Annotated in this window: 49 protein-coding genes, 1 pseudogene and 2 riboswitches (2 of these 52 only partly in view); of the genes and pseudogenes, 19 read left to right on the top strand and 31 right to left on the bottom strand. The window is 70.2% G+C overall.

The features are described 5' to 3' along the window. The 4 genes in view from cobG to cobJ are tightly spaced (each overlapping or abutting the next) and all read left to right on the top strand, a layout consistent with a single transcriptional unit that may run on beyond the window. A protein-coding gene (gene cobG, locus GQ56_RS0110985; protein ID WP_235212683.1) for a precorrin-3B synthase crosses the window boundary here: on the top strand, window positions 1-839 show its 3' portion. It extends 553 nt beyond the left edge of the window; 839 of the gene's 1,392 nt are visible here — the last part of the coding sequence; the start codon falls outside the window, past its left edge; the stop codon is at window positions 837-839. Further along, entirely contained in the window at window positions 832-1,458 is a 627-nt protein-coding gene (locus GQ56_RS0110980; protein ID WP_031398699.1) for a precorrin-8X methylmutase, read from the top strand. Before cobG ends, GQ56_RS0110980 begins: the two co-directional genes overlap by 8 nt. Beyond that, window positions 1,455-2,189 (top strand): precorrin-2 C(20)-methyltransferase, encoded by a 735-nt coding sequence (locus GQ56_RS0110975; RefSeq protein WP_031398698.1) that lies wholly within the window; start codon window positions 1,455-1,457, stop codon window positions 2,187-2,189. The genes GQ56_RS0110980 and GQ56_RS0110975 overlap by 4 nt, the downstream gene beginning before the upstream one ends. Continuing rightward, window positions 2,186-3,904, top strand: a complete 1,719-nt coding sequence (cobJ, locus tag GQ56_RS0110970; protein ID WP_031398697.1) for a precorrin-3B C(17)-methyltransferase — start codon at window positions 2,186-2,188, stop codon at window positions 3,902-3,904. The genes GQ56_RS0110975 and cobJ overlap by 4 nt, the downstream gene beginning before the upstream one ends. 6 nt (window positions 3,905-3,910) lie before the next feature. Here cobJ and GQ56_RS0110965 read toward each other — a convergent pair whose 3' ends face one another. Next, window positions 3,911-5,119 carry an MFS transporter gene (locus tag GQ56_RS0110965; protein ID WP_031398696.1) on the bottom strand — a complete coding sequence of 403 codons (1,209 nt, stop codon included), beginning with the start codon at window positions 5,117-5,119 and terminating at the stop codon, window positions 3,911-3,913. A gap of 94 nt (window positions 5,120-5,213) precedes the next feature. Between GQ56_RS0110965 and GQ56_RS0110960 the strand changes: the two genes are divergently transcribed. Both GQ56_RS0110960 and GQ56_RS0110955 read left to right on the top strand, forming a co-directional pair. Beyond that, window positions 5,214-6,116, top strand: a complete 903-nt coding sequence (locus tag GQ56_RS0110960) for a LysR substrate-binding domain-containing protein (protein WP_031398695.1) — start codon at window positions 5,214-5,216, stop codon at window positions 6,114-6,116. A gap of 259 nt (window positions 6,117-6,375) precedes the next feature. Next, the gene (locus GQ56_RS0110955) at window positions 6,376-7,731 is read left to right on the top strand and encodes a chitinase (protein ID WP_031398694.1); all 1,356 of its coding nucleotides are present in this window, start codon (window positions 6,376-6,378) and stop codon (window positions 7,729-7,731) included. A 96-nt stretch (window positions 7,732-7,827) separates the two neighbouring features. On the opposite strand, the gene GQ56_RS0110950 is transcribed toward GQ56_RS0110955, so the two are convergent. From GQ56_RS0110950 to GQ56_RS0110940, 3 genes are all read right to left on the bottom strand, one after another. Next, window positions 7,828-8,571: an IclR family transcriptional regulator gene (locus GQ56_RS0110950; RefSeq protein ID WP_031398693.1), complete on the bottom strand. Its 744-nt coding sequence runs from the start codon at window positions 8,569-8,571 to the stop codon at window positions 7,828-7,830. 60 nt (window positions 8,572-8,631) lie between these two features. Further along, entirely contained in the window at window positions 8,632-9,798 is a 1,167-nt protein-coding gene (locus GQ56_RS0110945; RefSeq protein WP_031398692.1) for an acyl-CoA dehydrogenase family protein, read from the bottom strand. 103 nt (window positions 9,799-9,901) lie between these two features. Further along, on the bottom strand, window positions 9,902-11,083 hold the full coding sequence (locus tag GQ56_RS0110940) for a CaiB/BaiF CoA transferase family protein (protein WP_031398691.1): 1,182 nt from the start codon (window positions 11,081-11,083) through the stop codon (window positions 9,902-9,904). Window positions 11,084-11,350: 267 nt separating this feature from the next. Between GQ56_RS0110940 and GQ56_RS0110935 the strand changes: the two genes are divergently transcribed. Both GQ56_RS0110935 and GQ56_RS0110930 read left to right on the top strand, forming a co-directional pair. After that, window positions 11,351-11,605, top strand: coding sequence for a hypothetical protein (locus GQ56_RS0110935; RefSeq protein WP_031398690.1), 255 nt, complete (start codon window positions 11,351-11,353; stop codon window positions 11,603-11,605). A gap of 135 nt (window positions 11,606-11,740) precedes the next feature. Next, a complete protein-coding gene (locus GQ56_RS0110930) occupies window positions 11,741-12,136 on the top strand; it encodes an NUDIX domain-containing protein (RefSeq protein ID WP_031398689.1) in 396 nt (131 codons plus the stop codon). 49 nt (window positions 12,137-12,185) lie between these two features. Here the strand turns inward: GQ56_RS0110930 and GQ56_RS0110925 are convergent, their stop codons facing one another. The 8 genes from GQ56_RS0110925 to GQ56_RS44150 all read right to left on the bottom strand — a co-directional run bounded on the left by GQ56_RS0110925 (window position 12,186) and on the right by GQ56_RS44150 (window position 21,451). Beyond that, entirely contained in the window at window positions 12,186-12,512 is a 327-nt protein-coding gene (locus tag GQ56_RS0110925) for a low molecular weight protein tyrosine phosphatase family protein (RefSeq protein WP_031398688.1), read from the bottom strand. A 31-nt stretch (window positions 12,513-12,543) separates the two neighbouring features. Continuing rightward, window positions 12,544-13,116, bottom strand: a complete 573-nt coding sequence (locus GQ56_RS0110920) for a DUF1993 domain-containing protein (protein WP_031398687.1) — start codon at window positions 13,114-13,116, stop codon at window positions 12,544-12,546. 166 nt (window positions 13,117-13,282) lie between these two features. Further along, complete coding sequence (locus tag GQ56_RS0110915; protein ID WP_031398686.1) at window positions 13,283-13,735, bottom strand: YaiI/YqxD family protein; 453 nt, start codon at window positions 13,733-13,735, stop codon at window positions 13,283-13,285. 60 nt (window positions 13,736-13,795) lie between these two features. Then, window positions 13,796-14,404 carry a vWA domain-containing protein gene (locus GQ56_RS0110910; RefSeq protein ID WP_031398685.1) on the bottom strand — a complete coding sequence of 203 codons (609 nt, stop codon included), beginning with the start codon at window positions 14,402-14,404 and terminating at the stop codon, window positions 13,796-13,798. Window positions 14,405-14,472: 68 nt separating this feature from the next. Continuing rightward, the gene (locus GQ56_RS0110905; protein WP_031398684.1) at window positions 14,473-15,549 is read right to left on the bottom strand and encodes an ATP-binding protein; all 1,077 of its coding nucleotides are present in this window, start codon (window positions 15,547-15,549) and stop codon (window positions 14,473-14,475) included. Then, window positions 15,546-19,355 carry a cobaltochelatase subunit CobN gene (gene cobN / locus GQ56_RS0110900; protein WP_031398683.1) on the bottom strand — a complete coding sequence of 1,270 codons (3,810 nt, stop codon included), beginning with the start codon at window positions 19,353-19,355 and terminating at the stop codon, window positions 15,546-15,548. The genes GQ56_RS0110905 and cobN overlap by 4 nt, the downstream gene beginning before the upstream one ends. A 6-nt stretch (window positions 19,356-19,361) precedes the next feature. Then, a complete protein-coding gene (cobW, locus tag GQ56_RS0110895; RefSeq protein WP_031398682.1) occupies window positions 19,362-20,441 on the bottom strand; it encodes a cobalamin biosynthesis protein CobW in 1,080 nt (359 codons plus the stop codon). A gap of 320 nt (window positions 20,442-20,761) precedes the next feature. Then, window positions 20,762-21,025: riboswitch (cobalamin riboswitch) on the bottom strand. A 138-nt stretch (window positions 21,026-21,163) separates the two neighbouring features. After that, on the bottom strand, window positions 21,164-21,451 hold the full coding sequence (locus tag GQ56_RS44150) for a hypothetical protein (protein WP_152601719.1): 288 nt from the start codon (window positions 21,449-21,451) through the stop codon (window positions 21,164-21,166). Window positions 21,452-21,690: 239 nt separating this feature from the next. On the opposite strand from GQ56_RS44150, the gene GQ56_RS40105 reads away from it, so the two are divergent. The 5 genes and pseudogenes from GQ56_RS40105 to GQ56_RS0110865 all read left to right on the top strand — a co-directional run bounded on the left by GQ56_RS40105 (window position 21,691) and on the right by GQ56_RS0110865 (window position 26,662). After that, the gene (locus tag GQ56_RS40105; protein WP_052007246.1) at window positions 21,691-23,553 is read left to right on the top strand and encodes a DUF3857 domain-containing transglutaminase family protein; all 1,863 of its coding nucleotides are present in this window, start codon (window positions 21,691-21,693) and stop codon (window positions 23,551-23,553) included. An 84-nt stretch (window positions 23,554-23,637) separates the two neighbouring features. Further along, window positions 23,638-23,874: riboswitch (cobalamin riboswitch) on the top strand. Window positions 23,875-24,059: 185 nt separating this feature from the next. After that, window positions 24,060-24,341, top strand: a pseudogene (locus GQ56_RS46475) (SAM-dependent methyltransferase); the annotation flags it as partial. Continuing rightward, window positions 24,338-24,715 (top strand): cobalamin biosynthesis protein, encoded by a 378-nt coding sequence (locus GQ56_RS0110875; RefSeq protein WP_031398679.1) that lies wholly within the window; start codon window positions 24,338-24,340, stop codon window positions 24,713-24,715. The pseudogene GQ56_RS46475 and the gene GQ56_RS0110875, both read left to right, overlap by 4 nt. Window positions 24,716-24,752: 37 nt before the next feature. After that, a complete protein-coding gene (cobO, locus tag GQ56_RS0110870) occupies window positions 24,753-25,355 on the top strand; it encodes a cob(I)yrinic acid a,c-diamide adenosyltransferase (protein WP_031398678.1) in 603 nt (200 codons plus the stop codon). A gap of 2 nt (window positions 25,356-25,357) precedes the next feature. Continuing rightward, window positions 25,358-26,662 (top strand): cobyrinate a,c-diamide synthase, encoded by a 1,305-nt coding sequence (locus GQ56_RS0110865; protein WP_031398677.1) that lies wholly within the window; start codon window positions 25,358-25,360, stop codon window positions 26,660-26,662. A gap of 58 nt (window positions 26,663-26,720) precedes the next feature. Here the strand turns inward: GQ56_RS0110865 and GQ56_RS0110860 are convergent, their stop codons facing one another. Beyond that, window positions 26,721-27,884 (bottom strand): M20 aminoacylase family protein, encoded by a 1,164-nt coding sequence (locus GQ56_RS0110860; protein ID WP_031398676.1) that lies wholly within the window; start codon window positions 27,882-27,884, stop codon window positions 26,721-26,723. Between the two features lie 461 nt (window positions 27,885-28,345). Next, window positions 28,346-30,550 (bottom strand): TonB-dependent siderophore receptor, encoded by a 2,205-nt coding sequence (locus GQ56_RS0110850; RefSeq protein ID WP_031398675.1) that lies wholly within the window; start codon window positions 30,548-30,550, stop codon window positions 28,346-28,348. 526 nt (window positions 30,551-31,076) lie between these two features. On the opposite strand from GQ56_RS0110850, the gene GQ56_RS0110845 reads away from it, so the two are divergent. Beyond that, a complete protein-coding gene (locus tag GQ56_RS0110845) occupies window positions 31,077-32,822 on the top strand; it encodes a cyclic peptide export ABC transporter (protein WP_031398674.1) in 1,746 nt (581 codons plus the stop codon). Window positions 32,823-33,042: 220 nt separating this feature from the next. Here GQ56_RS0110845 and GQ56_RS0110840 read toward each other — a convergent pair whose 3' ends face one another. The 6 genes from GQ56_RS0110840 to GQ56_RS0110815 all read right to left on the bottom strand — a co-directional run bounded on the left by GQ56_RS0110840 (window position 33,043) and on the right by GQ56_RS0110815 (window position 38,833). After that, entirely contained in the window at window positions 33,043-34,065 is a 1,023-nt protein-coding gene (locus GQ56_RS0110840; protein ID WP_152601718.1) for an ABC transporter substrate-binding protein, read from the bottom strand. After that, a complete protein-coding gene (gene fhuF, locus GQ56_RS0110835) occupies window positions 34,062-34,862 on the bottom strand; it encodes a siderophore-iron reductase FhuF (RefSeq protein ID WP_031398672.1) in 801 nt (266 codons plus the stop codon). The genes GQ56_RS0110840 and fhuF overlap by 4 nt, the downstream gene beginning before the upstream one ends. Next, the gene (gene fhuB, locus GQ56_RS0110830) at window positions 34,859-36,949 is read right to left on the bottom strand and encodes a Fe(3+)-hydroxamate ABC transporter permease FhuB (RefSeq protein ID WP_031398671.1); all 2,091 of its coding nucleotides are present in this window, start codon (window positions 36,947-36,949) and stop codon (window positions 34,859-34,861) included. Before fhuB ends, fhuF begins: the two co-directional genes overlap by 4 nt. Beyond that, complete coding sequence (locus GQ56_RS0110825) at window positions 36,946-37,794, bottom strand: ABC transporter ATP-binding protein (protein ID WP_031398670.1); 849 nt, start codon at window positions 37,792-37,794, stop codon at window positions 36,946-36,948. The genes fhuB and GQ56_RS0110825 overlap by 4 nt, the downstream gene beginning before the upstream one ends. After that, window positions 37,791-38,012: a hypothetical protein gene (locus GQ56_RS0110820; protein ID WP_152601717.1), complete on the bottom strand. Its 222-nt coding sequence runs from the start codon at window positions 38,010-38,012 to the stop codon at window positions 37,791-37,793. Before GQ56_RS0110820 ends, GQ56_RS0110825 begins: the two co-directional genes overlap by 4 nt. Window positions 38,013-38,176: 164 nt before the next feature. Continuing rightward, the gene (locus tag GQ56_RS0110815) at window positions 38,177-38,833 is read right to left on the bottom strand and encodes an RNA polymerase factor sigma-70 (protein WP_031398668.1); all 657 of its coding nucleotides are present in this window, start codon (window positions 38,831-38,833) and stop codon (window positions 38,177-38,179) included. Between the two features lie 402 nt (window positions 38,834-39,235). Here GQ56_RS0110815 and GQ56_RS0110810 point away from each other — a divergent pair, with 402 nt between their 5' ends. Then, entirely contained in the window at window positions 39,236-39,451 is a 216-nt protein-coding gene (locus GQ56_RS0110810) for a hypothetical protein (protein WP_031398667.1), read from the top strand. A 48-nt stretch (window positions 39,452-39,499) separates the two neighbouring features. Then, window positions 39,500-39,637 (top strand): HHHH-motif protein, encoded by a 138-nt coding sequence (locus GQ56_RS46025; protein ID WP_162836099.1) that lies wholly within the window; start codon window positions 39,500-39,502, stop codon window positions 39,635-39,637. 111 nt (window positions 39,638-39,748) lie between these two features. On the opposite strand, the gene GQ56_RS0110800 is transcribed toward GQ56_RS46025, so the two are convergent. The 4 genes from GQ56_RS0110800 to GQ56_RS0110785 all read right to left on the bottom strand — a co-directional run bounded on the left by GQ56_RS0110800 (window position 39,749) and on the right by GQ56_RS0110785 (window position 44,624). Continuing rightward, window positions 39,749-40,780, bottom strand: a complete 1,032-nt coding sequence (locus GQ56_RS0110800) for a fimbrial protein (protein WP_031398666.1) — start codon at window positions 40,778-40,780, stop codon at window positions 39,749-39,751. Further along, a complete protein-coding gene (locus GQ56_RS0110795; protein ID WP_031398665.1) occupies window positions 40,777-41,523 on the bottom strand; it encodes a fimbrial biogenesis chaperone in 747 nt (248 codons plus the stop codon). The genes GQ56_RS0110800 and GQ56_RS0110795 overlap by 4 nt, the downstream gene beginning before the upstream one ends. Before the next feature lie 16 nt (window positions 41,524-41,539). Then, window positions 41,540-44,026: a fimbria/pilus outer membrane usher protein gene (locus tag GQ56_RS0110790; RefSeq protein WP_456059103.1), complete on the bottom strand. Its 2,487-nt coding sequence runs from the start codon at window positions 44,024-44,026 to the stop codon at window positions 41,540-41,542. Window positions 44,027-44,111: 85 nt separating this feature from the next. After that, window positions 44,112-44,624 carry a fimbrial protein gene (locus GQ56_RS0110785; RefSeq protein WP_031398663.1) on the bottom strand — a complete coding sequence of 171 codons (513 nt, stop codon included), beginning with the start codon at window positions 44,622-44,624 and terminating at the stop codon, window positions 44,112-44,114. Window positions 44,625-44,647: 23 nt separating this feature from the next. Between GQ56_RS0110785 and GQ56_RS44145 the strand changes: the two genes are divergently transcribed. Next, window positions 44,648-44,866: a hypothetical protein gene (locus tag GQ56_RS44145; protein WP_152601716.1), complete on the top strand. Its 219-nt coding sequence runs from the start codon at window positions 44,648-44,650 to the stop codon at window positions 44,864-44,866. Window positions 44,867-45,441: 575 nt separating this feature from the next. On the opposite strand, the gene GQ56_RS0110780 is transcribed toward GQ56_RS44145, so the two are convergent. The 3 genes from GQ56_RS0110780 to GQ56_RS0110770 are packed head-to-tail and all read right to left on the bottom strand — an operon-like array spanning window position 45,442 to window position 51,241. After that, window positions 45,442-46,884: an efflux transporter outer membrane subunit gene (locus GQ56_RS0110780; RefSeq protein ID WP_031398662.1), complete on the bottom strand. Its 1,443-nt coding sequence runs from the start codon at window positions 46,882-46,884 to the stop codon at window positions 45,442-45,444. Further along, the gene (locus GQ56_RS0110775; RefSeq protein ID WP_031398661.1) at window positions 46,884-50,021 is read right to left on the bottom strand and encodes a multidrug efflux RND transporter permease subunit; all 3,138 of its coding nucleotides are present in this window, start codon (window positions 50,019-50,021) and stop codon (window positions 46,884-46,886) included. The genes GQ56_RS0110780 and GQ56_RS0110775 overlap by 1 nt, the downstream gene beginning before the upstream one ends. 20 nt (window positions 50,022-50,041) lie before the next feature. Next, a complete protein-coding gene (locus tag GQ56_RS0110770; RefSeq protein ID WP_031398660.1) occupies window positions 50,042-51,241 on the bottom strand; it encodes a MexX/AxyX family multidrug efflux RND transporter periplasmic adaptor subunit in 1,200 nt (399 codons plus the stop codon). A gap of 149 nt (window positions 51,242-51,390) precedes the next feature. Here GQ56_RS0110770 and GQ56_RS0110765 point away from each other — a divergent pair, with 149 nt between their 5' ends. Both GQ56_RS0110765 and GQ56_RS0110760 read left to right on the top strand, forming a co-directional pair. Further along, window positions 51,391-52,038 carry a TetR family transcriptional regulator gene (locus GQ56_RS0110765; RefSeq protein ID WP_031398659.1) on the top strand — a complete coding sequence of 216 codons (648 nt, stop codon included), beginning with the start codon at window positions 51,391-51,393 and terminating at the stop codon, window positions 52,036-52,038. Window positions 52,039-52,372: 334 nt separating this feature from the next. Next, a complete protein-coding gene (locus GQ56_RS0110760; protein ID WP_031398658.1) occupies window positions 52,373-53,617 on the top strand; it encodes a M23 family metallopeptidase in 1,245 nt (414 codons plus the stop codon). Between the two features lie 22 nt (window positions 53,618-53,639). On the opposite strand, the gene GQ56_RS0110755 is transcribed toward GQ56_RS0110760, so the two are convergent. The 4 genes from GQ56_RS0110755 to GQ56_RS0110740 form a co-directional block, all read right to left on the bottom strand. Further along, window positions 53,640-54,365 carry an amino acid ABC transporter permease gene (locus GQ56_RS0110755; protein ID WP_031398657.1) on the bottom strand — a complete coding sequence of 242 codons (726 nt, stop codon included), beginning with the start codon at window positions 54,363-54,365 and terminating at the stop codon, window positions 53,640-53,642. Window positions 54,366-54,367: 2 nt separating this feature from the next. Then, window positions 54,368-55,090, bottom strand: a complete 723-nt coding sequence (locus GQ56_RS0110750; protein WP_031398656.1) for an amino acid ABC transporter permease — start codon at window positions 55,088-55,090, stop codon at window positions 54,368-54,370. 91 nt (window positions 55,091-55,181) lie between these two features. Then, window positions 55,182-55,997, bottom strand: a complete 816-nt coding sequence (locus tag GQ56_RS0110745; RefSeq protein ID WP_031398655.1) for an ABC transporter substrate-binding protein — start codon at window positions 55,995-55,997, stop codon at window positions 55,182-55,184. A 561-nt stretch (window positions 55,998-56,558) separates the two neighbouring features. Beyond that, window positions 56,559-56,938, bottom strand: the 3' portion of a protein-coding gene (locus GQ56_RS0110740) for a fimbrial protein (protein WP_235212681.1). It continues 853 nt past the right edge of the window; 380 of the gene's 1,233 nt are visible here — the last part of the coding sequence; its start codon lies beyond the right edge, outside the window; the stop codon is at window positions 56,559-56,561.

Raw genomic sequence — 56,938 nt, 5'->3', positions numbered from 1 at the left:
TCGTGCGCATCGCCGCCGGGCTGGCCGGCTGCCCGCCGGTCGAAGCAGGCGACCCACCCGCGTCGGTCGACGTGGCGCCCGGACAAGCCGCCGCGCTCGTCCGCGCGTTGCTGTGCGCGTTCCTCGATCTCGCGCCGGCCGACGTCACGCGCATGCGCGCGCTGCTCGCCACGTGCGGCGAACGGGCGCTGCTCGAACGCGCGCAGCACGACCTGCCCTTTGCGCTCGCGGCCGATCCGGCGCTCACCGGCTGGCGGCGACCGCGTTGCGACGCCGCGCTGCGCTTCGGCGCGCGTGCGTCGCTCGACGCCGCATATTGCAGCGTCGGCGCGCAGTTCGTGCTCGGCCGGCTCGACGCGGCGCAACTGGAGCGGCTCGCCGCCCTGGCCGAGGCCGACGGCGACGGCACGCTGTCGATGACGCCGTGGCAAGGCGTGTTCATCCACGGCGTCGCGCACGGCCTCGCACCGGCCACGCTCGATGCGCTCGCGTCGCTCGGCCTCGTCTGCGCGCCGTCCGACCCGCTGGCCGCGCTGGTCGCGTGCGCCGGCAGCACGGGCTGCGCGAAAGCGCGCGCCGATACGAAACACGACGCGCTCGCGCTCGCCGCGCGCCTCGGCGATCCGGTCGACGTGCACCTGACCGGCTGCGAGCGCCACTGCGCGTTGCCGCATCCCGCGACGCACACGCTCGTCGCGGTCGCGCCCGCGCGGTACGACCTCTACCGGCGTGACGCCGCCGCGGGCCTCGGCGCCCCGCTCGCGCGCCATCTGACGATTGACCAGGCCGCGGCCCGACTGACGGGCGCGCGGCACAGCCAGGACACCACCGATGCTTGACTACATTCGCGACGGGCAGGAAATCTACCGCCAGTCGTTCGCGACGATTCGCGCCGAGGCCGATCTGTCGAGGATCCCGCCCGATCTCGAGAAACTCGCGGTGCGCGTGATTCACGCGTGCGGGATGGTCGACGTCGTCGACGCGCTGCGTTTCTCGCCCGGCGCGGGCACGGCGGGCCGGACGGCGCTCGCGGCGGGTGCGCCGATCCTGTGCGACGCGAAGATGGTTGCCGAGGGCATCACGCGCACGCGGCTGCCGGCGGCCAACCGCGTGATCTGCACGCTCGGCGAGCCGGAGGTGCCCGATCTCGCCCGGCATCTCGGCAACACGCGCTCGGCCGCCGCGCTCGAACTGTGGCGCCCGCATCTCGCGGGCAGCGTCGTCGTGATCGGCAATGCACCGACCGCACTGTTTCACCTGCTCGACATGATCGATGCCGGCGCGCCGCGCCCCGCGCTGATTCTCGGGTTCCCGGTCGGTTTCATCGGCGCGGCGGAATCGAAGGCGCTGCTCGACGCCGACAGCCGCGGCGTGCCGTACGTCGCCCTGCTCGGCCGGCGCGGCGGCAGCGCGATGGCCGCCGCCGCGGTCAATGCGCTCGCGACGGAGGCCGAATGACGCGCGCACGCGGACGCCTGTTCGGGGTCGGCGTCGGCCCCGGCGATCCCGAGCTGATGACGATCAAGGCCCTGCGCGTGCTGCAGGCCGTGCCCGTGGTCGCGTATTTCGTCGCGAAGGGCAAGAAAGGCAATGCGTACGGCATCGTCGAGGCGCACCTGCAGGACGGCCAGACGCAACTGCCGCTCGTCTATCCGGTGACGACCGAGGCGTTGCCGCCGCCGCTTTGCTACGAGACGGTGATCGCCGATTTCTACGACACGGCCGCCGGAATCGTCGCGGCGCACCTCGACGCGGGGCGCGACGTCGCGGTGATCTGCGAAGGCGATCCGTTCTTCTACGGGTCGTACATGTACCTGCACGACCGCCTCGCGCCGCGCTACGACACCGAGGTCGTCCCCGGCGTGTGCGCGATGCTCGGCGGCACGGCCGTGCTCGGCCAGCCGCTCGTCTATCGCAACCAGAGCCTGTCGGTGCTTTCGGGCGTGCTGCCCGCACCGGAGTTGCGGGCCCGCCTCGCGCAAGCCGACGCCGCCGTCGTGATGAAGCTCGGCCGCAATTTCGACAAGGTGCGGCGCGTGCTCGACGAACTGGGGCTCGCGAAACGCGCGCTGTATGTCGAGCGCGCGACGATGGCGAGCCAGCGCATCGTCCCGCTCGACGAAGTCGACCCGATGGCGTCGCCGTATTTCTCGCTGCTCGTGGTGCCGGGGGAAAAATGGCAAGGATGACGACCCCGCCCGCGATCGTGATTCTCGGCGCGGGCGCGCTCGACACCGCGCGGCGCATCCAGGCGCACTTTCCGGGTGCGCGCGTGCACGGGCTCGCCTCGCGCGTCGAGGCCGACGTGCCGTTCGACGAACTCGGCGCGCACCTGCGCGAACTGTATGCGCGCGGCCTGCCGATCGTCGCGCTGTGCGCGGCCGGCATCGTGATCCGCTGCCTCGCGCCCGCGCTGGCCGACAAGGGCGTCGAGCCGCCCGTGCTGGCGGTCGCCGAAGACGGCTCTGCCGTCGTGCCGCTGCTGGGCGGCCTGACGGGCGTCAACGCGATCGCGCGCGAGATCGCCGCATGCGTCGGCGTCGCGGCCGCGATCACGACGAGCGGCGAATTGCGCTTCGGCGCGTGCGTGCTCAATCCGCCCGAAGGCTATGCGCTCGCCGATCTCGCCCAGGGCAAGCGGTTCGTCTCCGATCTGCTCGCGGGCACGCCGACGCGTATCGACGGCGCGGCGCCGTGGCTCGACGCTGTCGCGCTGCCGCGCGACGACGCGGCCACGCATGCGATCCGCGTGACACCGGACGCATGGCGCGGCGCGCGCGACGAACTCGTGATCCATCCGCGCAGCGTGGTGGTCGGCGTCGACGCGCAAGCCGCGCGGGCGGACGCAGCGCTCGCCGCGCGCATCGAAGCACTGCTGGATGCGCAGGGCCTCGCGCGGCTGGCGTTGGCGGCCATCGTCGCGCCGGCCGTGGCGCTCGGCGACGCCGCGCTGGAAACCGCGGCGCAAGCGCTCGGCGTGCCGCTGCGCTTCGTCGATGTCGATGTCGACAGCCGCGCCGGGACCGATGCGGCCACGCTGCTCGGCCACGCGCTGCGCGTCGCGCACACGCTTCACGCCGCACCGGCGGAGGGCCTTGCGTGCGCGGTCGCTTCGCACCCGGTCGACCCGGCCGCCATCGGCCGCGCGCGCGGCCGTCTGACGGTGCTCGGCCTCGGCCCCGGCGGCGCGGCGTGGCTCACGCCGGCCGCGCGCGCCGCGCTGGCGGACGCCACCGACATCCTCGGCTATACGACCTACGTGAACATGGCCGGCCCGTTCCGCGACGGCCAGCGCGTACACGGCACCGACAACCGCGAGGAGATGCAGCGCGCGCGTCACGCGTTCGCACTGGCGGCCGAAGGCCGACGCGTCGCGGTCGTGTCGTCGGGCGACCCGGGCGTGTTCGCGATGGCCGCGGCCGTGCTCGAGGCGCTCGACGAAGCGCGCGACCCGCACTGGGCCGCGGTCGACCTGCGCGTGGAGCCCGGCATCTCGGCGTCGCTCGCGACGGCCGCGCAGGCCGGCGCGCCGCTCGGCCACGACTTCTGCGCGATCTCGCTGTCGGACAACCTGAAACCGTGGGACGTGATCGAGACGCGCCTGCGACACGCGGCGCAGGCCGATCTCGTGATGGCGTTCTACAACCCGATCTCGCGCGCGCGGCCGTGGCAGCTCGATCGTGCGCTCGAGGTCGTGCGCGCGCATCGGGCGCCGGAGACGGTGGTCGTGCTCGGCCGCGACATCGGCCGGCCGGGCGCGACGCTCGCGACCACGACGCTCGGCGCGCTGCGCAGCGACCAGGTCGACATGCGCACGATGGTGATCGTCGGCTCGTCGACGACGCGGCGCTTCGCGATCGGCGCCGGGCGCGAATGGGTCTACACGCCGCGCTGGTATCGCTGAACGCGGCTATCGAATCGGCCGAAACCTCCGCGCGCCGGCCGGTTCCGCGCCGTCCGCGCGGCCGGTGCGCCAGAAGCGGTAAACGAGCACGCCGACGATCGCCTGCGCCGCGATCACGAACGCGACGCAGCCGGCCCATCCCCAGCGGTGCCAGCCCGGCAACGGCAAAATCGAGCCGAGACTGCCGCCGAGGTAGTAGCAGGACAGGTAGAGGCCGATCGCCGTCGAGCGCGCACGTGCTGCCGCCTGCGAGATGAACGCGTTGGCCGACGCCTGCTCGACGAACACGGCGGTCGAGCTGAGCGCGAGGCCGGCCAGGATCACCGGCACGTGGTCCGACAGCGTGAGCAGCGCACCGCCGATCGCGAGCGCGGCCGCGGCGAGCCCCGGCGCGCGCGGGCCGCGATGCCGCGCGACGCGCCCCGCGAGCGGCGTGACGACCACCGCCACCAGGAAGACCGCGTAGATCGCGCCGATCCCGACCGTGCCGAAGCCGAACGGCGCGCGAGCGAGCCGCAGGCCGACGAACGTGAACGTCGCGACCTGCGACGCGAGCACGCACGCGCCGATCGCGAACGACGCGAGCAGCGGGCCGCGCGTGACGATGTGCCAGGACGGCCGCACGTCGGCGTCCGCATCGGGTTCGGCATGCCGTGTGTGCGCGCCGGCCGCCGGCAGGCTCGCGTAAATCGCGACGCCCGTGACGAGGCACAGCGCCGCGACGGCGTCGAGTGCGTGCCGCCAGCCCCACATCGCCGTCAGCAGGTTGGTCGCGAAGCGGCCGGCGAAGCCGCCGAGCGTCGTGCCGGCGACGAACAGCGCGCTGATCTCGGCCGACGTGCCGCGATCGAAACGTTCCGCGATATAGGCGATCGACAGCGCGAAGATGAACGGCATGATCAGGCCGGCCGCAAAGCGCGCGCCGAGAAACGACGCGAAACCGGCCGCGTGCGCGGACCACACCACCGGCAGCGCGACGGCCACCGCCGCGCCCGCGATCGCGACGCGCCGCTCGATGCGCGCGGCCAGCACGCCGACGAACGGCGCGATAATGGCGACGGCCGTCGTGGTCGCGCTCACGCCCTGCCCCGCGCGCTCCGCGCTGACGCCGAAGCTCGCCGCGAGTTCGTGCAGGATGCCCTGCGTCGAATAGAGATTGAGAAACGCGGCGAAGCCGCAGAGAAAGAACGCGATGCGCGTGGTCCTGTCGTTCATCGGAGCTGCCAGGTTGTCGATGCCGACAGTCTGACGAGCGCGCCGCGCGCACGCCAATACCGTTTTCATCGCCATTGATACCGGAACGACAACAATGCTCGACCTGCGCCGCCTCCGCTATTTCGTGGTCGTCGCCGACGAACTGCACTTCGGCCGCGCGGCCTTGCGCCTGCGGGTCGCGCAGCCGCCGCTGACACGCCACATCGCCGCGCTCGAAAGCGAGCTCGGCGTCCGGCTGTTCGAGCGTTCGACGCGCGCGGTGCGGCTCACGCCCGAAGGCACGGTCTTCCTCGAACACGCGCGCAACGTCGTCAGCGCGGCCGCCGAGGCCGAGGCGAGCGCGCGCAAGATCGCGCAGGGCATCGCCGGGCGCATCGTGATCGGCTATGCGAGTTCGATTCCGATGTCCGCGACGTTCCCGGACGTCATTCGCGCCGCGGGCCGGACGATGCCCGACGTCGAGCTCGCCTTTCGCGAGGCGGCCACCGCCGGCCAGCGCCAGCAGATCGCGGACGGCGCGATGGACATCGGCTTCGGCTGGGCGTGGGACGGTGCGCCCGGCGCCTCCGTCGAATCGCTCGTCGTGTCGCGCGAGCCGCTCGTCGCGGCCGTACCGGCCGGCACGCCGCTCGCCGGCCGCGCGTGCCTCGACGTTGCGGAACTGGCAACCGAAACCTTCGTCACGTTTCCGCCCGGTTACGGGTCCGCATTGACGGCTGCGCTGGACGATCTGTGCGCGCAAGCCGGATTCGCGCCGCGCATCGGCGCGAGCGCGGCGCAGATCACGACGCTCGTCTCGCTGGTGGCCGCCGAGCGCGGCATCGCGATCGTGCCGGGCTTCACGGCGACGTTGCAGCGCCCGGACGTCGTCTACGTGCCGCTCGCCGGCACGCGCGCGGTCGAGCAGATCGTGTCGTGGCGCGAGCCGTTTGCGTCGGCGTGCGTCGAGCGCTTCGTCGCGCTTGCACGCGCGCTCGTGCAGCCGGCCCCGGCCTGACGCGGCCGGCGCGACCCGTGCGACGCATGCCGGGCCGCGCACGATCGAGCGGGGCCCTCACCCGTCCGGCGCATTGCGCAACGGTGTCGAATCGGCAGGATCGTTGCTCATCGGGAATCAAATAACAAAAAGAACTCCTGACTATTCACTATTCGGCGCGAATCCTCCAAGATGGGCACGCCGTCGGCCGGGCCTACCCGATCGGCCGGCCGGCGGCGATACGCGGGCCAGCGTATCCCTCTTCCACTTGGAGAACACAATGCACAACAATGTGTTGCCGCGTTTCATCCCGCGCGCGCTTGTCGCGGGTTGCCTGCTCGCCGCCGCGAGCGTGTCCCAGGGCGCCGGCGTCTATGCGCCCTATGTCGACGTGACGCTCTATCCGACGCCGCTCGTCGACCAGATCGGCGTCCAGCAAGGCATCCAGCAGTTCACGCTCGCGTTCGTGGTCGCGGGCAGCGGTTGCACGCCGTCGTGGGGCGGCGTGCAGGCGATCGGCAACGGCGCGAGCGGCGGCCTGCTGACCGCGCTGTCGACCTCGATCGCGAGCTATCGCGCGAAGGGCGGCGAAGTCGCCGTGTCGTTCGGCGGCGCGAACGGCACGCCGCTGATGCAGGCGTGCTCGACGGTCCCCGCGCTGGCCGGCGCGTACCAGACCGTGATCGATACGTACGGCCTCACGCATATCGATTTCGACATCGAAGGCGTGTCGCAACTGGACACGGCCGCGGTCGCGCGCAACTTCCAGGCGGTCGCCCAGCTGCAGGCGAGCTATGCGGCGAAGGGCCAGCCGCTGCACGTCACGCTGACGCTGCCGACGATGCCCACCGGGCTCACGCAGGACGGGCTGAACATCGTCAACGCGGCGATCGCGAACCAGACCGTGTTCGACGCGGTGAACGTGATGGCGATGGATTACGGCCCCGCGAACCTCGACATGGGCGCCGCCGCGATCAGCGCCGCGCAGGCGCTGTATTCGCAGCTCGACACCGCGTTCAAGGCGGCCGGCCAGCCGAAGACGGACGCCCAGCTCTGGCAGATGGTCGGCGTCACGCCGATGATCGGCGTGAACGATGTGCAGGGCGAAACCTTCACGCTCGCGAATGCGCAAAGCGTGTTGAACGCCGCGGTCAACAATGGCTACGGCTTTTTCGGCAACTGGTCGGTCGGCCGCGATCAGGCGTGTGCGTCCGGCGGCACCTCTGCGTCGCCGATCTGCTCCGGCGTCGCGCAGCAGCCGTACGCGTTCGCGACGATCTTCAAGCAGCTCGCCGGCAAGTGGGGCGCGGGCGTCACGCAGGATCCGAACTACGGCGGCGGTTCGAGCGGCGGCACGCCGCAGCCGGGTGCGCCCTGGGCGGCCGGCCAGGTCTACACGGCCGGCGCGACGGTCACTTACCAGGGCTCGACGTACCAGGCGCAATGGTGGACCCAGGGCGACGTGCCCGGCCAGGCCGCCGTGTGGAAGGTGGTCGGCGGCGGCACGCCCGCGTGGTCGGCCACGACCGCTTACGCGGGCGGCACGTGCGTGACGTACCAGGGCGCGAAGTACTGCGCGAAATGGTGGACCCAGGGCGACAACCCGAGTGCGGGCGGCGTGTGGGTGAAGTCGTGACGTCGCGGCGGCGCATCCGCGCGTGATGCGCGGCGGGCCGTCTCCGGCGCGGCCGGGTCGCGCGCCGGCGCGCGGCCCGCTGCCGGACGGTCCGCCCTATCCGCGCGCGTGCTCGGCCAGCAGCCGCGCCCTGGCCTCGACGAGCAGCGCCGCATGCAGGTCGCGATGCTGGCGGATCCGCTCGCTCGGCCCGACGACCGACAGCCCGTACCAGTCGCCGTCGAGCGTCAGCGCGACCGCGATCGCCGACAGTTCGGGTGCGCTCTCGCCGAAGTTCTCCGCCCAGCCGAGTGCGCGAAACCGCGCGGCCTGCGCGACGAGCGCGGGCAGGTCGGCCACCGTCGCGTCGGTGAGGCGTTCGAACGACAATTGCGCGCCAAGCGCCTGCTGCGCGTCGCCGGCCAGCTCCGCGAAGATCGCCTTGCCGATCGAGTTCGCATGCAGCGGGCGCAGCGCGCCCGGCTCGCGCGTGTAGCGGATCGCCTGCTCCGATTCGACGACATCGAGGTACGTGACCGACGCGCCCTGGATCTTGCCGAGCACGGCCGTCTCGTGGCTCGCGTCGCGCAGCGCGACGAGATGCGGATGGACGATGTCGACGACGGGATCGGTCGCGTCGATCGCGGCGGCGATCGCCTGCAGGCGCCGCGTCGGGTAGTAGCCGCCGCGCCTGCGCACCTCGTACAGGTAGCCGCGGCTCACGAGCGTGCGCGCCATCGCGAGGCAGCTCGACGCCGGCACGTTGAGCAGGCGGGCGAGTTCGGTGAGCGGCAGCGGCCGCCGTTCGGCGGCGAACAGCTCGAACAGGTCGAGCGTGCGGGCAACGAGTTTGACGTCCATGACGAGCGCTTGAATCGGAACGGGAAACCGCGCACCGGGCCGGCCGCCGGGCCGATACGGTCAGTACGACTTCGGCAGCCCGAGCACCTTCTCCGCGATGTAGCACAGGATCAGTTGCGGACTCACGGGCGCGAGCCTCGGAATCATACACTCGCGCAGGTAGCGCTCGACATGGTATTCCTTCGCGTAACCCATCCCGCCGTGCGTGGCGACCGCCGTCTGGCACGCATGGAACGCGGCCTCCGCGCCGAGGTATTTCGCCGCGTTCGCCTCCGCGCCGCACGACTGCCCCGCGTCGTAGCGCGTCGCGGCCTTCAGCACCATCAGCCACGCGGCCTCGAGTTGCATCCACGACTGCGCGAGCGGATGCTGGATCGACTGGTTCTGCCCGATCGGCCGGCCGAACACCACGCGCTCGCACGCGTACTGCGTCGCGCGGCGCAGCGCGGCCTGCCCGAGCCCGATCGCCTCGGCGGCGATCAGGATCCGTTCGGGATTCAGCCCGTGCAGCAGGTACCGAAAGCCGTCGCCTTCGTTGCCGATCAGGTCGTCGGCCGGCACGCGGAGGTCGTCGATGAACAGCATGTTCGAATCGACCGCGTGGCGGCCCATCTTCTCGATTTCGCGCACCTCGACGCGCGTGCGGTCGAGGTCGGTATAGAACAGGCTCAACCCGTCGGTCGGCTTCGCGACCCGGTCGAGCGGCGTCGTGCGCGCGATGATCAGCATCTTGTTCGCGACCTGCGCGGTCGAGATCCAGATCTTGCGGCCGCTCAGCACGTAGTGGTCGCCGTCGCGGCGCGCCTGTGTGCTCAGGTGCGTGGTGTCGAGGCCCGCGTCGGGCTCGGTCACCGCGAAGCACGCCTTGTCGCGCCCGACGATCAGCGGCGGCAGGAAGCGCGCCTTCTGCGCGGCGTTGCCGAACACCTGCACCGGATTCAGCCCGAAGATGTTCATGTGGACGGCCGATGCGCCGGACAGTCCCGCGCCCGACGCGCTTATCGCGCGCATCATCAGCGCGGCCTCGGTCATCCCGAGCCCTGCGCCGCCGTGGGCCGGGTCCATTGCGATACCCAGCCAGCCGGCCTCGGCCAGCGCCCGGTGAAAGTCGTCCGGAAACCCGCCCGCGCGATCGCGCTCGAGCCAGTAGTCGTCGCCGAAGCGCGCGCAGATTTTCCCGATCGCGCTTTCGATCGCGCGCTGGTCGTCGGTCAGGTCGAACTGCATGACTTGCTCTCCCGGAAAACGTCAGGCGGATGCGCGCTTCTCGATGAACCGCCGGAAAAACTGTCGCGATCCGGCCGGCGCGCACCGCCGGCCGCGCGGCCGCTCAGTCCCGCCGGCCGCCTCCCTCCGGATCGCGACCGGAATCGCGATCGGCGTCGCCAAACACCTGCGCCGCGTGTTCGTTCAGCGCGGGCGGCGGCCGCCGGTACGCGGCCGGCGTGCGGCCCAGCTTGATCGGCGACGCGATGCCGCGGTGCCGGCCCAGCTCGACCTTCATCTTCCGATGCGCGACATGCGGATGGTCGAGCGCCGCATCGAGCCCGAGCACGGGCGCGCACGGCACGCCGGAGCGCATCAGCCGCTCGGCGAGTGCCGCGCCGTCATGCGCGGCCAGCGCCGTTTCGAGCAGCGCGCGCAGCGCGGCGCGGTTCGCGCTGCGCGCGCGGTTGTCGGCGAAGCGCGGATCGTCCGGCCAGTCGCGGGTGCCGAGCACGTCGCACAGCGCCGCGAACTGCCCGTTGTTGCCGACGGCCAGAAAGATGTCGGCGCCGGCCGTCGGAAAGCGGTCGTACGGCGTGATGTTCGGATGCGCGTTGCCGGTGCGCACGGGCGCGCGGCCCGAATGAAAGAAGTTCGGCGTATGCGGATGCAGGATCGACAGCGCGCAGTCGAACAGCGTCGCTTCGACGAACTGCCCGCGGCCGCTCGCGTCGCGCTCGCGCAGCGCCATCAGCACGCCGAGCGCCGCGTTCAGCCCCGTGACGAGATCGACGATCGGCACGCCCACGCGCAGCGGCGCGCCGCCGGCCTCGCCGTTGACGCTCATCAGCCCCGCGAGCGCCTGCACGGCCGCGTCGTAGCCGGGCAGCCCGCCGAGCGGGCCGTCCGCGCCGAAGCCCGACACGCGGCAATGAACGAGGCGCGGAAACCGCGCGTGCAGCGCGTCGAAGCCGAGGCCCCAGCGCTCCATCGTGCCGATCTTGAAATTCTCGACGATGGCGTCGGCGTGTTCGAGCAGGCCGAGCAGCCGCTCGCGGTCCTCGGGCTGCGTCAGGTCGAGCGCGACGCCGAGCTTGTTGCGGTTCACGCCGAGGAAGTACGACGCGGTGTCGCCGTCGAACGGCGGGCCCCAGGTGCGCGTTTCGTCGCCGGACGGCGGTTCGACCTTGATCACCTCGGCGCCGTGGTCGGCAAGGATCTGCGTCGCGTACGGGCCGCCCAGCACCCGCGACAGATCGATGATGCGCAATCCCGCCAGCGCGCCCTGCTGCTCGTGTTCCGCCATGCGTCCCGCTCCTGGTTCCGGTTGATCGGCGTGCCGGCTCCGGCGGCCTGCCACGCATGGCGCGACCTGACGGAATCGGCGAATAATTCTTGTATGTGAATTTATATTCACACTCAGGAATTTTCATGTCAAGTCCGGCGTCACGTGGCCGCCGTATCCATGACGCCTCCCCCCGCAAGCCGGGGGCGACACCGAGCACGGACAGGTTGCGACGATGCCTCGCCTTTCGCTAAGCTGGCGGGAACGAAAGAATAAGGCGGATTGTTCATGAAACGGATGCTGCTGACGGCCTTCGTGCTGGCGGCGACGCTGGGCGTCGGACACGCGCAAACCCGGACTTTCCAGTTCGGCGAAGGACAGGCCGGGATGCCGGGCGCGGCGCCGCAAGCTGCCGCATCGGGCGCGCGGCCCGCGCACCGTCGCGTCGCGGCGCCGTCGTCCCGCCACCGGCATGCCGGACACCCGCACGCCCGTCGCCGTCACGTGAAGCCGACGCGCAACGGGATCTACACGCATTCGTGACGCGGTGGGTGCACGGAACTGTCACGAACGGCCGGTAGGATCGATGCGGCTGCCTGTACGCTGGGGCGGTCCGCTGCCGGACGACGTTGCGCCGCCGCGCATTTTCTCCACGATTCAGCACCTGTTTTGCCGAACATGAGTACCGGGCCGTATACCCTCGCCGCCGTCAAGGAACGCGCCACGATCGTGTGCCGTCAGCGCGGCAACGTGCTGCTGGTCGCGCGCACCGCGTCGCGCTGGTCGCTGCCGGGCGGCACGATCCGGCGCGGCGAGACGCCGCTCGAGGCCGCGGAGCGGGAACTCGCCGAGGAAACCCGGCTGGAGGGGCTCGCACTCGATTACGCGGTGCAGTTCGGCGGGCTCACGAAGCTCCATCACGTGTTCGTGGCCGAGGTGCCGGCACACCTGTCGCCGCGTGCGAACAACGAGATCGCCCGCTGCAGGTGGTTCACCGTCGAGCGCCTCGACACGCTTCGCGCCAGCGTGCCGACGCGCAAGATCATCGAGCTGCTGCGCCTCGACTGTTTTTAGGCGACCGCGCACGGCCGCATCGCGCGGCCGCCGGTGTCGCCCGCGCCGGTTACCCGCGCAGGATCGGGCCGGCCTTGCGTTCGAGCAGCGTCACGAGTTCCGGCTGCATGAACGCGTACCGGTCGGGAATGTCGAGACAGACGATCCTCTTGTGCTTCAGACGCGCGCCGAATTGCGCCGTCAGCCTCGCCTTGTGCGCCCGCTCCATCACGAAGACGATATCGGCCCAGTCGAGCTGGTCGGCCGACAGGCGCGTATCCGCGTCGGGCGCGAGGCCCGCCGAGTCGGTTTCGACGCCCGGCCACGCGGCGAATACCGCCTCGGCCGTCGGGCTGCGCAACCGGTTGCGGCTGCAGACGAACAGTGCCCGTGTCATGTCGCCGCGCGGCCGCCCGGTGCCGTCCTGCTCACCCTTGCGGCATCGTGCCGGGCCGCACGTACGCGAGCATGTGCGGCACGAAGTCGGCCTTGCCGAGCGGCACGCCGTGATGGCGCAGGATCGCGTACGCGGCAATCGCGTGGAAGTAGAACTGCGGCAGCGCCCAGTCGCGCGCGTACTGTTCGCCCGTCATGTCGAACGCAACCCCGTTCGGCAATTCGAGCGCGATCGGCAACGCGACGCCGCCGTCGAGCGCGTCCGGCGCGAGCTCGCCGAGAAACGCGAGCGTCGCGGCAATGGTTGCTTGCGCATCGGCCAGCGTTCCGGGTTGCGCGTTCGCGTTCCACCCTGCCTCGCGCAGCGCCAGCAGCGAAGCCGGCACCGGCTCGCCGCGCAACCGGTGGATCGGCTCCGTCGCCTGGAAGCACGAGAAGCGCACCTGTGCCGCAAGCGGATACATGTCGTCCGCCAGCTTCAGCGTCATCGCCGCGTCGGGCGCATCGCCCGCGGCCTGCCGGTGTCCGGCGGCCTTGTCGAGCCATGCGGACAGCGCATGCAGCAGGTGGGTAAAGGTCGGAACGAGAAGTTGAGTCGGCGACACGCGTGTGCTCCTGTGTTGTGGTTTGCGTCACGATAGCAGCGTCGCTGCAAATCCGCATCCGTTCCGGGGGAGCACACGCGATCCGATATGGGCCAGTATGGGCCGGCGACCGGTCGCGTCAGGTCATGCGTGCACGCCCGCGTCGTGCGCAGGCCGATGCGTCGGCTCAAGGCTTGCCGTGCCGCGCCAGGAACCGGTCGAGCTGCGCGGCGAACGCCTTGCCGTCGCGCGCGCTGAACGGCGCCGGCCCGCCGGTGTCGATGCCCGCGCTGCGCAACTGGTCCATCATCGCGCGCGTCGACAGCCGCTCCTCGATGTTCTCGCGGCTGAACCAGTTGCCGCGCGGGTCGAGCGCATGCGCGCCCTTGTCGAGGACGGCGGCGGCCAGCGGGATGTCGGCGGTGATCACGAGGTCGCCGCTCTCGGCCAGCTCGACGATGCGCGCATCGGCCACGTCGAAGCCGGCCGGCACCTGCAGCGCCTTGATGAACGGCGACGGCGGCGTGCGCAGGAACTGGTTCGCGACCAGCGTCACGCAGATTTCGGCACGACGCGCGGCGCGAAACAGCATGTCCTTCACGACGGCGGGACACGCGTCGGCATCGACCAGTACTTGCATGGCGGGTTGTCCGGTGGACTGAATGAGAAACGGCGATCATAGCGCACCGCCGGCGGGCCTTCAGCCGGCCAGGTCCGCGCACAGCGCATCGGCCGTCACCCACTGCGCGCCCCACGCGGCGGCAAGCCGCGCGCCCTGCCCGATCCGCACGGCCGCATCGTCGAAGTCGACGAACACCACATGATCGGCCGCAGCCGGTTTCGCCGGCGTCTCGCGCGTGCGCCCGTCGGACAGCACCCACAGCCAGCGCTGCGTGCCGGGCGCGCGCCGCGCGGCGCGTGCCAGCAGTTGCGCGGCGGCCGCGATGCCGTCCGCGAGCGGCGTGCCGCCGCCGCCGTCGACCGGTTCGAGCCAGCGGGCATTCCACCAGCGCGGCACGGCGGGGCCGAAACGCCGCACGGCGCCGTTGCCGCCGAAGCAGATCAACGCGGTTTCGGCGCGGTCGCGCGCGGCCCGATCGAAATACGCGACGATCAGCCCCTTCGCGTACGCGAGCCGGTCGTGCGACAGCATCGACGCCGAACAGTCGAGCACGAAGCAATGTAGCGCGGGCGGCGGGCCGGCCCGCTTCCGGAAGCGCAGGTGGCCGCGAACGAGCGGCCCGCCGCGTTTCGCCGCGAGCGTCGCCGGCCATGCGACGGCCGTGCCGTCGCGCGCCGTGCCCGGCACGCGCACGGCGGCGCCTGAGTGCCATCGAGCACCGCGAACGGCGTTCGCGGCGGCGCCGGCCCGATGGCTCAGGCTTTTTTTAGCGGCAGCGGCACCACGCCCTTGACCTCGCGCAGCCCGGCCGGCTCGGGCGGCAGGTAGCCCCAGTCGCCCTGCGATGCCGCGGAGCCGTTCTTCGACGCGGGCGGCGGATCGCCGGCGCGCTCGCGCGCATCCGGCGTCGAACGGGCGTCGTGTTCGCCGCGCTGCGGCGACGCGCCCGGCTCGGGCGGCGGCCCGGCATGACGCCGGTGCCGCAGCACCGCGTCGGCCACGCGCGCGACGTGCGACTCCGTCACCGCCTCGGCCTGCTCCAGCGCGGCGAGCGCACGCGCGGCGCGCAGCATCACGAGATCGGCGCGCAGCCCGTCGACGGCCGCGTCGATGCACAGCGCGCTGACGCGCGCATGGACCGCATCGTCGAAATCCAGCGCCGCGAGCCGTGCGCGCGCCGCACGAATCCGGTCGCCCAGTTCGCGCTGCGCGGGTGCATGGCGTGCGCGGAACGCGTCCGGATCGAGATCGAACGCGAGCCGCGCCTTCACGATCCGCTCGCGCTGCGCGGCATCGAAGCAGTTCTCCAGTTCGACCATCAGCCCGAAGCGGTCGAGCAGTTGCGGCCGCAGCTCGCCCTCTTCGGGGTTCATCGTGCCGACCAGCACGAAGCGCGCGTCGTGCGCCTGCGACACGCCATCGCGCTCGACGATGTTCACGCCGCTCGCGGCGACGTCGAGCAGCGTATCGACCAGCCCGTCGGCGAGCAGGTTCACTTCGTCGACGTACAGCACGCCGCGATGCGCGCGGGACAGCAGGCCCGGCCGGAAACGCACGCCGTTGTCGGCCAGCGCATGCGCGAGATCGAGCGTGCCGGTCACCTGTTCGTCGCTCGCCGACAGCGGCAGTGTGACGAACTGCCCTTCCGGCAGCAGTTCGGCGAGACCGCGCGCGGCGGTCGATTTCGCGGTGCCGCGCGGCCCGCTCACGAGCACGCCGCCGAGCGACGGGTCGATCGCGGCGAGCAGCAGCGCCTGCTGCAAGGCCTCCTGCGCGACGAGCGCCGCGAACGGAAAGACCGCGCGGGCGCGGTACGTCGTCGGATCGGTCATCGCCGCCCCTCTTCCTGGATGTGTTCGCTCGCGAGCCAGACCGCCTCGATCCGCTCGCGATAGTCGCCCGGTTGCTGCCACAGGCCGCGCTGCATTGCCTCGACGAAGCGTTCGCAGATGCCGTGCAGCGCCTTCGGGTTGTGCCGTTCGAGGAATGCGCGCGTCGCGTCGTCGAACAGGTACGCATCGGCCACGAGCGCGTACTGGTGGTCCGACAGCACGCGCGCGGTCGCGTCGTAGCCGTACAGGTAGTCGACGGTCGCGGCCAGCTCGGCCGCGCCCTTGTAGCCGTGACGCTTCACGCCGTCGAGCCATTTCGGGTTGACGACGCGCGAGCGGATCACCCGCGCGATTTCCTCGCGCAGCGTGCGCATTTTCGGCGCGGCCGGATTCGCGTGGTCGCCGTGGTAAATGCTCGGCTGTTGTCCGGACAGGTGGCGCACGGCCGCCGTCATGCCGCCCTGGAACTGGTAGTAGTCGTTCGAATCGAGGATGTCGTGCTCGCGGCTGTCCTGGTTCTGCACCACGACGTCGATCGTCGCCAGCCGCTCGCCGAACACGTCGGGCGCGGCGTCGCCCGCGCTGTTCTGCGCGTACGCATGTCCGCCCCACTGCCGGTACGCCGCCGCGAGATCGGCGTCGGTCTGCCAGCGGCGCTGGTCGATCAGGTCCTGCAGGCCCGCGCCGTAGCTGCCCGGCCGCGCGCCGAACACGCGCCAGCCGGCGCGGCGTCGCGCTTCGTCGGGGGCCACGCCCTGCGCGATCCACTTCGCGCGTTCGCGCTCGACGCGCGCGCGGATCGGGTTCAGCGACTCGGGCTCGTCGAGCGCGGCGACGGCCTGCACGGCCGCGTCGAACAGGTGCATCAGGTTCGGGAACGCGTCCCGGAAGAAACCCGACACGCGCAGCGTCACGTCGATGCGCGGCCGATCGAAGATCTCGATCGGCAGGATCTCGAAGTCGGTCACGCGATGGCTGCCGTGCGCCCATTTCGGCCGCACGCCGAGCAACGCGAACGCCTGCGCGATATCGTCGCCGCCCGTGCGCATCGTCGCCGTGCCCCACACGGACAGGCCGATCGCGCGCGGATAGTCGCCGTGATCCTGCAGATGGCGCTCGATCAGCTGCTGCGCGGATTTCAGGCCGAGCGACCAGGCGGCCTGCGTCGGCACCGCGCGCGTGTCGACCGAGTAGAAGTTGCGGCCGGTCGGCAGCACGTCGGGACGGCCGCGCGACGGCGAGCCGCTCGGCCCCGGCGGCACGAAACGGCCGTCGAGCCCGCGCAGCAACTGGCGCATTTCCTCGTCGCCGCATGCGTCGAGCGCGGGGATCAGCGTCGCGCGGACGCGCTCGATCACCTCGCGCGTATGCGGCCACGCGCCGGGCGGCGCCGCGTCGACGCTCGCCGCACCGCCGTCGGCCGCGCACAGCCCGTCCAGCCATTGTTGCGCCAGCCGTTCGAGCCGCTCGCGCGTATCGCCCGCGTGGCGCCACGGCGACGCGTCGAGCGCCTGCAGGATCGCCGGCCGCGGGCCGGCCCACGGTGCGGCCCAGTCGGCCGCGAGCGGATCGAAATCGTCGCCGAGCGCGAGATCGCGCGCCAGCGCGCCGATCAGCCCCGCACGCGCGCCCTTGCCGTCGCCGACCGGAAAGCGCGCGAGCGCGAGCAGCGTGTCGCGCCGCTGGCGGCCGGCCGGCGACGCGCCGAACACGTGCAGCCCGTCGCGAATCTGCGCTTCCTTCAGCTCGCACAGCCACGCATCGACGCGCGTGAGCAGCGCATCTTCGTCGCCGGCGTCGCGCGGCGGCGACACGCTCAGCTCGTCGTGCAGCCGGTGCTCGGCGATCGTCGCGAGGATCGTCTTGCGCAGCAGCTTCGCGCGCCGCGCGTCGACCATCAGCGCTTCGTAGTATTCGTCGACCTGCCGTTCGAGATCCTGCAGCGGGCCGTAGTTTTCCGCGCGCGTGAGCGGCGGCATCAGGTGATCGACGATCACGGCCTGCGCGCGCCGCTTCGCCTGGCTGCCCTCGCCCGGATCGTTGACGATGAACGGATACAGGTGCGGCAGCGGCCCGAGCGTCAGGTCGGGCCAGCACGCATCGGACAGCGCGACGCTCTTGCCCGGCAGCCATTCGAGGTTGCCGTGCTTGCCCAGGTGGATCACCGCGTCGATGCGATATGCATCGCGCAGCCAGAAGTAGAACGCGAGATACGCGTGCGGCGGCACGAGGTCCGCGTCGTGATAGCTCGCGTAGTCGTTTTCGTCGCGCGAGCGCGACGGCTGGATGCCGACGAACACGTTGCCCGCGCGCCAGCCGGCGATCGTGAAACGCCCCTGCCGTATCGTCGGATCGGCTTCGGGCGGCCCCCAGCGCTGGTTCAGCGCGTCGCGCACGGCGGCCGGCAGCCGCGCGAAACGGGCGACGTAGTCGGCCAGCGCGTAGCTCTGGAACGCCGGGCGCAGCGCACGCACGGCCGCGTCGTTGGTCACGCCTTCGGTGAGCCGCGCGATCAGCGCATCGCCGTCGAGCGGCAGGTCGGCCACCGCGTAGCCCGCATCGCGCAGCGCCGCGAGCACGCGCAGCGCGGACGCCGGCGTGTCGAGCCCGACGCCGTTGCCGATCCGCCCTTCGCTTTGCGGATAGTTGGCGAGGATCAGCGCGACGCGCTTGTCGGCGCGCTCGAGCGTGCGCAGCCGGCACCAGCCGCGCGCGAGCGCCGCGACGAACGCGATCCGCTCCGCGTCCGGCTGGTAGCGCACGACGTCGACCTCGGTATGCGGGCAGCGATACGCGAGCCCCTTGAAGCTCACCGCGCGCGTGACGATGCGCCCGTCGACCTCGGGCAGCGCGATGTGCATGGCGATGTCGCGCGCGTGCAGGCCCTGGTTGTCGGCCACCCACGCGTCGCGGTTGCCGCCGGACAGGATCACCTGCAGCACCGGCGCATCGCCCGCGAGCACCTCGTGTTCGGGGCGGTCGATCGCGCCGGCCGCGAACGCGGTCGTGTTCAGCACGAGCGCGACGCCGTGCGCGTCGCACAGCTGCGTGATGACTTCGCGGCTCACCGCGTCCTTCAGCGACGTCACCGCGATCGGCAGCGGGTTCAGCCCTTCCCGCACGAGCGCGTCGGCCAGCGCGTCGAACACGGCCGTGTTCGCGGCCTGCCAGTGCGCGCGATAGAACAGGATCGCGACGACGGGCGCGCCGGGCGTCCAGCGCGGCCGCCAGTCGTCGACGCTCGCGCGCTCGCGCGCCGGGTGATACAGCGCGGCGGCCGGCAGCGGGCGCGGCGGCTCGGGCTCGTCGCCGAACCCGAGCGTATGAAACGCGATGCTGCGCAACAGCGCCTCGGCGTTGTGCACGCCGCCTTCGCGCAGGTAACGCCACCACAGCCGGCACAGCGCGGGCGTGACCGTGCTTTTCGCGACGAGGTTCGGGTCCTCCTGCAGGTCGCCCGAGAACATCGCGAGCTGCTGCCCGCGCTTCGTCGCGAGCGACACGGCCTGCTCGATCCCGTACGGCCAGTACGCCTCGCCGCCGAGATGGTCGATCACGACGGACTTCGCGTGCCGCAGCACGTCGTCGACATAGAAATCGACGGACGCCGGCTGCCGCAGGAACGTGACGTTCGCGAGGCGCACGCTCGGGAACCCGGCCGGCAGTTGCGGCACGACGCTCGCGAGCAGCGACAGCGTCGTGTCGGCCGAACTCAGGATCACGATGTCGGCCGGCTGCTGGTCGATCCGGACGACGCCCTGCGTATCGTCGACGAAGCCGCCCGGCGTGGTGCGCAGCAGATGCATCGTGCGTTATGCCTGTTGCGGCTCGGCCGCGCACGCGGCGTCGAACGCGCGCTGCAGCGCGGCGGCGTCGAGATCCTCGCCGATCAGCACGAAACGGCTCGCGCGCGTTTCGCCGTCCTGCCAGCGGCGGTCGAAATAGCTGTCGAAGCGGCGACCGACGCCCTGGATCACGAGCCGCATCGGCGCGCCGGGCAGCGCGGCGAAACCCTTCGCGCGGTAGATCGTGTGCGTTTCGACGAGCCGCTGCAGCGCGGCGATCGTCGCTTCGCGCGAGCCGGCGTCGCCCGACACGACCACCGAGTCGAAATCGTCGTGATGGTGATCGTGATCGCCGTCCTCGGCCGAGCCGTGATGGTCGTGGCGCAGGTGGATCGTGTCTTCCGACGCCGATTCGAGGCCGAGCAGCATCGCGAGATCGAGTTCGCCGCGCGTCGCGCGCACGATCTTCACCTGCGGCGGGATCTCGTCGCGAATCGCGGTTTCGATCTGCGCGAATGCCGCGTCGTCGACGAGATCGGCCTTGTTCACGATCACGAGATCGGCGGACGACAGCTGGTCGGCGAACAGCTCGTGCAGCGGCGATTCGTGGTCGAGGTTCGGATCGGCGCGGCGCTGCGCGTCGACCGCCTGCGGGTTTTCCGCGAACTGGCCGCTCGCGGCGGCCGGCCCGTCGACGACGGTCACGACCGCGTCGACCGTGAAGCTGTTGCGGATCGTCGGCCAGTTGAACGCCTGCACGAGCGGCTTCGGCAGCGCGAGCCCGGAGGTTTCGATCAGCACGTGGTCGATGTCCGCGCGCCGTTCGACGAGCGCCTCCATCACCGGATAGAACTCTTCCTGCACGGTGCAGCACAGGCAGCCGTTCGCGAGTTCGTAGAGCTGGCCCGACGCTTCGCCCTGCGCGTCGTCGCAGCCGATGCCGCAGCCCTTGAGGATTTCGCCGTCGATGCCGAGCTCGCCGAATTCGTTGACGATCACCGCGATGCGGCGGCCCTCGGCATGCTGCAGGATGTGGCGCATCAGCGTGGTCTTGCCGCTGCCGAGAAAGCCCGTGACGATCGTGACGGGAAGCTTGCGAAGGGTCATGGTAGGTCCAGTGTCGAAGAAGGAATCAGGCCGGGATCGTCGCGTCGGGAGCGGCGTGGCGGTTCATCGGGCGGATCGCGGGACATTCGCCGCACGCACCGGACGCACGGTCGCGGGGCGGTCGGAACGACGAATCGGGCATGGTGCATCCTTGCGAACGGTCGACATCGTGAATGCCAACACGGCTGCCGCCGGCCCGGCGCGTGCCGCGTGCCGTTCGCCGCGCCGGCCGGGTGCATGCGCGCGGGGCGGAGGAAGCGGGACAGGCGCGGGCGTCGGGCCTGCTGCGGCCGTGGACGATGCGCCGCCTCCCCGCGGCGCTGAACCCCAACGTTTGGGCCGGTATCCGGGCTGACGAACACGCCGCTTCGCCTTCCCGGATGCGCGCGGCATCCAGTGGCGGTCGTCCGCATGCGCGCGGCATGCGGCGAAGCGGCGCTGCATCGCGCATGGCGCGACGCGTTCGCTTACCGTTGCGGGGGCAGCACAGGTTGGCGCGGCCGCGGTGCGGGCTCGCTTCCTGTTTCCCGTTTAACTGCGCGCGCCGGCGGGCGCGCGCGAGCACCGAAACGCGTGCGAGTGTAGGTGCAGCGGGCGGGAGCGTCAAGGCGGACGGCGGGGCCGCCGCCGGCGCATTGCCGTTGCACGATCCCGTCGCTCGTATCCGCCCGCGGTGCGCGCGGCGTGCCCGACCGGACACGGCTGCGTTGACGATCGTTCAATCATCCGCCGCGATCGGCCGGCGAGCGCGATGCCCGACCGGGTCGGGTTCCGTCGCGCAAACGACCTGCCGGAAGAAGCTGCGGGGATGGACGGGTCGGCGCGCGCTGGCTACGGTCGGATCCGTTGCCCGTGCCTTTGTCGACATCGATGCGATCCATGCGCACGTTCCGGTTGTACGTTGCCGTCGTCGTGTGGTTGACTATGGCACTCATTTTTCCGTTCCCGGCGAAGGCGCGGGCCGTTTCCTTCGCGGCGATCGCAAAAATCCTGGCCGGCTCGTACGTCATTCTGTAAATGCCGCGTGCGGCAAGGCGGTATGCGTGACGTTCCACACGACGAGAAGCACATCCGATCGCGGTCGTCCGCCACGTCCGCGATCGCCAACCTGCGAGGATGCGGCATGAAAAGACCCGCGGTAACGGCAACGGCTCGGCGTGCATGCGCGCATGCGCGCCGGCCGGCGCCATGCGGCACCGGGTTCCCCGCACGCCTTCTCCACCCCGATTCCTGACGACCGGTTTCACACATGATTCGACATCGCACTTCCCTTTCGCGCCTTGCGCGCTTCGGCATCGCCGCGTGCCTGACGCTCGCGCCGCCGATCGCTTTCGCCGCCGACTACCAGGTCGAGCGACTCGACAACACGATCAGGGTCGACGCCTCCGGCCGGCGCACCGCGCAGGTCGACCTGTCGGTCAAGCTGCTGACCGATGCCGCAATCGCCCGCTTCGGCCAATACGTGCTGCAGTACAACGCGCAGCTCCAGACGCTCGACATCAACGCCGCCCAGACCGTGCATGCCGACGGCTCGACGGTACCGGTCGACGTCCAGCACGGCATCTTCGACCGGCCGGCGCCGGTCACGGCCGCGGCGCCGCAATTCAGCGCCGAACACCTGCGCATCGTCGCGTTTCCCGCGCTCGCGAAAGGCGACTCGATCCGGCTTTCATACACGCTGACCGACACGGATACGCTGTTCCCCGGCAAATTCAGCGTGCAGCTCGCGTTTCCGCCGACCGAGGACTACCGCGCCGCGAGCATCACGCTCGATACGCCGGCCGCCATGGCCGTCGCGATCGAGGCAAGGGAGGTGAGCGCGACGGCCGATACGACGCGCGACGGGCGCCGGATCCGCGTGTACCGCTATGAAACGCCCGCGCCGGGCCCGATCGAGGAGCAGTCGAACACGGTCGCGTGGACCGACCGCGGCCCCCTGTTCGTCGCGACCAATTTCTCCAGCTATGCGGACATCGCGCGCGCCTACCGGGCGCGCGCCGCCGACAAGCAGGCGCCCGCGGACGCGATCCGCGCGCTCGCGGACCAGATCACGGCGGGCGTCGACGACCGTCGCGAGCAGGCGATGCGGCTGTACGCATGGGTTGCCCGCAACATCCGTTACGTCGGCGTGTATTTCGGCGCCGGGCCCGTGGTCCCGCACCCGGCCGACGCCGTGCTCGCGAACCGGTACGGCGACTGCAAGGACCAGGTGACGCTGCTGTCCGCTCTGCTCGCGGCGAAAGGCATCGAGAGCCGCACGGTGCTCGTCAACCTCGGCGACCGCTACCGCCTGCCCGAGGCGCCGGACGTGCTCGCGTTCAATCACGCGATCGTCTGGCTGCCCGAATTCGATGCGTTCGCCGATACGACGGCCGGGGTGCTGCCGTTCGGCGCGTTGCCGTTCGAGGCGAGCGACAAGCCCGCGCTCGACACCGCGACGGGCAACGTGATCCGCACGCCGCCGCAAAACGGCCGCAACAGCCGTTCGCTGCTCGCCTACACGCTCGATCTCGATCCTGACGGCAACGCGGCGATGACGGGCGACATCGCGCTCGACGGCCAGGCGGTCCAGTATGCGCGGCAGATGTTCGTCTACGTTCAGCCGAAACGGCTGTCCGACGAGATGCTGCGCCGCTCCGGCCTTTCCGGCGAGCTGCACATGACGCCGCATCATCTCGACGCACTCGACCAGCCGTTCTCGATCGCGCTGCGCGGCACGCTGAACCAGTTGTCGCTGATGCCGGGCCCCGCCGCGTTCGCGGTGCCGCCGCTGCCGAATTTCGGCCGGATCCGCGACTTCGCCGATTTCGTCCTGCGGCAGAAGGACAAGCGCATCGACAGCGTATGTGCGGGGACGCGGCTCGAGGAGCGCTACCGGATCACGCTGCCGGCCGACGTCGAGATACTCGCGATTCCGCCCGACGTCGATGTCCGCGCGGGCGAAATCTCGTACCGCTCGACCTATCGCCGCAACGGCCGGACGGTCGACGTGACGCGCGTGCTCGACCGCGATCTCGCCGGCAACGTGTGCAGCAGCGCGAAGCTCGTCGAGTGGGCGGACGCCGCGCGCAGCATCTCGAAGGATCTGAAGCGGCAGATCCTGTATCGGTAAGCGCTGGCGCGACGGCCCGCGCAGCGCGCGCCGTCGCCCGCCGGCAGTGCCTGCGCCGCATGCGTTTGCAGCGGCGCGCTGTGCTATCGTATGCGCCGCGTTCGGTGCTCGCATGCGCATTCCGTGCATGCGGTTAAACGGGAAACAGGAGGCGGACGACCGCCCGGCCTGTGCTGTCCCCGCAACGGTACGCCGCCCGCGCGACGCGCTTTCCGCGCACGCGCCCGGGCCGCCCGCGATGCCACTGCCCGTCAGCCGGGCGGGAAGGCTGCGGCCCGGCAAGCGGCCAGCCCGGATACCGGCCGACGCAAGGGGCGAGCCCGACGCTCGCCGAACGCCCGATCCGCGGGGGACGGCTGGGGCGCGCATTCCGTCCGCGTCCGCGCGGGCTTCGCCCGATCCGCCATGCCTTGCCTGTCCGCCGGCCGCCATTCGGCCGCCCGCCTGCCCCTTTCCACTGTTTCGACCGGGTCCGCGCCGTGCCGCGCGCGATGAGCCGCGCGTGGCTGATGGCAACGCGCATGACGATCGTGATCTACATGGGCATCCGCCGGCTCGACGCGATCGCGACGGCGCTGCGCGACGGCGGCCTGCCCGGCGACACGCCGTGCGCGGCCATCGAGAATGCGACGCGCCCCGAACAGCGGCACGTGCTCGCGACACTCGGGACGCTGGTCGAACGGGTCGGCGCCGCCGGCATCGGTTCGCCGGCGATCGTCGTGATCGGCCGCGTCGCGGCGCTCGCCAGCGATCCCGCGGTGCGCATCGCGCTCGGCGGCGGCGCATGATGCGCGTCGCGCTCGGCGTCGGATTTCGCGCGGGCGCGACGGCCGCGCAGCTCGACGCCGCGATCCGCGCCGCGCTGGCGCGCTATCCTGACGCAGAACCGGCGCTCGTCGCGACGCTCGCCGACAAGGCGCGTGCCCGCGCGCTGCGCACGGTGTGCGCGCGACGCGGCTGGCCGCTGGTCGCGTTCGACGCGGCGCTGCTCGCGAGCCGCCCCGAACTGGCCGCGAGCGGTGCGTCGAATGCCGCGCTCGCGCGCTTCGGCGTCGCGGGCGTGGCCGAGCCGTGCGCGCGGCTCGCGGCGCCCCACGGCCGGTTGCTGGGCCCCAAATTGATCCGGGACGGCGTGACGGTCGCGCTCGCCGGCCCGCTCTGAACCCTTTGTTCCGCTTTCTTTCGACAGGACGATTCCGATGAAAACCGACGCAGAATCCCATCAACGGATGACCGAACGCCGCCGCGCCGGCCACGAGAAGAAGCAGGCTGCCGCCGTCAACGAAAAGGGCCTGCTGATCGTCAACACCGGCAACGGCAAGGGCAAGAGCACCGCCGCGTTCGGCATGGCCGTGCGGGTGCTCGGCCACGGCATGCGGCTCGGCGTCGTGCAGTTCATCAAGGGCGCGCTGCACACGTCCGAGCGCGACTTCCTCGGCGCGGTCGCGCAATGCGATTTCGTGACGATGGGCGACGGCTATACGTGGAACACGCAGAACCGCGACGCCGATATCGCGACTGCCCGCAAGGGCTGGGACGAGGCGCGCCGGATGATCGAAAGCGGCGACTACCGGATGGTGATCCTCGACGAACTGAACACGGTGCTGAAGTACGAATACCTGCCGCTCGACGAAGTGCTCGCGACGCTCGCCGCCCGGCCGGATTCGGTGCACGTCGTCGTCACCGGGCGGCACGCGCCCGATGCGCTGATCGACGCGGCCGATCTCGTCACCGAAATGCGCCTCGTCAAGCATCCGTACAAGGAGCAAGGCGTGAAGGCGCAGCGCGGCGTGGAGTTCTGAGCGTGCCCGCCTGCCCCGCGCTGTTCGTCAGCGCGCCCGCGTCCGGCCAGGGCAAGACGTCGGTGACGGCCGGCCTCGCGCGGCTGCACCGCCGGCTCGGCCGCCGCGTGCGCGTGTTCAAGACCGGGCCGGATTTCCTCGATCCGATGCTGCTCGAACGTGCGAGCGGCGCACCCGTGCATGCGCTCGACCTCGGGATGGTCGGCGAGGCCGGGTGCCGCGCGCTGCTCGCCGAGGCCGCGCGCGAGGCGGACCTGATCCTGATCGAAGGCGTGATGGGGCTGTTCGACGGCACGCCGAGCAGCGCCGATCTCGCGGTCGCGTTCGGCGTACCGGTGGTCGCGGTCATTTCGGCGAAGGCGATGGCGCAGACGTTCGCGGCGATCGCGTTCGGGCTCGCGCGGTTCCGGCCGGCGCTGCCGTTTCACGGCGTGCTGGCGAACCGCGTCGGCTCGGCCCGGCACGCGGCGCTGCTGCAGCAGGCGCTGCCCGACGACCTGCGCTGGCTCGGGCACGTGCCGGCCGACGCGGGCATCGCGTTGCCGGAACGGCATCTCGGCCTGCACCAGCCGGGCGACATCGACGATCTCGACGCACGGCTCGAGCGCGCGGCCGATGTGCTGGCAGGCACGTCGCTCGCGCAGTTGCCGCCCGCGATCGCGTTCGCGGAGCTCGACGCCGCCGCGCCGGTGCCGCGCGGGCTCGCCGGCAAGCGGATCGCCGTCGCCCGCGACGCCGCGTTCTCGTTCATCTATCCGGCGAATCTCGCGCTGCTCGCCACGCTCGGCGCGCAGGCGGCGTTCTTCTCGCCGCTGGCCGACGAGCCCGTGCCGGACGATTGCGACGCGCTGTTCCTGCCGGGCGGCTACCCGGAACTGCACGCGGCGACGCTCGCGGCCAACGCCGTGGCCGCGCGATCGATTCGCGAGCATGCCGCGGCCGGCCGGCCGATCGTCGCGGAATGCGGAGGGATGGTCTATCTGTGCGAATCGCTGACCGACGTCGACGGCGCGACGGCGCCGATGCTCGGCCTGCTGCCGGGCCATGCGACGATGCAGCGCCGGTTCGCGGCGCTCGGCATGCAGCAGCTCGCCACGCGTACCGGCGCGCTGCGCGGCCATACGTTCCACTACTCGCGGCTCGCGACGCCGCTCGAGCCGGCCGCGTGCGCGACCCGGCCCGACGGCGATGCGGGCAGCGGCGAGGCCGTCTATCGCGCGGGCGCGATCGTCGCGACCTACATGCACATGTACTGGCCGTCGAATCCGGAAGCCGTGACGGCGCTGTTCAGCGGTAGCGCGATCTAGCGCGACCGGTGTCGGACGGCTCGTCGCGGCAGGCCCGGAGCGCAGCCGGGCGGCCCCGTCACACCAGAAACGCCTCGGCCAGCTTGACCCAGTACGACGCGCCCGTCGGCAGCGCCGCGTCGTTGAAGTCGTAGCCGGGGTTGTGCACCATGCAGCCGCCCTCCCCGTCGCCGTTGCCGATGATCAGGTAGCAGCCCGGCCGCTTCTCGAGCAGGAACGCGAAATCCTCGCTGCCGGTCAGCGGCACCATCTCGTCGATCAGGTTGGCATCGCCGACCCACTCGCGCGCGACGTTGCGTGCGAACGCGGTCATTTCGACATCGTTGACGAGCACCGGGTAGCGGCGCTGGTAGTCGATCGTCGCGGTCGCGCCGAACACGGCCGCCTGCGCATGCACGACTTCCTTGATGCGCGTCTCGAGCAGGTCGCGCACCTCCGGCTTCAGCGCGCGCACCGACAGGCGCATCTGCGCGCGATCGGGAATCACGTTCGGCGCTTCGCCCGCGTGGATCGCGCCGACCGTGACGATCGCCATGTCGAGCGGCGACACGTTGCGCGACACGATCGTCTGCAGCGCGATGACGATCTGCGCGCACACGACCACCGAATCGACCGCCTTGTGGGGAACCGCCCCGTGGCCGCCGCGGCCTTGCACGTCGACGATCACCGTATCCGACGACGCCATGAACGGCCCCGGCAGGAAACCGAACTTGCCGGTCGGGAAGCCCGGCATGTTGTGCATCGCGAAGATCGCGTCGCACGGGAACTGCTCGAACAGCCCTTCGTCGAGCATCTTCTTCGCGCCGCCGAGCCCTTCCTCGGCCGGCTGGAAAATCAGGTTCAGCGTGCCCGAGAAACGGCGCTCGCGCGCCAGGTGCTTCGCGGCCGCGAGCAGCATCGCGGTATGGCCGTCGTGGCCGCACGCGTGCATCTTGCCCGGAATCGTGCTCTGGTATGGCAGGCCGGTCGCCTCGTGGATCGGCAGCGCGTCCATGTCGGCGCGCAGGCCGAGGCGCTGCGTGCCGTCGCCCGCCTTCAGCTGCGCGACGACGCCCGTGCCGCCGAGCCCGCGATGCACCGCGTAGCCCCACGACTGCAACTGCGCCGCGACGAGATCGCTGGTCGCGAACTCCTCGAAGCCCAGCTCGGGGTGGGCGTGGATGCGGTGCCGGATTTCGATCATTTCGTCGGCGAGGCCGGCGGGAATCACGCTGTGCGTCACGATGTCGTCTCCTTGTGTGCCGTGGGGATGGTGCAGGCAAGGATAGCCGGTTCGATGGCAACCGGGCAGCCGAAAAGTCGTCGCGGTAGCAACCAATGGTTGCTGGGCCGGACACGGTGCGCGGGCCGGTGGTCGGGCCCCACGCTGTCGCGAGGCTTTCGCCTCGGCGCCATGGCGCCGTGCACGTCGTCGCGCCACGCCTGCGCTTCTTCATCGCAGCCGGACAGGGCCGGAGCATGTGGTGCGCCCGGTCGCGCCCGCGGGACATATGGCGCTCGTCGAGGCCTTCGGGCAGCGCCGCCACGCAGCGCGCGCCGCCCTGAAGCGCTGCCGGCGGTTCGGCCCGAGCGGCCGCGGGCGGGATGGTCTTCGGGATGGTTACAGCGGAAAACGCATGCGAAGACGCCGCGGCCGGCCCGCGCCGACCACGAAGGCCGGCCGGCGGGCCGCGGCGCGCACCGTCACCAGTTGTATTTCGCGGTCGCGATCACCGTACGGTCGTTGCCGAACACGCAGACGCTGTACGACTGGCAGCCGCTGATGAAGCGGCGGTTGAACAGGTTGGTCCCGTTCACGGAGAAGCGCCAGTTGCGCGTGTCGTAATGCAGGCCCGCGTCGAACAGCGTGACGCTCGATACCGTCAGCGAGTTGTCGGACGCGCCGGCCGACGCGCTCTGGTAGCGAATGCCGCCGCCGAGCCCGAAGCCCGCGAGCGGCCCCGTGTGCCACGTCCAGTCGGTCCACAGCGACGCCATCTGGCGCGGACGCGGAATGTCGACCGGCCAGTTGTTCAGCGTGTCGTCGTTCGCCTTGATGACCTTGACGTCCTGGTAGACATACGACGCGATCAGCGACAGGTTCTGCGTGAGCTTGCCGGTCGCGCTCAACTCGATCCCGCGCGCACGCACCTCGCCGGTCTGCACGGACTTCGTGCCGCTATCGTCCTGGCTCAGCAGCGCCGGCGTGATCCCGTTGGTCTGGTTGATCTGGTAGATCGCCGCGTTCAGCATCAGGTTCTTGCCGGGCGGCTGCCAGCGCAGGCCGGCCTCGATCTGCTTGCCGCGCGTCGGCTGCGGCAGCCCGCCGCCGAGCAGGTTCACGCCGATCAGCGGGTTGAACGACGTTGCATAGCTGATGTACGGCGCCAGCCCGTAATCGCCCTGGTACGTCAGGCCGACGCGGCCGGTGAACGCCGTGACGTCCGCCTTCGTCTGCGTGCCGCCCTCGCGATCGTCCATGCGCATGTTGACCCAGTCCTCGCGGCCGCCGAGCGTCAGCGTCCAGCGGTTCCACTTGATCTGGTCCTGCGCGTACAGGCCGAACGTGTTCATCGCCGTGTACGTGTTGGTACGGTACGTGGTGTTCGGCGGCGAGAACACCGACAGCGTGACCGGCGTGTAGACCGGGTTGTAGATGTTCAGCGGCGGCGCTGCGGCCACCCATTCGCTGTCGGTCGCGGTCTGCCGGTTGTACTGGAAGCCGAGCAGCAGCGTGTGGTCGAGCGGCCCCGTCGAGAACCGCCCCTGCAGGTTGTTGTCGATGTCGAAGCGGCTGTAGTTCATCTGGAACACGCCGGCCCAGCGCGACACGTCGGTCAGGCTGCCGTCGACCAGGCCGCCGCCGTACACCGAGCCGTTGTCGAGCGACAGGTGCATGAGACGCACGTTCTGCCGGAACGTCCATGCCGGCGTCAGGTTCTGCTCGAACTGGTAGCCGACCGACCACTGCTTCTTGCGGTAGTAATTGAAGTTCGGGTCGCCCAGGTAGACATCCTTGCCGAGCTGCCCGTTCGGGTTCGGCAGCACCGTTCCCACCGCGGGCAGGAAGTTCGACGAGATGTCGCCCCAGTCCTGCAGATAGGTGGCCGACAGGGTCAGCGACGTGTCCGCGTTCGGGCGCCAGCGGAACGACGGCGCGAGCGCGACGCGCTGGTCGTTGTTCGGGCCGGTCAGCGCGTTGCCGTCGCGTGCGACGCCGACGAACCGGTACGCGTACTTGCCGTCCGGGTCGAGCTTGTCGCCGACGTCGAGCATGAATTCCTTGCGCGCGTAGTTGCCGATCTGCACGCCGGCCTCGCGCACGCGCTCGCCGTCGGCGAGCTTGGTCTGCACGTCGACGATCGCGCCGGGATCGCCCGCGCCGTACAGCACCGAGGTCGGCCCGCGCAGCACGGTGATGCTGTCGATCATGTACGGATCGACGCGCCAGCTCGCGAGGTTGATCGTGTTCGGCACCTGCAGCCCGTTCACGTACGCGGTCGGCGTGAAGCCGCGCAGCGCCGAGTACCAGTCCGACCGGTTGTCCGTGCCGTACGACGAGAAGCCCGGCACGTAGCGCAGCGCCATGTTCACGTCGGTTGCGCCGGTCATCTCGATCTGCTGCGCGGTGACGACGTTGATCGTCTGCGGAATTTCGTTGATCGGCGTATCGGTCTTCGTGCCGGTCCGGCTGCGCTTCGCGACGAGCCCGACCGTGCCGTCTCCCTCCGAGGCCGCGTTGACGCTGATCGCCGGCAGCGTGCCGTTCTGCGCACTGCCGGCCGACGCCGCGGCGCCCGCGTTCTCGGCCGGCGCCGCCTGGGCATGCGCCTGTCCTGCCGCCGCACCGAACGCCACGCCTGCCGCGGCTGCGATCGCACGCAAACGCGTGCCTGTTGCCCACTCCATCTTCCTTTGCTCCACTTGTCTTGCGGTCTCCGACCGCACCTTTGTCGAAAAGCGCGAACCATGCGGCTCGCGCTTGCCCCGTTTTTCTGTCGTTTTCCCCACGCCGCCCGGGCCGCGCCCGCGTCACCGGCGCACGCGATCCCGTCGTTGCTCCCGGGCGAGGCGATGCACGGATTGCCGGCGCGCGGCGCGTGCGTCGCCGTTCATCCGCCCGCCTGCCGCAGCCTCGATCGCGCCACGTGCGGATCGGGCGCTGCGCCGCCGCCCGGAGCCGCGTCGGATGAACGACGTCTTCCGCTCCAGACGTGCCTCGGAGCCGCTTGTGGCGGCTTCACCCCTGGGGTGACGAATGACGCCGCCGATTTTTTACCGTTTTGTAAGCAATCACCCCGCCCGGCTGGTCCTGCGGGCCATCCGGTAAACATTTGCGCGGCCCGTTCGTCTCACACGGAGGAACGCCGGACCGGGACCCCGCTCGTCCGCCGCTTCCGCGTTTTCGCCTGCCCTCCGTTCGCCCACGTTGCCGATGACTGCCGCCCACGAGCCCTCTTCCCCGCCGCCGCCCGACGCCGCTCCCGCCCGCCCCGCTGCGCGCCTGATCCTTGCGCTGCTGCGCGAAAGCCGTGCGTCGCTCGCGCTGGCGCTCACCGCGTGCGTGCTGAACGGCGTCGCGAGCGTGCTGCTCGTCGCGACGCTGAACCGGGCGCTGTCGCAGCCGGGCGCGGCCGATACGCAGCTCGCGTGGCGCTTCGCGCTGTGCGCGGTGATCGCGCTGGTCACGCGGATCGTGTCCGGCACGCTGTTCGCCCGCCTGTCGCAGGACACGATGGCGCGGCTGCGCGTGCATCTCGCACGGCGCGTCGGCGCGGCCGAGCTGCGCGACATCGAGCGGATCGGCGCGGCGCCCGTGCAGTCGGTGCTGACCGACGACGCGACCAACGTGTCGATGCTGTTCTTCGCGCTGCCGAACCTCGTCATGCACGGCTCGATCGTGTTCGGCTGCCTCGGCTATCTCGCGTGGCTGTCGTGGCCCGTGTGCCTGCTGGCGCTGGCCGCGATCGTCGCCGGCTCGGTCGGCTACCACACCGGCGACCGCCGCGCGATCGCGTCGCTCGAAGCGGCCGGCCGCGCGCAGGACCGCCTGTTCGGCCATCTCGGCTCGCTGTTCTCCGGCGCGAAGGAACTGAAGCTGCACGACGCCCGCGCACGGCAGTTCGTCGACGGACAGCTCGGCGCCGCGATCGGCGAGGTGCGCGACCACCGCCGCCGCGCGTTCAGCGCATACGCGGTCGGCGTCGGCTGGATCATCTTCCTGTTCTACGTGTTCCTCGGCGTCGCGTCGTTCTGGCCGCAACTCGGCGTGCATGCCGATCCGGCCGCGGCGGCCGGCTACGTCGTCGTGTTCCTGTTCATGCTCGTTCCGCTCGACGGGTTGCTGAACAACCTGCCGACCCTCAACGCGGCCCGCGTGTCGCTCGCGCGGATCGAAGGCGTGATGGCCGAATTCGGCGCGCTGCGCACGGCGCCGCCCGCGGCCGACGCGCCCGACGTGCCGCCGGCCGGCGCCGTCACGCTGCGCGGCGTCACCCACGCGTATTTCCACGAGCGCGACGAGCGGATGTTCGGCATCGGGCCGATCGACCTGACCATCAAACCCGGCGAACTCGTGTTCATCGTCGGCGGCAACGGCAGCGGCAAGACGACGCTCGCGAAGGTGCTGACGGGCCTCTACGAGCCCGAGCAAGGCACGATCGAGGTCGACGGCCGCACGATCGGCTGGCGCGAGCGCGCGGCGTATCGGCAGCGCTTCAGCGCGGTGTTCAACGACTTTCACCTGTTCGACGCGCTGCTCGGCATCGTCGATCCGGACGATCCGTCCCGCGCACAGGCCGATGCGCGCGCGAATGCGCTCGTCGCGAAGCTCGCGCTCGACCACAAGGTCAAGGTGGTGGACGGCGCGTTCTCGACCCGCGCACTGTCGACCGGACAGCGCAAGCGGCTCGCGCTCGTCGTCGCCTATCTGGAGGACCGGCCGTTCTACCTGTTCGACGAATGGGCGGCCGATCAGGATCCGTCGTTCAAGGCCGTGTTCTACGAGCAGTTGCTGCCCGAGCTGCGTGCGCGCGGCAAGGCCGTGATCGTGATCACGCACGACGACCGCTATTTCGATCTGGCCGACCGGCTGCTGAAGCTCGACAACGGCCGCATCGTGAGCGACACGGCGCCCGCGCGGTCGCGCATCCGGGATGGCGCCGACACGCTGAGCGCGTAACCGGCGGCCGATGAAGGGTGGCCGATGCGCGGCCCTGGCGGGGCGCCGGCGAGATTCGTCCGGCACCGGCAGGTCGCCGCGCATTCCGCCACGTCGATGCGGGCCGGGCAACGCAGTGGCGCACGGCGTGGCCGCCCGGGCCCGCCACCGCCGATCGCCCCGAGGCCGCCTCCTGCCCGTCGGGCCGACGGCGCCCGGCGGCATGCCTGCCGCCGCGCATTCAGCGCGCGGCCGGCAGCCTCAGCATCGTGTCGGCCATCACGTCGGCCAGTTTCAGGGCCGACATCGGCCCGCCGAACCCCCAGATATTGCGTTCGACGAGCGCGATCCGGCGCTCGCGCAGTGCGGGCACGAAGCGCCATACCGGCGAGTCGAGCTTCGCCGACAGCGGCACCTCCATGCCCGATGCGGTCACGAACAGCACGGCCAGGCCGCGCTGCCTGAGCAAGTCGGCCGACGTCACGTAAAGCGTGCCTTCCAGCGTCGGCTTGCCGGGCCATGGATCGAGCCCGAGCGCGCGCGCGAGGCCCGCCGACATGCTGTTGCCCGTATAGGCCCAGTAGCGGTCGGGCAAGCCGAGATCCTGCAACAGCGCGATGCGCTCGCCCTTGCGGCCCGCGGCCGCGAGTCGCGCCGCATTGCGCGCGATTCCCGCGTCGAGCCGCGCGCCGACCGCCTGCGCGCGTGCGTCGCGCCCCGTCACCGCCCCGATCGTCCGGAAGATCTGCCGCATCCAGTCGAGCTGCGTGACGGGTGCCCCGCCGTCGTCGGACACATCCGGGCTGAACTGGAACAGGATCGTCGGCGCGATCCGGTCGAGCGCACCGAAAATCGGCGCATGGCGGAAACCGACGCCGATGATCAGATCCGGCCTGACCGCGGCGATTGCCTCGAGCCCCGGCTCCTGCCGCGTGCCGATATCGGTCACGTGCGCGAGCCGGTCGCTCGCATAGCCGAGCCAGCCCGGATAGAACGCCGGATCGGCCATCCCGACCGGCACGAGGTCGAGCGCGACCGCGCATTCCGCGAACATGAAATCGAGTGCGACCACCCGCAGCGGCCGCACCGGCATCGTCGCGCTGGCCTGCGAGACGACGGGATTGCCGGCCAGCGACACGGCGCCCGCCCCGCGCGGGCCCGGCGCGCCGGACGCATCGAGCGCGGCGGCGACGGCGCCCGACGACGCGGCCGCGCCGAGCGCGGCCAGTACACCGAGCGCGTGCCGGCGGCCGGCGCGCATCACCGGATCGCGCCCTGCCCGGCCAGCGCCGCGTCGTCCATCGTCAGTAGCAGGGGGCAGCTTCCACACAGTTGCGTTTCTCCAGGAATTTCATAGCGCAGGCAGCACACGCGGCGCGCGCGGAACGGCGTCGGCAGCAGCGGCGAGCGCGGCACGGCATCGCGCACCGGCGTGCGCAGCGGATTCGGCTCGCCGTCGACGCAGGTCGGGCCGAACAGCCAGCCGGCGTCGCGGGCGGGATCGGCCACGCACGGCAGCGAACGATAGACGTCGAGCAGATAGTCGAGCAGGTTGCCCGCGTTGTTCCACAGCACGCGCGGCGTGACGCGGCCCATCGCCGCGAGCAGGTCGATCACCGCGCCGAGATGCGCGATGAGCCCCGCGTAGCGCGACGCCGGGTCGTCGCACGGCGCGCCGAGCGCGTCGTTCGCGAAATACAGCGCGGCGGGCATCCCGTCGTCGAGTGCGACGAACGTGCGCTCGGGCGTCATGTCGAGCGGCCGGCCGAGCGTCAGCGCGGCAACCACGCCGGCCGGCGCCGCGCGGCCGAAATAGTATTTGCTCCATTGCGACATCAGCGCGCGCGCATGCCGTGCCGGATCGCCGCCGTAGTGACGGACCATCGCGTCGAGCACCGCATCGCGATGCGCGGGCAATGCGCCGACCGGCACGACGATGCGGCCCGGCGCATGCGCGTCGTCAGGCATGCCGAGCCAGACGGCGTCGAGATGGTCGGCGAACGGTTGCGGCGCAAACGCCGAGAAACGCGTGGCGCGCACGCCGTCCGGCATCGGCGTCATCGCCGTGCGCGCCGCGCGCGGCGCCCCTCGATAATCAGCAGTCCGAGCAGGTACGGCGCGCCGATCAGTGCGGTCAGCACCCCGGCCGGCACTTCGCGCGGCGCAACGACCGTGCGCGCCGCGAGATCCGCGACTCCGAGGATCAGCGCGCCGCACGCGGCCGCGAGCCACAGCCGCGTGCGGTGCCGGCGCGCGCCGAGCATCGTCGCGACGTGCGGCGCCATCAACCCGATGAAGCCCACCGGCCCGACCGCCGCCACGGCCGCGCACGCTGCGAGGGTCGCGATCGTCAGCGCGAGCGGCCGCAGCGCGGCCACCGGCAGTCCGAGCACGGCCGCCTGGTCGTCCCCGAGCGCGAGCATGTCGAGCGGCTTCGCGAGCCACGCGAACGCGGGCACCGCGAGCACGCACCACGGCAGCAGCATCGACACCTCGCCCCAGCTCCGGCCATAGGTGCCGCCGACGAGCCACACGACGAAGCGTGCCGGCTGCACGCTCTCCTGCGTGATCAGCCATTGCGCGAGCGTGGTCCACAACGCGCCGGTCACGATGCCCGTCAGCGCCACCGCGAGCGGCGCATAGCGCTGCCGGTGATTCAGCGCGAGCGTGATCGCCAGCGACAGCCCGCCGCCGATCAGCGCGGCCGCCGCGAGCGTCATGTGGCCCATCAGCGGCCACGTCGACAGCGCAGCCAGCGTGACGAGCCCCGCGCCCTGCGTGACGCCGAGCACTTCGGGGCCCGCGAGCGGATTGCGCACGACGCTCTGCATCGCGACGCCGCTGGCTGCCAGCAACGCACCGGCGAGCAGCGCGCACAGCAGGCGCGGCAGGCGCAGGTCGATCAGCATCCGCGCGAGCGCATCGTGGCCGGACAGCGCGGCGAACCAGCGGGCCGGCGACAGCCATTCGGGGCCTGCCGACGCGCCGACGAGCATCGCGAGCACGCCGGCCACGACGAACAGCACCGTGCGCCACGGCCAGCCGAGCCGTTCGAGCCAGCCGACGAGCCGCGTCGCGCCACCGCCCGCCGCGCGCTCGCCATCCGCGTGCAGCACGCCCGACCACGCGGCGCCGTGCCGGATCATCGCCAGCATCAGCGGCGTGCCGACCAGCGCGATCGCCACGCCGGTCGACAGCGTCGCGTCGAGACCCGACGCGAGCACCGCGCTGTCGGTGCCGAGCACGAGCGCGCCGCCCGCGAGCGCCGACAGCGGCACCAGCACGCCGAGCCGCGCCGCGCGCGCCCCGCGCACCTGGCGCAGCAGGTTCGGCGCGACCAGGCCGACATACGACAGCGGGCCCGCGATACTGACGGCCACGCTCGTGAACGCGACCGCGACGAGCGTCGCGGCGAGCCGTGTCGCATCGACACGCACGCCGGCCGCGGCCGCCGCCTCGTCGCCGAGCGTCAGCGGATCCAGCGGCCGGATCACGAACGGCAGTGCGACCAGCGGCACGACGAGCCAGCGCGCGGCGAGCGCGAGGCCCGCCGCGCCCGGTTGGTAGAGACTGCCGCTGCTCCACAGCGCGGCGCCCGCGATGTTCTCTTCGAAAAACGCGAGCACGAGCGTCGACAGCGCGGAAAACAGCAGCATGCACACGCTGCCCGCGAGCACGAGCCGCAACGGCGTCGCGCGCCAGCCGCCGGCCGCGACGATCGCGCATGCGGCAGCGGCCAGCCCGCAGGCGAACAGCAGCGGCACCGACGCGACACCGGCCAGCGCCGGCACGAGCATCGCCGCGAGCAGGCCGAGCTGGGCGCCGCCCGTCACGCCGAGCAGGTCGGGCGACGCGAGCGGATTGCGCGTGAGCGACTGGAACAGCGCACCCGCCACGCCGAGGCAGCCGCCCGCGACGAGCGCCGCCGCGACCCGCGGCAGGTTGAGGTCGAACAGGAACACGTGCGCGAGCGCGGCGTCGTCGCTGCCGGGCGCGGCGTCCCACCACGCGCGCAGATCGGGGGCGACGCGCAGCGCGGCGAGCGCCCCGATCAGCGCGACGAGGCCGAGCGCGATCGTGCCGGCCCGTCCCGGGGTCGCCCGCTTCCCCGCCGCCGCGCGGCGCCTGCGCATCGCGAACGTGGTCATACGGCGAGATCCCGGTCGAGGGCGCCGGACGCCTGCGGCGCACCCGACGCGGACGGCCCGTAGGCCGGCACGCACATCGGCGCGCCCGTCTGCGGATGCGCGAGCTTCAGCATCTCGACGCCGAACGCTGCACGCAGCCGCGCCGGATCGAGCATCGCATCGGGCGAGCCCTGCGCGACGAGTCGGCCCGCTCGCATCAGCACGATCTCGTCGCTGTAGGCGGCCGCCTGGTTCAGGTCGTGCAGCACCCACACGATCGTCAGCCCGCGTGCGCGGTTCAGCGCGCGCAGCGCATCGAGGATGTCGAGCTGGTGATGGATGTCGAGATAGGTCGTCGGCTCGTCGAGCAGCACGATCGGCGCCTGCTGCGCGAGCGCCATCGCGATCCACGCGCGCTGGCGCTCGCCGCCCGACAACGCGCCGACGTCGCGGCCCGCGTCGCCGGCGAGGCCGCTCGTCTCGAGCGCCTCGTCGATCGCCGCATGGTCGGCGCGCGACAGGCCGCGCAGGAAACCGCCATACGCATAGCGCCCGTACGCGACGAGCTCGCGCACCGTGAGGCCCGACGGAATCTGGTTGAACTGCGCGAGCATCGTGAGCTCGCGCGCGAGCGCGCGACGGCGCAACGACGCGAGCGGCGTGCCGTTCACTTCGACCTGGCCCGCACGGGCGGGCTGCAGGCCCGCGAGCGTGCGCAGCAGCGTGCTCTTGCCGCAGCCGTTCGGTCCGCACAGCGCGGTGACGCGGCCGGCCGCGATCGACAGGTCCAGCCCGTCGATCACGACATGGTCGCGATACCCTACCGACAGCCCGCGCGCGGAAAGTGCGGCGGTACCACGCGTCATCCATCCTCCGTTCGGTCGCGCAGGACCGTGTAGCGTTGCGTCATCGCGACGACGACCTCGGGCAGTTTCTCGAACGAGCCGCGTGCGTGCGGAATCGGCGTGTTGTCGGGCATCGGTGCGGCGTCCATGCGCCACGGGAACACGATGCTTTCCGGGTCACGCACGGCGCCGCTCGCCTGCCCGGCGAGCGCACCGGCGAAACGTCGGCCGGATCGCATACCGTTCGCGGTCGCTGACGACGGCCGCATGGACGCGATCGTCCCTGCTGGCGAAACGCGCCGCGGCTTGCGCCACGACCGGAACCTCGCGGGAAACGGCACCGGGATGCGCCGTGCTGGAGTCCATCTCCCCGGCCCGGCGGGCGACGGGCCGGCGCGCTTGCCTAGTTCCGCCGTGCGCGGCCGCCCGCGAACGCCGGACACGCGACGCCGCGATGGCATGCCTCGAGGCTGTCCGCACAATGGCGCTCCGCGTCGCGCACCATGAAATGCACGAGCGTCTGCGACACGTTCAGCGCGCGCGCCGCGGTCTGCAGCGTTTCCTCGCGCAACCGCACCATCTCGAAGGCCGCGCGGCTGCGCGCCGGCAGGTCGTCCAGCGCGGCCCAGACGCGCCGCAGCGTGTCGCGCGTCAGCAGCGCGGCTTCCGGCGTCGGCTCGGGCGACGGCACGTCGAAGCCGGCATCCTCTTCCGTGTGATAGACGTTCTCGAGGTTGCGCCGGCGGCACGCGTCGATCGACGCATTGCGCACCATCCGGCTCACGTAGGCGACCGGTTGGCGCACCGCGTCCTGGTTCGGGAATTCGACGAGCTTCACGAAGACGTCGTGGACGACGTCTTCGGCGCGGCTCGTACAACCGACGATGCCGCGCGCGACATTCACGAGCATCGCGCGATGCGAGATCAGCACGTCGAGCAGTGCGCCCTGCGCACGGGGCTCCGCGGCACGGCGGGCACGCGGCCGCCGGTCGCGATCACTGCCGAGGAACGGGTTTGCCGCTGCCGCCGCCGGTCGGTCGAGCACTTCCGCCATCGTCATCGATCTGCTCCGTCAAATTCCGAGATAGCGCAATTTAACGTAAACGCAAATCATTCTCAATGCGATTCACAAATCCCCTTTCGGGTTGTCTGGATTTGTCCGAATAATTGCCGGAATCGTTGCGCGAGCAGACAAGACGCGTCATTTCGATCGCGGCGCACATCAAGCTTTCAACCCGACAGGACCGGCGCAATCCGGCACCGGGTTCGCCGCCGGCGGCGCAAACGATGCGGGGCGCGGCGCACATCGCGTGCGGCCCGCCCGCCTGTCCCGCGGCGCGCCGACGCGATCTTTCACGCGCCTGACAAATTGCTTGCGGCTGTCATTTGCAGTAGCAACTTCTTACCACGTGAAATTTTGGGGGCTCGTACGATCGGGTTGCTGTTTCCAAGGGAGAACGACATGAAATCCATCGTGTTATCCGCCATCATGGTCGGTGCGCTCTCGAGCGTGATGCTGACGGGCTGCGTCGCGTACCCTGCCCCGGCAGAAGTCACGATCGGCTGGCATGGCGATCGTTACTGGGACGGGCATCGTTACTGGGAGCGCCGCGACTGGGAAGCTCAGCATCCGGGCGGGTATGAAGACCGCAGGGACGAACAGCGGCCGCAGTGGTAACGCCCTTTCCCGATCGCGTCATCCGATCTTCAACAACAGGACCTCAATATGAAAACGCTACTGAAAACCCTGACCGTCGCGGCCCTGGCCGCAGCCGTACTCGTGCCGGCGATCGCCGAAGCGCATCCGCACCGCGTGTGTCACTTCGAGCATCACCATCACAAGGTGTGTCACTGGGTGCGGTAAACGCCACGAGGCGCCGGAATACCGGCGCCTCGCGGCAGCGCTTCACCGACCCGGCGTTGGCGGCCGGCATCGCACAAGCCGCGCCGGGTCGACAGGCAGGCGTCGCATGCGTCAGTAGATGAACAGCCGAATCGTCGCCGTGCCGTTGAACGGCCCGATCTTCGGCGGCCCGAACGCCTTCAGCACCGCATCGAGCGTCACGCTCTGGTAGTTCACGCTCCCGGGCATCTGCGCGAGCACGAATTGCTGGTTGAACGGGATCGCCGTGCCGTTGCGGTCCTCGATGCCGATACCGAAATTGCTGTTGGCATCCGGCACGAGCAGCCCGTTACGCACCGTCTGCGACGTCTCGAAGTAGCCGTCCACGCGCAGCGCCACGTTGCACTGCTTGGTCAGCGCGAGACTGAACGACTTGCGCGGTATCGCGGGCGAGAAGCCGCTGCCCGTCGCCTGCACCTGGCCGAACTTCACGATGCCCGGTTCCGGCGTGACCTTCACGTCGACCAGGCAAGGCGTCGGCTTCAGGTTCCGCAGGCCGCTCAGCTTGTAGCGAAAGCTCGGGTTGATGTAGTTCAGGCCGCCCTTGCCGTCGAACTGGAACACCGCGTAGATGTCCGACGGCGGCTGCGCCCAGTTGCCGCGCTTGCGCACCACGACCTGATAGGTGATGCTCAGCGGAAACTTCTCGCAACGCCCGGCCTTGACGTCCGCGTCGCTCAGCTTGCACGGCTCCACGTACGTTTTCGTCTGCACGCCGTCGCCCGGCTGGCTGCTGCGGCCGAAGTAGTCCTGCCCTTCGTAGCGGATGCCGATCTCCAGCCCCCACGCGGCAGGCGTCTGCTTTTCCGGGTTCGCGTAGAAATAGATCCACTCGCCGAACGTCTTCATGTCGCCGCCGAGATCCTTGTAGCAGTATCCCGTCGTCGTGCGCGGCGGCGACACCCAGATCACGTAGCCGTCCGGTGCGTCGGTCGGATAGGACGCGACGTTGCCGATCGCTTCCGTCAGCGACGTGCCGCCGCCATTCGCGACGCAGCGCACGGCCCACGCCGGCTGCGCCACCGCGATGAACAGCGCGAGCATGCACCACCTGAGCCAGGCGGGCATGGGCGCGGCGATGCCGGTTCGTCGAGCGCCGCTCATTTCTTCACGCTCTTGCAGGCGCCGGCCTCGCACGCGTACTCGACCGCCACCTGGCCGCCGTAGTCGTCGATATGCGTGACGAACAGCGTCGACGGCGTCGCGGCCTTGAACGGCACGTCGGCGGTGCTCATCGGGCTCACCATCACCGGATCCATCGGCACCTTCGTCTTCTGTTCGCCCGCGCTCACGTCGACCACCGTCACGTGGTACGGCGTCGGATTGTCGAACACCAGCCGGTGCGCGGCCGCATCCACGCGCAACGTCATCGGCAGCGTCCAGTCCTCGTCGCGCTGCGGCTGCACGGCCTTCGGCCGGTAGAACAGCTTCATCTGCGTATGCAGCGCGATCTGCAGCGTGTTCGGCGTATCGGTCTTCGGCGGCACCTCGCGGATGTTCAGGTAGAACACCGACTCGCGATCGGCCGGCAGCTCGGCGCCCGGCAGCTTCGCGATCCGCAGCACGTTGCGCTCGTTCGCCTCGACCCGCTGCAACGGCGGCACGACCATCAGCGGCGTCGTGATCTTGTTGCCTTTCGCATCCTCGAGCCACGACTGCACGAGATACGGATAGGTCGTGCTCTTGTTGGTGATCGTGACGATCGCGGCCTGCTCGCCTTCGTTGAAGATCACGCGGGTGCGGTCGGGCACGATCGCCGCGTGCGCGGCGCCCGCGAGCAGCGCGCCGGCGGTGGCGAGCGCGCACAGCGCGCGTCGCGGAATGGAAACGGGGAAAGGCATGTTCATCGCTGGATCCGTGGAGTCATCGTTCGACCCGTGCGGCCGCTGCATGCGACTCGCCGGGCGCCTGGCACGTCACCGGGATCGGCGTGCCTTCGAGTTGGAGCTGGTTCGGCAGTGCGTCGATCGTGCAGAGCGTGCGCTCGCCCGCTCGCACCGCCAGCGTGGATTTCGGCTGTACCTGGGTCAGGAACGCGGCGCCGCTCTCGCCGACGATGCCGAGTTCCTTGCCGTTCGCCACGTCCTGCACCGATGCGCCGAACGGCAGCGGCTTGCCGTCCGCGTCGGTCAGCGTCAGGTACAGGTTGCTGCCGCGCGCGGCGGAGAACTTCACGAAGCCGATCGCGCCGTCGGTCAGCACCATGCGCTGGATCGGATTCGTCACCTGCACTTCGAGCGGCAGCTTCTCGACGTTGACGGTCGCGTCGTACACGTTGTACGGCGAGACGCCGTCGAGCACCGCGTAGCCGCGCGAGTCGGTATGCGCAAGCGTGCCGGACAGCGGCACGTCGGGCACGCCGTCGGTCGACACCAGCAGGCGCGTGTCGCCCGCGTTGCCGTTTGCGTGCGCGGAGACGCCGTACTGCGTCGCGACGAACGAGCCGTCGACTTCGAGCGACGCGGCCGCGTACGCATTGGCGAGCGTCGATGCCTGCGCCGTGAGCTGGTACGCCGACGAGCGCTGGCGGAAGCTCGCGTTCGCCGATGCGCGGCCGTCGGTCGCGCCGGCGTTGACCTGGTAGGTGCGGCCGTCAGGATCGTCGTAGATGTAGCCCGCGTTCACGCTCGTCGTACCGCTGCCCGTCGTCAGGTTCGACGTGACGGTGTGGCGGCCGCCGATCGGCAGCGTCGCGGTCACCGACACCTGGTTGCCGCTGGCGCCGGCGCTCTGCGTACGGAACGCCGACACGCTGACGTTCAGGTTGCGCAGTGCGCCGATCGAGAACGCCCGCGTGAGCGTGAGGCCGACCCGCTGCTCGTTCGCACGTTCCCAGTAGGTCGTCTGGTCGTACGAGAAATAGGTCGACGTGTCGCCGAAGCGCTTCGACAGCGTCGCCGAATAACGCTGCTTGCTGTTGGCCAGGCCGTACGCGGTCGGGTCGCCCGAGAACTGCGCGAAGTTCGTGTATTCGCGCTCGGAGAAGCGATAGCCGAAGAAACGCACGTCGGCATCGAGCCCGTCGAAGTGCTTCGAATAGTTGATGCGATAGGAGTTGCCGTTGCGCGTCACGCCGTTCCACCACAGGCGGGCCCGCGCATGCGTGACGTCGGCCGACAGCGCGCCGAACGCGCCGAAATCGCGGCCGACGCCGAGCGCGATCGACGTGTAGCCCGACGCGGCGATGAAGCCGCCGTAAGCGGTCACGTCGAACGGCAGGCCGTAGGCGATTTCGCCGAAGCCGAAGAACGGCGTGATGCCGGCGCCGCCGAACAGCCGCGGCTTGCCGACGGCGGCCTTGTAGCGCAACTGGCCGGTGCGCGCGAGGAACGGCACGGCGGCCGTCGTCACCTGGAAGCGCTGCACGCTGCCGTCTTCTTCCTCGACCGCGACGTCGAGCGTGCCCTGCACGCTCGTATTGATGTTCTGCAGCGCGAAGGCGCCCGGCGACACGCGCGTCACGTACAGCACGCGGCCGGCCTGCGACACGGTCACGGTCGCGTTGGTGCGCGCGACGCCCGAGATCAGCGGCGCATAGCCGCGCAGCGCAGGCGGCAGCATGCGGTCGTCGCTGCGGATCGACGCGCCCGTCAACGCGAACGTGTCGAAGATGTCGGAGGTCAGGTAGTCGTCGCCGAACGTCACCGTCGACTGGATCGACGGCAGCGCGCGAAATGCATAAAGCCGGCTGAAGCGGAACGTGCGGTCCGCGTATGCCGTATTGCCCACGTTCGATTGCGCCTGGTAGTCGCCGCGAAAGCGCCATGCATCCCAGTTCGCGCCGATCGTCCCGTAGGCCTGGACCGAATTCGTCTGTCCGCCGCCCGCACCGAAATTGCGGTTCGTGTTCGCGATCACGCGGTAATCGAGCATCGCGCCCGGAATCCCTTCGGACCAGCGCTCCGGCGGCAGGTAGGTCGAATCGCTGAATTCGAGGGCCGCCTGCGGAATCGTGATCTTGAGCCGCCCGTCGCTTTTCAGGTAACGCACGGTCACCCCCTCGATCGCGCCGAGGTCGACGCAGCGGCCGCCCTGAAAGCGCGGCAGGTCCTTCGCCAGCGACGGCTTCAGCCCGAACTGCGCGACGAGTTCCGGCGTCAGGCACGGCTTGCCGGCGCCCGACGCGTCGACGGCGATGAACTCGATCGACTGCAGGCCGTAGAACAGGTCGTTGACCTGCACGTCGAGCATGTACTCGCCCGGCAACGTGAAGTCCGCCTGCGAGAACTGCGACAGGTCGACGTTGTTCGAGCCGTCGATGTTCAGGAACGACGAATTGAATTCCGTCGCATGGCTCTGGCTGCCGACAACCAGCACGGAGACGCAAAGGAAGGAATGTCTGATTCGCACGCGGCGCTACCGGAAGTCCAGGAAGGGGGAAAAGGAGGGAAAGCGGACGAGGAAGGGTGCGCGCACCCTCCCCCGGTACGGCCGCTTACTGGTAGCGGACCGTGAAGTTCGCCACGCCGTCGGCGGTACCCGGCGTCACGCCGGCCGCGGTCGCTTCGTACATGGCTGCGAAGCGCGCGATGTTCGTGCCGTTCTGCAGCACGGTCGGCGCCTTCTGCTCGGCGCCGTTGTCGAGGTATTCACCCGACGCCGCCTGCAGGCGGATGCCGACGTTGGTGGCCGAGCCGATCGTCGCGAGCAGCTTCGGCTGGCCCGCGCTCGACGTGCCCGTGAACGTGAAGTACGCGTTCTGCGCGATGCTCGTGTCGCAATCGGTCAGCTTGATGTCGAAGTTGGTCGGCGTCGACTTGTCGCCAGCCTGCTTGAACACGTTGGTCGGCACCTTGCCGAGGTTGACGGTCTGGTTGACCGAGCCCGAATCGATGCCGCATGCGCCCGCGACGATCTCGCCCGTGAAGTTGATCGTGCCGGTGCCCGCTGCGAAGGCCGAGGTCGACAGGGCCGCGAATGCGACAGCGGTCAGGAGGGATTTTTTCATGACGTTTCCCGTAAGGAGTGCAAATGGAATGGACGACGTGGCGGACACAAACGGCAGCCATGGTTGGCTTCCGTCCGACACGAGGCAGCATTATCGAGATAATTCTGAAAGTTATTTGTAAATCATTGTCAAATGCGCCTGACAATGTCAGATTTAACCCTTCAATTCCACGCCATTTCCTGCGAATTTCGAGTCACATCATTTTTATCCGCAGTCCTTTTTTATTTTCAGGAAATAACTGAAGATTAAAGACTTTTCCGGCCGGCAACCGGATTCACCCCGCTCCTCATTTCTGGCATTGGCTCGCGCAAGATTCGTCGTGAAAAAGACAAAACATTGTCAGATGCCGCCATCGTTGTCGATCGACAACGCCAATATCAAATCATTTTCAACTGACAGGAAATGAACCATCGATTCAATCGGATCGATTCTTTTGCGCAAACGATTGCGCCTCGAATACAAACGTTTTACTGCGACACTTTGACGCCCCGATTGATTTCAATACATGGATTAATCCGGACGTCAATTCCCGGGCGGAAAGCGCGTGCATGGACGGCCATCGGCACGCGATCCGCGGGGCACATCGTCGAAGAAGGGAAAGGAAAACGGACCGCGCACGTTCGCGCGGGATCGCGGCAAGGGCAATCCAGGGACGGGGCCGTTTCCGGCCGTCAGGTGTGCGCGGTCACGGGACGGGAAACGTCCCGACCGGCAGGCCGGCCTGCCGCCTGCGCGGCGATACCGGATGAAGCGGCGACGGTACGTATGTCGAAACGTTACGCCGCCGTCGTGCCGGGCGGCACGACGGTGACGGGCACTACGCCGACGTGGACGCCTCCGCCGATGCCGGCGACCAGCCGCCGCCAAGCGCACGGTACAGCGCGATCGCATTCGCGAGCCTGAGCTGCTTGAGCCGGATCAGTTCCTGCCCCGACTCGTACGTGCTGCGCTGCGCATCGAGCAGTTCGAGATACGTCGCGACGCCGCCCGCATAGCGGCGCTCCGCGAGCCTCAGCCGCTGACCGTCGGCCGTGTGCACGGCCTGCTGCGCCTCGAGCTGGCGATCGATCCAGCCGCGCGCGGCGAACGCGTCGGCCACTTCACGGAACGCGGTCTGCACGGTCTTCTCGTATTCGGCCACCGCGATGTGCTTGCGCGCGTTCGCGACGTCGAGGTTCGCGCGATTGCGCCCGCCCGCGAAGATCGGCAGCGTGATGCGCGGCGCGAACGTCCAGACGCTCGTGCCGGCCGAGAACAGGCTCGAGAACGCGTCGCTCACCGAACCGTAGTCGGTCGTCAGCGCGATGCGCGGAAAGAACGCCGCGCGCGCGGCGCCGATCTGCGCGTTGGCCGCCTTGAGCCGCGCTTCCGCCTGCCGGATGTCCGGCCGGCGCTCGAGCAGCGCGCTCGGTGCGCCGGGCGCCACGGGGGCCATCGACAGCGTATCGAGCGTGGTCGGATCGGCCGGCACGTTGCGCGCGAAATCGCCCGCGAGCAACTGCAGCGCCCGCACGGCCTGCGCATGCTCGCGCTGCAGCGCGGCCTGCGACGCCCGCGCCGATGCCACCAGCATCTCGGCCGAGCGCAGCTCGATCGCATCGCTCGTGCCGGCCGCATAGCGGCGCTGCGTGAGCGCGGCCATCCGTTCGCGCGCATCCAGCGTGCGCTGCGCCAGCGCAAGCTGCTCGTGCAGCGAGCGCTCCGCCACGTACGCACCCGCCACGTCGGCGATCACGCCGATGCGAACCGTGCGCTGCGCGTCGGCCGTCGCGAAATATTCGGCGAGCGCCGCATCGGACAGGTTGCGCACGCGGCCGAACAGATCGAGTTCGTACGCGCTGACGCCGACGCCCGCGCGATACAGACCGCTGATCGCGCTTTCGCGCACGACCGGGTCGTACTGGCGCACACGCTCGTAGCCCACATTCGCGTCGACCGACGGCATCAGGTCCGCGCGCTGCACGCCATACAGCGCCCGCGCTTCCTCGAGCCGGCCGGCCGCGATCCGCAGGTCGCGGTTGTTCGCGAGCGCCGCGTCGATCCACGCCTGCAGCGCAGCATCGGTGAAATACGTACGCCAGTCGTCGAGCTGCGCGGCATCGGCGGCCGGCGCGGCGCTGCCGTCGGCAGGCGCATAGGCGGCCGGCACCGGCGCCGCCGGCCGCTCGTAGTGCGGTGCAAGCGAGCAGCCGGCCAGCGCGAGTGCGGCGGCGAGTACGAGCCCACTGCGCGACGCGGCGCGTGCATTCAGCGCGAACATCATCGAGAACCCTCCATCGTCGCCGGCTGCGCCCCGCCGCGTCGGCGCGGGCCGACGTCGAACAGGCGGCCGACGATCACGAAAAACAGCGGGACGAGGAACACCGCGAGCACGGTCGCCGTGATCACCCCGCCGAGCACCCCGGTGCCGATCGCCGTCTGCGCACCGGACGCGGCGCCCGACGCGAACGCGAGCGGCAGCACGCCGACGCCGAACGCGAGCGACGTCATCACGATCGGCCGCAGCCGCAGACGCGCGGCCTCGAGCGCGGCGTCGGCGAGCGACATGCGCTGCGCGACCAGATCCTTCGCGACTTCGACGATCAGGATCGCGTTCTTCGCGGACAGCCCGATCGTCGCGATCAGCCCCACCTTGAAATAAATGTCGTTCGGCATCGCCCGCAGCGTCACGCCGAGCACCGCGCCGATCACGCCGAGCGGGACGACCAGCATCACCGCGAACGGAATCGACCAGCTCTCGTAGAGCGCCGCGAGCGCGAGGAACACGACGAGCACCGACAGCGCGAACAGCATCGGCGCCTGCGCACCCGACAGCCGCTCCTCGAACGACTGCCCCGACCACGCGTAGCCGATGCCGGCCGGCAGCTTCGCCGCGATCCGCTCGATCGCGCCCATCGCGTCGCCGCTGCTGTGGCCCTGCGCCGCCGCGCCGTTGATCGTGAACGACGGATAGCCGTTGTAGCGCGTGAGCTGCGGCGGCCCGAGCGTCCAGTGCAGCGTCGTGAACGCCGCCAGCGGCACCATCTCGCCGCGCGCGTTGCGCACGCGCAGCTTCTTCACGTCGTCCGGATCGAGTCGGTGCAGCCCGTCGGCCTGCACCACCACGCGTCGCACCTGCGTGCCGTGCATGAAATCGCCGATATAGTCGGAGCCGAACATCACCGCGAGCGTCGTGTTGATCTCGTCCATCGATACGCCCAGCGCGGACGCCTTCGCGCGATCGATGTCGAGCTTCAGTTGCGGCGCGTCCTGCGTGCCGGCGAACATCAGGTCGGTGAGCGCCGGATCCTTGCCGCCCGCCGCGAGCAGTTGCTCGCGCGCGGCGCTGAACGTCGCGTAGTCGAGCCCGCCGCGATTCTGCAGCCGGAAATCGAAGCCGCTCGTCGAGCCGAGATCGGGCAGCGCCGGCGAGTTCATCGCGAACACCGTCGTGTTCGGCGTGCCCGCGAAGCGCTCGTTGATGCGCGCGACGATCGCCTGCACGTGATCGCGCCCGGCCTGGCGCGCTTTCCAGTTCTTCAGCGTGACGAAGATCATCCCGCCGTTCGGCCCCTCGCCGTACAGGTTGAAGCCGCCGAGCGCGAACGTATACGCGGACGGCTCGTCGTTGCGGATCGCCGACTCCACTTCCCGCACGCTCGCCATCGTTTCCGCCAGCGGCGTGCCCTGCGGGCGAATCACCATCACCATGAAGTTGCCCTGGTCCTCGTCCGGCAGGAACGCGGTCGGCAACTGCGTGAGCATCACCGCCGCGGCCGCGGTCAGCGCGCCGTACACGACGAGCCAGCGCACCGGCTTCTTCAGCATCGCGCCGACGCGCGTCGCGTAGCGCTGCGTCGAGCGCGCGACGAAGCGGTTGAACCAGCCGAAGAAGCCGCGCTTCTCGTGATGGCCGCCGGCCACGGGCTTGAGCAGCGTCGCGCACAGCGCGGGCGTCAGCGACAACGCAAGGAAAGCCGAGAAGCCGATCGACACCGCGAGCGACAGCGCGAACTGCCGGTAGATGTTGCCCACCGCGCCGCCGAAGAACGCCATCGGCACGAACACCGACGTCAGCACCACGGTGATCCCGACGATCGCGCCGCTGATCTGCTTCATCGCCTTCACGGTCGCGTCGTAGGGCCCGAGCCCTTCCTCCACCATCAGCCGCTCGACGTTCTCGACCACGACGATCGCGTCGTCGACCAGGATGCCGATCGCCAGCACCATCCCGAACATCGTCAGCACGTTGATCGAGAAGCCCGCCGCATACATCACGCCGAAGGTGCCCGCGAGCGCGACCGGCACGACCAGCGTCGGGATCAGCGTCGCACGCAGGTTCTGCATGAACAGGTACATCACGAGGAACACCAGCACGCCGGCCTCGATCAGCGTCGTGACGACCTTGTTCATCGACACGCGCACGAACGACGACGTCTCGTACGGAATCTGGTATTTCACGCCGGGCGGGAAGTACGCGGACAGCTCGTCCATCGTCGCGCGCACGCGGCGCTCGGTGGACACCGCGTTCGAGCCCGGTGCGAGCTTGATGCCCATCCCGGTCGCGACCTTGCCGTTCACGTACGACGGATAGTTGTAGTCGTTGCCGCCGAACTCGATGCGCGCGACGTCGCGCAGATGGAGCGCGGAGCCGTCGGCCTGCGTGCGCAGCGCGATCGCGCCGAAATCGGCCGGCGTCTTCAGCGGCGCGTCGGCGAACACGGTCGCCGCGATCGGCGCGCTGGCCGGCACCGCGGAGCGGCCGATGTCGCCGATCGTCACGCGCGCGTTGTGCGCGCGCACGGCCGATGCGATATCCGACGCGGTGAGGCCGTGCCCGGCCAGCTTCACCGGGTCGGGCCAGATCCGCATCGCGTATTCGGCGCCCCAGAACTGGACCTTGCCGACCCCTTCCACGCGGCGCAGCGCCTGCACGACGTTCGCCGACGCATATTCGCCGAGCTGCACGTCCGTCATCCGGCCGTCTTCGGACGTCAGCGACACCACGAGCTGGATGTTGTCGGCGGCCTTCTCGACCTGGATGCCGTCGCGCCGCACGGGCTCGGGCAATCGCGCCTCGACCGTCTTCAGCCGGTTCTGCACTTCGACGGCCGCGAGATCGGCGTTCACGCCCTGCTTGAACGTGAGGTACAGCGACGCCATCCCGGCGCTGCTGGTGGCCGACGTGTACATCAGCCCGGGCGCGCCGTTCATCTCGCGCTCGATCAGCGCGGTCACCGATTCCTCGACGACCTGCGCCGACGCGCCCGGGTACGTCGCATAAATGCTGACGACGGGCGGCGCGATGTCCGGATACTGCGCAACGGGCAGCGCGCGGATCGCGAACACGCCGCCCAGCATGATGAAGATTGCGATCACCCACGCGAAGACGGGGCGATCGATGAAGAAACGTGCCATGGTGGTCTGGTTTGAACCGGTCAGGTTTGACGGGCGGCCGCCTGCGAGGCGGCCGCTGCCGGCGCCGCCTTCGATGGCGGCGCCTTCTCGACGGGCTTGACGGCCGTATCGGGCGCGAACTGCGCGACGTCGTCGACGATCACGCGCTCGCCGCCCGTCAGGCCGCGCGTGATGCGCCAGTCACGGCCGCTCATCTGGTCGGCTGCGACCTCGACGTCCTTGACCTTGCCGTTCGGGCCGACGACGCGCACCGACGTGCGGTCGCTCGTGCGCAGCAGCGCATCGCGCGGCACGAGGATCGCCCGCTGGTCGACCGCCGTGTCGAGCGCGATCCGCACATACGCGCCCGGCAACAGCTCGCGCTCCGGATTCGGGAACAGCGCGCGCATCGCGACGGTGTCGGTGGTCGGATCGACCGCGAGATCGCTGAACAGCAGCTTGCCCTTCAGCGGATAGGCGCTGCCGTCGGCGCGCAGCAGCGTCACGGCGATGTCGTGCTGCGCAATGCCCGTCGCGCGCCCGCTCCTCACCGCGCGGCGCAGCGCGTCGACATCGGCGGCCGGCTGCGAGAAGTTCACGTAGATCGGATCGAGCTGCTCGACGGTCGTGAGCGGCGTTGCCTGGTCCTGGCCGACCAGCGCGCCCTCGGTCACGAGCGCGCGCCGGGCGCGGCCGGCGATCGGCGCGGTGACCGTCGCATAGTCGAGCTGCAACTGCGCCCGCGCCAGCTCGGCCTTCGCGGACGCCACCTCGGCCTTCGCCTGCGTGTCGGCCGCGACGGCCTCGGTGTGGTCGCGCTCGCTGACCGCGCGATCGCGCACGAGGTCCTCGTAGCGGCGACGCTTGTCGCTCGCCGCGAGCGCGGCGGCCTGCGCCTTCGCGAGCGCGCCCTGCGCGGCATCGCGCGCGGCCTTCAGCGGCGCCGGATCGATGCGGAACAGCACCGCGCCCTGCTTCACTTCCTGGCCTTCCTCGTAGGTGCGCGCCGTCACGATGCCGGCGACCCGCGCGCGCACCTCCGCCTGCCGGTACGCATCGAGCCGGCCCGGCAGCTCGACGGTCATCGGCACGGCCGTCGGGCGCACCGTCACGACGTTCGCCTGCTTCACGGCCTCCGGCGCGGCGTCCTTGTCGCCCTTTCCGCATCCGGCCAGGACCAGCATGGCCGCCAGCGCGAACGGCGCCAGCCGGTGGCGCAACAGGGAGCGATTGTTGTTCATAGTGACCTCGGATCGTTCGCCGCCGATACAATGCGGCGGTTCGGGGTGGCCGATTATAATCAGTCACGACTGATTAAATACACACTGTTTCAATCTGACCGTCATACTGTCTCAATAAAACGACAGCGAATTGTAAGGAATTTCAGGACATGGCCCGCAAGACCCGCGAAGAATCGCTCGCCATCAAGCACCGGATCCTCGACGCCGCCGAGCTCGTGCTGCTCGAGAAAGGCGTCGCGCAAACCGCGATGGCGGATCTCGCCGAAGCGGCCGGCATGTCGCGCGGCGCCGTCTACGGCCACTACCGCAACAAGATGGAAGTGTGTCTGGCGATGTGCGACCGCGCGTTCGCGCGTACGTCGGAAGGCTTCGACGCCGGCGACGGGCTGCCGCCGCTCGCCACGCTGCGGCGCGCCGCGTCGCACTATCTGCAGGAATGCGGTGAGCCCGGCCCGATGCAGCGCGTGCTCGTGATCCTCTATACGAAGTGCGAGCAGAGCGAGGAGAACGGCGCGCTGCAGCGGCGCCGCATGCTGCTCGAACTGCAGATGCTGCGGATCACGAAGGCGCTGCTGCGCCGCGCGATCGCGGCCGGCGAAATCGCCGCCGATCTCGACGTGCACCTGGCCGCCGTCTATCTCGTGTCGCTGCTCGAAGGCGTGTTCGCGTCGATGATCTGGACCAACCGGCTGCGCGGCAACCTGTGGAACGACGCGGAGGCAATGCTCGACGCCGGCTTCGACGCCGTGCGCGCGTCGGCCGCGCTGCGCAGGGGCGCACACAAATTGCCGGACTGACGGGAATTGGCGTAACAAATGCCGGTTTAGCCCGATTTATCGCACTGCGGAACGGCCGAGCTGACCCTCTTTAAAATTTTTAACGATTCGCGGAACATCGGTAGACTGACGCGGTCATCTCTCTTTAGCGTCTTCGTGATATCCGGGTTCGACCCGGTATGCACGCCGCCGTTCGAAGCGGGCCCGCCCCGCGCGTTGGGTCGAACGGAAACGACACAGGCCCCTGGCGGGCCCTGTCTTGTTGCACGCCCGCCGCCCGCCCGTCGCTCGACGGATGCATCGCCGGCGGCCCCTGCCCACACCCCTTTGAACCGCTTTCCTGGATGTGGACACCTTGGTCAAGCCTGCCGCCCCCCCTGATGCTTCCGCACCCGGCCGCACGCAGCGCGTCATGCGCGCGCTCGTGCCGGCCGCCGTGCTCGGCGCCCTTGCCGCACTCGGCTTCGCCGCGCTGCCGGCCGTGTCGCAACTGCCGGGCGCCGTCGACTCGGGCACGGCCGCGTTGCCGCAGCGCGTGCTGTCCGACACGCCGTTCCCGACCGCGCAGCATTTCGTGACGAGCGAACTCGCCCGCACGATCGGCGAGCGCAACGACCGCAACGTGCAGCCCGGCCTGTTCGCCCCGCTCAGCGCGCACCGCAACGACATGCTCGGCTATGCGAACCTGTTCCGGTTCGCGACCCCCGACAGCCCGCACGGGATGCGCGCGGGCAACATCGAGCTCACGCTGTCCGATACGCTGAACCGTCTCGACGTGCCGCCCGAAGTCCGCATCCAGCTCGGCGATCTCGTGAGCGGCAAGGTCGCGATGCGCGCGAGCGCGCAACGCGGCGACTACTACCGCATCGCGTTCGATACGGGCGACGGCACGCCGCGCCTCACCGCGCTCGAGCTGCGCGTGGCCGGCCGCACATTCGGCGCGATCTGGTTCCGCGCACCCGGCGCCGGGCACGGCGCGTACTACGCGCTCGACGGCGCGCCGCTCGAAGCCGCCGCGTTCACGATGCCGGTCAGGTGGACCCGTATCAGCTCGTTCTTCGGCGAGCGCATCCATCCGCTGTCGCAGGCGATGGCGTTCCACACGGGGGTCGATCTCGCCGCGCCCACCGGCACGCCCGTCGACGCGGCGGCCGACGGCGTGGTGTCGTTCGTCGGCACCGATCCGGGCGGCTACGGCCGCTACGTGATCGTCGATCACGCCGACGGCTATTCGACCTATTACGCGCACCTGTCCGCATTCGCGGCCGGGCTCAAGACCGGCGACACCGTGGCGCAGGGCCAGCGCATCGGCTCGGTCGGGATGACCGGCGCGGCGACCGGCCCGCACCTGCATTTCGAGGTGCGCGTGGCGAACCGCCCGGTCGACCCGCTCGTCACCCTCGCGAGCGCGCAGACGGCGCTGTCCGACATGCAGCTCACAGCGTTCCGCCAGGAAGCGGCGCAATGGCGCTTCCGCCTCGCGTCGGTCAGCACCGCATCGTTCGCGTTCACGCAGAACGACGGGCCGCTGTGGGGCGACTTCGCGACCGATCCGTCGACACTGCGCGCGGTCTTCAACACGCATTACTCGGCATCGTGACGCGCGGGCCGCGCGCCCGCCGTCAGCCGGCGGGTTCCGCCCGCTCGGCCGCCGCATGCGCGGCGCGTGCCGTGCGCGGGCCGCGCGACAGCAGCCAGCGCGCCGCGCCGTCCAGCGACGTGCACAGCACCAGATAGATCAGCGCGACGAACAGGAAGATCGGCGCCGGATACACCATCAACCGGTTGTTCACCTGCGTGGCGACGAACGACAGCTCCGGCACGCCGACGATGTACGCGAGCGACGTATCCTTCACGAGCGCGACCCACTGGTTGACGAACGACGGCGTCATGATCCGGATCGCCTGCGGCAGCAGCACGTGGCGCACCGTCTGCCAGCGCGTGAGCCCGAGCGACAGCCCGGCCTGCCATTGCCCCTCGCCCGCCGCGACGATGCCCGCATGCACCGCATGCGCGAGGTAGGCGCCGCCGATCAGCGCGAGCGCGCACACGACGGTCGCGAGCCCCGGCACATCCATGTGCAGCAGCATGGGCATCAGGAAATACGTCCAGAAGATCAGCATCAGCACCGGAATCGCGCGGAAGAAGCCGATGAACGCGAGCAACAGCACGCGCACGGGGCCGCGCGCGAGCGCCATCGCCACGCCGAGCGCCACGCCGAGCACGGCCGACGCGATCGCGGAGGCGATCGCCAGCGCCAGCGACAGCGCGGCGCCGCCGAGCGGGCCGTCGGGAAAGGCGCCGACCAGCAGGTACGGCAGGTTGGAGACGAGCAGCGAAAGATCCATTGTCAGCGCCCCGCTCCCAGCCGGTCGCGCCATTGCGTCGCCGCATACGCGCCCGCCTCGATCGCCGCCACCGCCGCGACGTACAGCACGGTCGCGACGCCGAACGCGGCGAAGGTCTGGAACGTTTCCGTTTCGACCTGCCGCGACGCATACGACAGCTCGGCCACGCCGATCGCCATCGTGAGCGACGAGTTCTTCACGAGATTCATGTACTGGCCGAACAGCGGCGGCAACGCGATGCGCACGGCTTGCGGCAGCACCACGTAGCGCAGCGACTGCATCGGCGTGAGGCCGAGCGCGGCCGCCGCATCGTGCTGCGCACGCCGCACGCCGCGCAGGCCGGCCTCGCACTCCTCGGCGACGAACGCCGCCGTGTACGCGCTCAGTCCGACCCAGCCCGCCACGAATTCGAACGACGGCCAGGCGAGCGTGAGCGGGCCCGCGCTCACCGCATGCCGCGCATTCAGCCACGCGACCCAGGTATCGGGCAGCAACGACGCGACGCCGAAATACCAGAACAGCAACTGCACCAGCAGCGGCGTGTTGCGGAACGTGACGATGTATGCGGCGGCCGCCGCGCGCGGCGCCGTGCCGCGCGCATGCCGCATGATCGCGAGCAGCAGCCCGCCGGCGGTTGCGGCGAGGGCCGATGCGGCCGCGAGGCCGAGCGTCAGCAGGAAACCCTGCCAGAGCCAGGACAGATATTTGGGAGCCAACCCGAGCATGCTGAGGTGCGCGCGACAGGCGCGATCGAAGTAAAACGAACCGCGCCGCGACGCCGGTTCCCGGCCGGTCGCGGCGTGCGTGCGATGAGGATCAGGTCTTGTCGCCGATGCGGTAGATGCGCGTGAGCGGCGTCTTCGTCGTCGGCCCGAACCATGCGTCGTAGATCTGCGCGGCGCGGCCGTTCGCCTCGAGCCCCTTCAGCGTGTCGTTGACGAAGCCGAGCAGGCGCGTCTCGCCCTTCGGCACGCCGACGCCCATGTAGTCGTTCGAGATCGTAAAGGCCGGGATCTCGTAGTTCTGCTTGTCGGGCACGTTCGCGAGCAGGCCGATCAGTTTCGGGCCGTCCTGCGTGATCGCCTGCACGTTGCCGGCGCGCAGCGCGGCGAACGCGAACGGCGTGTCGTCGTACGCGACGATCGTTGCCTTCGGGAATTTCTCGCGCAGCGTGGTCTCGTTGGTCGTGCCCTTGTCCGCGCCGACGCGCAGCGCGTTCAACTGGTCGGCCGATTTCAGCACGCCCTTCTTCGCGAGAAACTGCTGGCCCGACGAGAAATACGGAATGCTGAAGTCGACCTGCTTCGCGCGCTCGTCGGTGATCGTGAAGTTCGCGAGCACGAGATCGACCTTGCCGGACGTCAGGAACGGAATGCGGTTCGCCGGGTTGGTCGGCTGCAGTTGCAGCTTCACGCCGAGCTTGTCCGCGAGCGCCTTCGCATAGTCGACGTCGAGACCGACGATATGGTTGTTCTTGCCGTCGACATAGCCGAACGGCGGGTTGCTGTCGAACGTCGCGACGCGCAGCACGCCGGCCTTCTTGATGTCGTCGAGACGGTCCGCATGCGCAACGGTGCCTGCGGTGACGAGCGCGGCCCCGACGAGCCACGTAGCGAGAGTGTGGAATTTCATGAGCACGACCTGATTTGTTATGAAGGCTACCGCGGATCGCGCGGCGGCCCGGTTCGAGGAACATCGCAATGCATGTGGATCGCGAAGCCGCTAACGTATCAGCGCGGGCGGCGAATCAGAACCAACAAATGGTGCTTTGCTCTGCGGATTTCGTGATGAGCCGGACGCGTGGCGCGAGATGCGGCACGCCAAAAAAAGACGCCCGCTGCACACAGCGGGCGCGAATCCCAGTCAAGGAGGTATCACACGAACTACGGGTTCAGATTGCGGAAATCGCACGTGATAGACAACGAATCGATTTCCATATCGATATGCCGTGGCGCGCTTACGCTGCCTCTTCCTGCGTCGAACGACGCATCCCGTCGCCCGCCGCGCCGAGGGCGCGCGCGGCGATCCGGTTCGCCGCGCATCGCGACGCATGAGAGGCGTGATGCCGCCGATGCTTCGGCGCGTGCGGCGAATCCGGGCCGACAGATCGACGGATGGCGGGTTCGCCTGCGCGTATGGCGCGATGAAGGCCGTCGCACGCAGTTCCTCTGCACGCGTGTCGCGCCGGGGCCGTTACGGAAACGTGAACGTGAACTCCGCCGCGCCGCCCGCGTAGCCGGCCCTGAGTTCGGTATCGGTGCCGGTCCGGATGTACTGCGCGCTCAACGGCATGACAGCGGTGTCGCCGATGCGCTTCATCGGATATTGCTTCGCCTTGTCCGGTTCGTCGTAGCTGATTCGTTCGCCGCTCAGGCCGTTCGTCATCACGATGTTGAACCCGCGCGCGACCGCCTGGCCGTCCGGTGCACTCAGCTCCAGCAGCGTCTTGTCCGCGTTCGGCTTGACGGCCTTGTCGCGGAAGCTGATCGTGGGCTTCGCCGCGGCCGCGCACTGACTGAGCGTGATGCTGAAATCGACCGGCTGCGACGTCGCATGCAGGTGGGCGAACTGGC

Origin of the sequence: Burkholderia paludis (assembly GCF_000732615.1) — a bacterium.
GTDB classification, from domain to species: Bacteria; Pseudomonadota; Gammaproteobacteria; order Burkholderiales; family Burkholderiaceae; genus Burkholderia; species Burkholderia paludis.
This window is presented reverse-complemented; position numbering and strand designations above follow the sequence as displayed.

Coding starts and splice junctions, on each gene's coding strand:
- GQ56_RS44145 (WP_152601716.1), top strand. CDS start 44,648: ATGGAATGGACGACGTGGCGGACACAAACGGCAGCCATGGTTGGCTTC.
- GQ56_RS40105 (WP_052007246.1), top strand. CDS start 21,691: ATGATTCGACATCGCACTTCCCTTTCGCGCCTTGCGCGCTTCGGCATC.
- GQ56_RS0110850 (WP_031398675.1), bottom strand. CDS start 30,550: ATGGAGTGGGCAACAGGCACGCGTTTGCGTGCGATCGCAGCCGCGGCA.
- cobN (WP_031398683.1), bottom strand. CDS start 19,355: ATGCATCTGCTGCGCACCACGCCGGGCGGCTTCGTCGACGATACGCAG.
- GQ56_RS0110875 (WP_031398679.1), top strand. CDS start 24,338: ATGATGCGCGTCGCGCTCGGCGTCGGATTTCGCGCGGGCGCGACGGCC.
- cobW (WP_031398682.1), bottom strand. CDS start 20,441: ATGACCCTTCGCAAGCTTCCCGTCACGATCGTCACGGGCTTTCTCGGC.
- GQ56_RS0110780 (WP_031398662.1), bottom strand. CDS start 46,884: ATGTTCGCGCTGAATGCACGCGCCGCGTCGCGCAGTGGGCTCGTACTC.
- GQ56_RS0110770 (WP_031398660.1), bottom strand. CDS start 51,241: ATGAACAACAATCGCTCCCTGTTGCGCCACCGGCTGGCGCCGTTCGCG.
- GQ56_RS0110845 (WP_031398674.1), top strand. CDS start 31,077: ATGACTGCCGCCCACGAGCCCTCTTCCCCGCCGCCGCCCGACGCCGCT.
- GQ56_RS0110940 (WP_031398691.1), bottom strand. CDS start 11,083: ATGGCGGAACACGAGCAGCAGGGCGCGCTGGCGGGATTGCGCATCATC.
- GQ56_RS0110785 (WP_031398663.1), bottom strand. CDS start 44,624: ATGAAAAAATCCCTCCTGACCGCTGTCGCATTCGCGGCCCTGTCGACC.
- GQ56_RS0110945 (WP_031398692.1), bottom strand. CDS start 9,798: ATGCAGTTCGACCTGACCGACGACCAGCGCGCGATCGAAAGCGCGATC.
- GQ56_RS0110935 (WP_031398690.1), top strand. CDS start 11,351: ATGAAACGGATGCTGCTGACGGCCTTCGTGCTGGCGGCGACGCTGGGC.
- GQ56_RS0110755 (WP_031398657.1), bottom strand. CDS start 54,365: ATGGATCTTTCGCTGCTCGTCTCCAACCTGCCGTACCTGCTGGTCGGC.
- GQ56_RS0110820 (WP_152601717.1), bottom strand. CDS start 38,012: ATGCGATCCGGCCGACGTTTCGCCGGTGCGCTCGCCGGGCAGGCGAGC.
- cobJ (WP_031398697.1), top strand. CDS start 2,186: ATGACGACCCCGCCCGCGATCGTGATTCTCGGCGCGGGCGCGCTCGAC.
- GQ56_RS0110800 (WP_031398666.1), bottom strand. CDS start 40,780: ATGAGCGGCGCTCGACGAACCGGCATCGCCGCGCCCATGCCCGCCTGG.
- GQ56_RS0110745 (WP_031398655.1), bottom strand. CDS start 55,997: ATGAAATTCCACACTCTCGCTACGTGGCTCGTCGGGGCCGCGCTCGTC.
- GQ56_RS0110980 (WP_031398699.1), top strand. CDS start 832: ATGCTTGACTACATTCGCGACGGGCAGGAAATCTACCGCCAGTCGTTC.
- GQ56_RS0110810 (WP_031398667.1), top strand. CDS start 39,236: ATGAAATCCATCGTGTTATCCGCCATCATGGTCGGTGCGCTCTCGAGC.
- GQ56_RS0110915 (WP_031398686.1), bottom strand. CDS start 13,735: ATGCAAGTACTGGTCGATGCCGACGCGTGTCCCGCCGTCGTGAAGGAC.
- GQ56_RS0110975 (WP_031398698.1), top strand. CDS start 1,455: ATGACGCGCGCACGCGGACGCCTGTTCGGGGTCGGCGTCGGCCCCGGC.
- GQ56_RS0110905 (WP_031398684.1), bottom strand. CDS start 15,549: ATGACCGATCCGACGACGTACCGCGCCCGCGCGGTCTTTCCGTTCGCG.
- GQ56_RS0110955 (WP_031398694.1), top strand. CDS start 6,376: ATGCACAACAATGTGTTGCCGCGTTTCATCCCGCGCGCGCTTGTCGCG.
- GQ56_RS46025 (WP_162836099.1), top strand. CDS start 39,500: ATGAAAACGCTACTGAAAACCCTGACCGTCGCGGCCCTGGCCGCAGCC.
- GQ56_RS0110815 (WP_031398668.1), bottom strand. CDS start 38,833: ATGACGATGGCGGAAGTGCTCGACCGACCGGCGGCGGCAGCGGCAAAC.
- fhuB (WP_031398671.1), bottom strand. CDS start 36,949: ATGACCACGTTCGCGATGCGCAGGCGCCGCGCGGCGGCGGGGAAGCGG.
- GQ56_RS0110795 (WP_031398665.1), bottom strand. CDS start 41,523: ATGAACATGCCTTTCCCCGTTTCCATTCCGCGACGCGCGCTGTGCGCG.
- GQ56_RS0110950 (WP_031398693.1), bottom strand. CDS start 8,571: ATGGACGTCAAACTCGTTGCCCGCACGCTCGACCTGTTCGAGCTGTTC.
- GQ56_RS0110775 (WP_031398661.1), bottom strand. CDS start 50,021: ATGGCACGTTTCTTCATCGATCGCCCCGTCTTCGCGTGGGTGATCGCA.
- GQ56_RS0110965 (WP_031398696.1), bottom strand. CDS start 5,119: ATGAACGACAGGACCACGCGCATCGCGTTCTTTCTCTGCGGCTTCGCC.
- GQ56_RS0110825 (WP_031398670.1), bottom strand. CDS start 37,794: ATGACGCGTGGTACCGCCGCACTTTCCGCGCGCGGGCTGTCGGTAGGG.
- GQ56_RS0110925 (WP_031398688.1), bottom strand. CDS start 12,512: ATGACACGGGCACTGTTCGTCTGCAGCCGCAACCGGTTGCGCAGCCCG.
- GQ56_RS0110930 (WP_031398689.1), top strand. CDS start 11,741: ATGAGTACCGGGCCGTATACCCTCGCCGCCGTCAAGGAACGCGCCACG.
- GQ56_RS0110960 (WP_031398695.1), top strand. CDS start 5,214: ATGCTCGACCTGCGCCGCCTCCGCTATTTCGTGGTCGTCGCCGACGAA.
- GQ56_RS0110765 (WP_031398659.1), top strand. CDS start 51,391: ATGGCCCGCAAGACCCGCGAAGAATCGCTCGCCATCAAGCACCGGATC.
- cobO (WP_031398678.1), top strand. CDS start 24,753: ATGAAAACCGACGCAGAATCCCATCAACGGATGACCGAACGCCGCCGC.
- fhuF (WP_031398672.1), bottom strand. CDS start 34,862: ATGACGCCGATGCCGGACGGCGTGCGCGCCACGCGTTTCTCGGCGTTT.
- GQ56_RS0110750 (WP_031398656.1), bottom strand. CDS start 55,090: ATGCTCGGGTTGGCTCCCAAATATCTGTCCTGGCTCTGGCAGGGTTTC.
- GQ56_RS44150 (WP_152601719.1), bottom strand. CDS start 21,451: ATGACGTACGAGCCGGCCAGGATTTTTGCGATCGCCGCGAAGGAAACG.